The 56647-nt window shown below is 64.2% G+C and carries 51 protein-coding genes and 3 tRNA genes (2 of these 54 only partly in view); 26 read left to right on the forward strand and 28 right to left on the reverse strand.

Annotated elements, in window-relative coordinates:
• The 3 genes from leuD to leuC form a co-directional block, all read right to left on the reverse strand.
• Positions 1–174, reverse strand: partial view of a 3-isopropylmalate dehydratase small subunit gene (gene leuD, locus PQU96_RS05085; protein ID WP_272771166.1) — the 5' end (the start) only. The gene continues 465 nt to the left of window position 1, outside the view; 174 of the gene's 639 nt are visible here — the first part of the coding sequence; the start codon lies at positions 172–174; the stop codon falls past the left edge of the window.
• Positions 171–293 carry an entericidin A/B family lipoprotein gene (locus PQU96_RS05090; protein ID WP_272771167.1) on the reverse strand — a complete coding sequence of 41 codons (123 nt, stop codon included), beginning with the start codon at positions 291–293 and terminating at the stop codon, positions 171–173. Before PQU96_RS05090 ends, leuD begins: the two co-directional genes overlap by 4 nt.
• Positions 294–366: 73 nt before the next feature.
• Positions 367–1773, reverse strand: a complete 1407-nt coding sequence (gene leuC / locus PQU96_RS05095) for a 3-isopropylmalate dehydratase large subunit (protein WP_272771168.1) — start codon at positions 1771–1773, stop codon at positions 367–369.
• Between the two features lie 210 nt (positions 1774–1983).
• Here leuC and PQU96_RS05100 point away from each other — a divergent pair, with 210 nt between their 5' ends.
• Entirely contained in the window at positions 1984–2769 is a 786-nt protein-coding gene (locus PQU96_RS05100) for a helix-turn-helix transcriptional regulator (RefSeq protein WP_272771169.1), read from the forward strand.
• Positions 2770–2797: 28 nt separating this feature from the next.
• Here the strand turns inward: PQU96_RS05100 and PQU96_RS05105 are convergent, their stop codons facing one another.
• From PQU96_RS05105 to PQU96_RS05115, 3 genes are all read right to left on the reverse strand, one after another.
• The gene (locus PQU96_RS05105; RefSeq protein WP_272771170.1) at positions 2798–3949 is read right to left on the reverse strand and encodes an MFS transporter; all 1152 of its coding nucleotides are present in this window, start codon (positions 3947–3949) and stop codon (positions 2798–2800) included.
• 72 nt (positions 3950–4021) lie between these two features.
• Positions 4022–4435: an RNA-binding S4 domain-containing protein gene (locus PQU96_RS05110; RefSeq protein ID WP_272771171.1), complete on the reverse strand. Its 414-nt coding sequence runs from the start codon at positions 4433–4435 to the stop codon at positions 4022–4024.
• Positions 4432–5082, reverse strand: a complete 651-nt coding sequence (locus tag PQU96_RS05115; RefSeq protein WP_272771172.1) for a fumarylacetoacetate hydrolase family protein — start codon at positions 5080–5082, stop codon at positions 4432–4434. The genes PQU96_RS05110 and PQU96_RS05115 overlap by 4 nt, the downstream gene beginning before the upstream one ends.
• A 432-nt stretch (positions 5083–5514) precedes the next feature.
• Between PQU96_RS05115 and PQU96_RS05120 the strand changes: the two genes are divergently transcribed.
• The 3 genes from PQU96_RS05120 (at position 5515) to PQU96_RS05130 (ending at position 10504) form a co-directional block, all read left to right on the forward strand.
• Positions 5515–7281, forward strand: coding sequence for a PHA/PHB synthase family protein (locus PQU96_RS05120; protein WP_272771173.1), 1767 nt, complete (start codon positions 5515–5517; stop codon positions 7279–7281).
• 95 nt (positions 7282–7376) lie between these two features.
• Positions 7377–8558 carry an acetyl-CoA C-acetyltransferase gene (locus PQU96_RS05125; RefSeq protein WP_272771174.1) on the forward strand — a complete coding sequence of 394 codons (1182 nt, stop codon included), beginning with the start codon at positions 7377–7379 and terminating at the stop codon, positions 8556–8558.
• 155 nt (positions 8559–8713) lie between these two features.
• Positions 8714–10504 carry an aminopeptidase P family protein gene (locus tag PQU96_RS05130; protein WP_272771175.1) on the forward strand — a complete coding sequence of 597 codons (1791 nt, stop codon included), beginning with the start codon at positions 8714–8716 and terminating at the stop codon, positions 10502–10504.
• Positions 10505–10580: 76 nt separating this feature from the next.
• Here the strand turns inward: PQU96_RS05130 and PQU96_RS05135 are convergent, their stop codons facing one another.
• Positions 10581–11777 (reverse strand): amino acid aminotransferase, encoded by a 1197-nt coding sequence (locus tag PQU96_RS05135; RefSeq protein ID WP_444546105.1) that lies wholly within the window; start codon positions 11775–11777, stop codon positions 10581–10583.
• Positions 11778–12138: 361 nt separating this feature from the next.
• On the opposite strand from PQU96_RS05135, the gene PQU96_RS05140 reads away from it, so the two are divergent.
• Together PQU96_RS05140 and PQU96_RS05145 are read left to right on the forward strand one after the other, a co-directional pair.
• The gene (locus PQU96_RS05140) at positions 12139–12738 is read left to right on the forward strand and encodes a HutD/Ves family protein (protein ID WP_272771177.1); all 600 of its coding nucleotides are present in this window, start codon (positions 12139–12141) and stop codon (positions 12736–12738) included.
• Positions 12731–13069: a cysteine-rich CWC family protein gene (locus PQU96_RS05145; RefSeq protein WP_272771178.1), complete on the forward strand. Its 339-nt coding sequence runs from the start codon at positions 12731–12733 to the stop codon at positions 13067–13069. The genes PQU96_RS05140 and PQU96_RS05145 overlap by 8 nt, the downstream gene beginning before the upstream one ends.
• Positions 13070–13188: 119 nt before the next feature.
• On the opposite strand, the gene PQU96_RS05150 is transcribed toward PQU96_RS05145, so the two are convergent.
• On the reverse strand, positions 13189–13947 hold the full coding sequence (locus tag PQU96_RS05150; RefSeq protein WP_120811051.1) for a sulfite exporter TauE/SafE family protein: 759 nt from the start codon (positions 13945–13947) through the stop codon (positions 13189–13191).
• A 174-nt stretch (positions 13948–14121) separates the two neighbouring features.
• Between PQU96_RS05150 and PQU96_RS05155 the strand changes: the two genes are divergently transcribed.
• Positions 14122–14403, forward strand: a complete 282-nt coding sequence (locus PQU96_RS05155) for a SemiSWEET transporter (RefSeq protein WP_120811049.1) — start codon at positions 14122–14124, stop codon at positions 14401–14403.
• A gap of 29 nt (positions 14404–14432) precedes the next feature.
• Here PQU96_RS05155 and PQU96_RS05160 read toward each other — a convergent pair whose 3' ends face one another.
• Positions 14433–15107, reverse strand: coding sequence for a MarC family protein (locus tag PQU96_RS05160; protein WP_053068126.1), 675 nt, complete (start codon positions 15105–15107; stop codon positions 14433–14435).
• Between the two features lie 138 nt (positions 15108–15245).
• Between PQU96_RS05160 and PQU96_RS05165 the strand changes: the two genes are divergently transcribed.
• Positions 15246–16550 (forward strand): replication-associated recombination protein A, encoded by a 1305-nt coding sequence (locus tag PQU96_RS05165; RefSeq protein WP_272771179.1) that lies wholly within the window; start codon positions 15246–15248, stop codon positions 16548–16550.
• A gap of 111 nt (positions 16551–16661) precedes the next feature.
• Here PQU96_RS05165 and PQU96_RS05170 read toward each other — a convergent pair whose 3' ends face one another.
• From PQU96_RS05170 to PQU96_RS05185, 4 genes are read right to left on the reverse strand one after another with little or no spacing between them, the layout of a single operon-like run.
• Positions 16662–17741 carry a zinc ribbon domain-containing protein gene (locus PQU96_RS05170; RefSeq protein WP_272771180.1) on the reverse strand — a complete coding sequence of 360 codons (1080 nt, stop codon included), beginning with the start codon at positions 17739–17741 and terminating at the stop codon, positions 16662–16664.
• Positions 17741–18841, reverse strand: coding sequence for a zinc ribbon domain-containing protein (locus PQU96_RS05175; protein WP_272771181.1), 1101 nt, complete (start codon positions 18839–18841; stop codon positions 17741–17743). Before PQU96_RS05175 ends, PQU96_RS05170 begins: the two co-directional genes overlap by 1 nt.
• A gap of 39 nt (positions 18842–18880) precedes the next feature.
• Positions 18881–20212: a zinc ribbon domain-containing protein gene (locus PQU96_RS05180; protein ID WP_272771182.1), complete on the reverse strand. Its 1332-nt coding sequence runs from the start codon at positions 20210–20212 to the stop codon at positions 18881–18883.
• Positions 20213–20272: 60 nt separating this feature from the next.
• A complete protein-coding gene (locus tag PQU96_RS05185) occupies positions 20273–20806 on the reverse strand; it encodes an OmpA family protein (RefSeq protein ID WP_272771183.1) in 534 nt (177 codons plus the stop codon).
• A gap of 318 nt (positions 20807–21124) precedes the next feature.
• Here PQU96_RS05185 and serS point away from each other — a divergent pair, with 318 nt between their 5' ends.
• Positions 21125–22411: a serine--tRNA ligase gene (serS, locus tag PQU96_RS05190; RefSeq protein ID WP_272771184.1), complete on the forward strand. Its 1287-nt coding sequence runs from the start codon at positions 21125–21127 to the stop codon at positions 22409–22411.
• A 105-nt stretch (positions 22412–22516) separates the two neighbouring features.
• On the opposite strand, the gene PQU96_RS05195 is transcribed toward serS, so the two are convergent.
• The 5 genes from PQU96_RS05195 to phaR all read right to left on the reverse strand — a co-directional run bounded on the left by PQU96_RS05195 (position 22517) and on the right by phaR (position 29099).
• Positions 22517–25009 carry an EAL domain-containing protein gene (locus PQU96_RS05195; protein WP_272771185.1) on the reverse strand — a complete coding sequence of 831 codons (2493 nt, stop codon included), beginning with the start codon at positions 25007–25009 and terminating at the stop codon, positions 22517–22519.
• A gap of 161 nt (positions 25010–25170) precedes the next feature.
• Positions 25171–26034 (reverse strand): pirin family protein, encoded by an 864-nt coding sequence (locus PQU96_RS05200; RefSeq protein ID WP_272771186.1) that lies wholly within the window; start codon positions 26032–26034, stop codon positions 25171–25173.
• 68 nt (positions 26035–26102) lie between these two features.
• The gene (locus PQU96_RS05205; protein ID WP_272771187.1) at positions 26103–26951 is read right to left on the reverse strand and encodes a pirin family protein; all 849 of its coding nucleotides are present in this window, start codon (positions 26949–26951) and stop codon (positions 26103–26105) included.
• Positions 26952–27111: 160 nt separating this feature from the next.
• Positions 27112–28431, reverse strand: a complete 1320-nt coding sequence (gene rimO, locus PQU96_RS05210; protein ID WP_272771188.1) for a 30S ribosomal protein S12 methylthiotransferase RimO — start codon at positions 28429–28431, stop codon at positions 27112–27114.
• Positions 28432–28529: 98 nt separating this feature from the next.
• On the reverse strand, positions 28530–29099 hold the full coding sequence (gene phaR, locus PQU96_RS05215) for a polyhydroxyalkanoate synthesis repressor PhaR (RefSeq protein WP_189372465.1): 570 nt from the start codon (positions 29097–29099) through the stop codon (positions 28530–28532).
• Between the two features lie 220 nt (positions 29100–29319).
• Here phaR and PQU96_RS05220 point away from each other — a divergent pair, with 220 nt between their 5' ends.
• Positions 29320–29874: a phasin family protein gene (locus PQU96_RS05220; protein ID WP_272771189.1), complete on the forward strand. Its 555-nt coding sequence runs from the start codon at positions 29320–29322 to the stop codon at positions 29872–29874.
• Between the two features lie 143 nt (positions 29875–30017).
• Entirely contained in the window at positions 30018–31145 is a 1128-nt protein-coding gene (locus tag PQU96_RS05225; protein WP_272771190.1) for a M14 family metallopeptidase, read from the forward strand.
• Positions 31146–31210: 65 nt separating this feature from the next.
• Here the strand turns inward: PQU96_RS05225 and PQU96_RS05230 are convergent, their stop codons facing one another.
• From PQU96_RS05230 to ygfZ, 3 genes are all read right to left on the reverse strand, one after another.
• Entirely contained in the window at positions 31211–32887 is a 1677-nt protein-coding gene (locus tag PQU96_RS05230) for a cyclic-di-GMP receptor FimW-related protein (RefSeq protein ID WP_272771191.1), read from the reverse strand.
• A 142-nt stretch (positions 32888–33029) separates the two neighbouring features.
• Complete coding sequence (locus PQU96_RS05235; protein WP_272771192.1) at positions 33030–33347, reverse strand: H-NS histone family protein; 318 nt, start codon at positions 33345–33347, stop codon at positions 33030–33032.
• Positions 33348–33440: 93 nt separating this feature from the next.
• Entirely contained in the window at positions 33441–34448 is a 1008-nt protein-coding gene (gene ygfZ / locus PQU96_RS05240; RefSeq protein WP_272771193.1) for a CAF17-like 4Fe-4S cluster assembly/insertion protein YgfZ, read from the reverse strand.
• 94 nt (positions 34449–34542) lie between these two features.
• Here ygfZ and PQU96_RS05245 point away from each other — a divergent pair, with 94 nt between their 5' ends.
• A complete protein-coding gene (locus PQU96_RS05245) occupies positions 34543–35376 on the forward strand; it encodes a DMT family transporter (protein ID WP_272771194.1) in 834 nt (277 codons plus the stop codon).
• Positions 35377–35567: 191 nt separating this feature from the next.
• On the opposite strand, the gene PQU96_RS05250 is transcribed toward PQU96_RS05245, so the two are convergent.
• Together PQU96_RS05250 and PQU96_RS05255 are read right to left on the reverse strand one after the other, a co-directional pair.
• Positions 35568–36032 carry a hypothetical protein gene (locus PQU96_RS05250; RefSeq protein WP_272771195.1) on the reverse strand — a complete coding sequence of 155 codons (465 nt, stop codon included), beginning with the start codon at positions 36030–36032 and terminating at the stop codon, positions 35568–35570.
• A 28-nt stretch (positions 36033–36060) separates the two neighbouring features.
• Positions 36061–36957 (reverse strand): LysR family transcriptional regulator, encoded by an 897-nt coding sequence (locus tag PQU96_RS05255; protein WP_272771196.1) that lies wholly within the window; start codon positions 36955–36957, stop codon positions 36061–36063.
• 318 nt (positions 36958–37275) lie between these two features.
• On the opposite strand from PQU96_RS05255, the gene PQU96_RS05260 reads away from it, so the two are divergent.
• The 4 genes from PQU96_RS05260 (at position 37276) to mnmC (ending at position 43506) form a co-directional block, all read left to right on the forward strand.
• Entirely contained in the window at positions 37276–37584 is a 309-nt protein-coding gene (locus PQU96_RS05260) for a DUF485 domain-containing protein (RefSeq protein ID WP_272771197.1), read from the forward strand.
• On the forward strand, positions 37581–39260 hold the full coding sequence (locus PQU96_RS05265) for a cation acetate symporter (protein WP_272771198.1): 1680 nt from the start codon (positions 37581–37583) through the stop codon (positions 39258–39260). The genes PQU96_RS05260 and PQU96_RS05265 overlap by 4 nt, the downstream gene beginning before the upstream one ends.
• Positions 39261–39339: 79 nt before the next feature.
• Positions 39340–41310, forward strand: coding sequence for an acetate--CoA ligase (gene acs, locus PQU96_RS05270; RefSeq protein WP_272771199.1), 1971 nt, complete (start codon positions 39340–39342; stop codon positions 41308–41310).
• A gap of 207 nt (positions 41311–41517) precedes the next feature.
• On the forward strand, positions 41518–43506 hold the full coding sequence (gene mnmC / locus PQU96_RS05275; protein ID WP_272771200.1) for a bifunctional tRNA (5-methylaminomethyl-2-thiouridine)(34)-methyltransferase MnmC2/FAD-dependent 5-carboxymethylaminomethyl-2-thiouridine(34) oxidoreductase MnmC1: 1989 nt from the start codon (positions 41518–41520) through the stop codon (positions 43504–43506).
• Between the two features lies 1 nt (position 43507).
• Here mnmC and PQU96_RS05280 read toward each other — a convergent pair whose 3' ends face one another.
• Entirely contained in the window at positions 43508–44293 is a 786-nt protein-coding gene (locus tag PQU96_RS05280) for an alpha/beta fold hydrolase (RefSeq protein WP_272771201.1), read from the reverse strand.
• 129 nt (positions 44294–44422) lie between these two features.
• On the opposite strand from PQU96_RS05280, the gene dsbD reads away from it, so the two are divergent.
• Positions 44423–46180 carry a protein-disulfide reductase DsbD gene (dsbD, locus tag PQU96_RS05285; RefSeq protein WP_272771202.1) on the forward strand — a complete coding sequence of 586 codons (1758 nt, stop codon included), beginning with the start codon at positions 44423–44425 and terminating at the stop codon, positions 46178–46180.
• A gap of 121 nt (positions 46181–46301) precedes the next feature.
• Here the strand turns inward: dsbD and rlmD are convergent, their stop codons facing one another.
• Positions 46302–47840: a 23S rRNA (uracil(1939)-C(5))-methyltransferase RlmD gene (gene rlmD / locus PQU96_RS05290; protein WP_272771203.1), complete on the reverse strand. Its 1539-nt coding sequence runs from the start codon at positions 47838–47840 to the stop codon at positions 46302–46304.
• A gap of 150 nt (positions 47841–47990) precedes the next feature.
• Between rlmD and PQU96_RS05295 the strand changes: the two genes are divergently transcribed.
• The 4 genes from PQU96_RS05295 (at position 47991) to PQU96_RS05310 (ending at position 49183) form a co-directional block, all read left to right on the forward strand.
• Complete coding sequence (locus PQU96_RS05295; protein WP_272771204.1) at positions 47991–48875, forward strand: L,D-transpeptidase; 885 nt, start codon at positions 47991–47993, stop codon at positions 48873–48875.
• Positions 48876–48942: 67 nt separating this feature from the next.
• A tRNA-Ala gene (locus PQU96_RS05300) sits at positions 48943–49018 on the forward strand.
• 6 nt (positions 49019–49024) lie between these two features.
• Positions 49025–49100, forward strand: a tRNA-Glu gene (locus tag PQU96_RS05305).
• 7 nt (positions 49101–49107) lie between these two features.
• Positions 49108–49183, forward strand: a tRNA-Ala gene (locus PQU96_RS05310).
• Between the two features lie 67 nt (positions 49184–49250).
• On the opposite strand, the gene PQU96_RS05315 is transcribed toward PQU96_RS05310, so the two are convergent.
• The 3 genes from PQU96_RS05315 to PQU96_RS05325 all read right to left on the reverse strand — a co-directional run bounded on the left by PQU96_RS05315 (position 49251) and on the right by PQU96_RS05325 (position 51196).
• Positions 49251–49763: a hypothetical protein gene (locus PQU96_RS05315; protein WP_272771205.1), complete on the reverse strand. Its 513-nt coding sequence runs from the start codon at positions 49761–49763 to the stop codon at positions 49251–49253.
• A 64-nt stretch (positions 49764–49827) separates the two neighbouring features.
• Positions 49828–50412: a GTP cyclohydrolase II gene (gene ribA, locus PQU96_RS05320; protein WP_373316272.1), complete on the reverse strand. Its 585-nt coding sequence runs from the start codon at positions 50410–50412 to the stop codon at positions 49828–49830.
• 79 nt (positions 50413–50491) lie between these two features.
• Positions 50492–51196 (reverse strand): GAF domain-containing protein, encoded by a 705-nt coding sequence (locus PQU96_RS05325; protein WP_272771207.1) that lies wholly within the window; start codon positions 51194–51196, stop codon positions 50492–50494.
• A gap of 160 nt (positions 51197–51356) precedes the next feature.
• Between PQU96_RS05325 and arfB the strand changes: the two genes are divergently transcribed.
• The 5 genes from arfB to gmtZ all read left to right on the forward strand — a co-directional run.
• On the forward strand, positions 51357–51758 hold the full coding sequence (gene arfB, locus PQU96_RS05330) for an alternative ribosome rescue aminoacyl-tRNA hydrolase ArfB (RefSeq protein WP_272771208.1): 402 nt from the start codon (positions 51357–51359) through the stop codon (positions 51756–51758).
• 130 nt (positions 51759–51888) lie between these two features.
• A complete protein-coding gene (locus PQU96_RS05335; RefSeq protein ID WP_272771209.1) occupies positions 51889–52545 on the forward strand; it encodes an HD domain-containing protein in 657 nt (218 codons plus the stop codon).
• Between the two features lie 123 nt (positions 52546–52668).
• Positions 52669–53583, forward strand: coding sequence for a glutaminase (locus PQU96_RS05340; RefSeq protein WP_272771210.1), 915 nt, complete (start codon positions 52669–52671; stop codon positions 53581–53583).
• Positions 53584–53825: 242 nt separating this feature from the next.
• A complete protein-coding gene (gmtY, locus tag PQU96_RS05345; RefSeq protein ID WP_272771211.1) occupies positions 53826–55226 on the forward strand; it encodes a gamma-mobile-trio recombinase GmtY in 1401 nt (466 codons plus the stop codon).
• A gap of 9 nt (positions 55227–55235) precedes the next feature.
• Positions 55236–56647 carry the 5' portion of a gamma-mobile-trio integrase GmtZ gene (gene gmtZ, locus PQU96_RS05350; protein WP_272771212.1) on the forward strand. It continues 1186 nt past the right edge of the window, so 1412 of the gene's 2598 nt are visible here — the first part of the coding sequence; the start codon lies at positions 55236–55238; its stop codon lies off the right edge, out of view.

Genomic DNA, 56647 nt, shown 5'->3' on the forward strand with positions numbered 1-56647 from the left:
GTTGTCCATGCCCGGCTCGCCGTGATCGAGGTAACGCCACTCGTCGAACAGGTTGGGGCCGAAACCGGAACGCTTGATCGACTTCAGGAATTGCTTGGGAATGATCGCGTCGGTATCGACGTTGGCGCGATCCAGCGGGCACACCAGCCCGTTCAGTGTAGTAAATGCCTTCATTGTGCAGCCCTTTCAATGGCGGAACCCGCGCTCCTGATGTCCTTGCCGATGCCGGATACGGTATTGCAGGCGGTCATGGCGAACACGATGGTCAGGGCGGTCAGAATTCGGGTAGTCATGGCTTGAGTCCTTGCAGGCGGTCACACAAAGGAGGCAGTTTGACACTGCGGCCAGCGTGTGACCAGCCGTCGATCACAGGGTTCGGATGTCCACAAAGTGGCCGGCCACCGCGGCAGCCGCGGCCATCGCCGGGCTCACCAGGTGGGTACGGCCGCCTTGACCCTGACGACCTTCAAAGTTGCGGTTGGAGGTGGACGCGCAGCGCTCGCCCGGCTGCAGGCGGTCGGCGTTCATCGCCAGGCACATGGAGCAGCCCGGTTCGCGCCATTCAAAGCCGGCTGCCACGAACACCTTGTCCAGGCCTTCCTGTTCGGCCTGTGCCTTCACCAGGCCGGAGCCCGGCACCACCAGCACCTGCTTGACGTTGGCCGCCTTGCTGCGGCCCTTGGCCACCGCGGCGGCTTCGCGCAGGTCTTCGATGCGGCTGTTGGTACAGGAGCCGATGAACACGATATCCACCGGGATCTCGTTGATCGGGGTATTGGCTTGCAGACCCATATAGGCCAGCGCGCGCTCGATGGAGCCCTTCTTCACCGGGTCGGCTTCCTGCGCCGGGTCTGGCACGCGGCCGTTGATGTCGGTCACCATTTCCGGCGAGGTGCCCCAGGTTACCTGCGGCTGGATCTCGGCAGCATCCAGTACCACCACGGCGTCGAAGTGCGCGCCTTCGTCGGTGTGCAGCGTGTTCCAGTAGGCCACGGCGGCATCCCACTGCTCGGCCTTCGGCGCGAACGGACGCCCTTTCACGTAGTCGATGGTCTTCTGGTCCACCGCCACCAGGCCGGAACGGGCACCCGCTTCGATGGCCATATTGCACAGGCTCATGCGGCCTTCCATCGACAGCTCGCGGATCGCTTCGCCGCCGAATTCGATGGCGTAGCCGGTACCGCCGGCGGTGCCGATCTTGCCGATGATCGCCAGCGCCACGTCCTTGCCGGTGATGCCAACCGGCAGCTTGCCGTCCACGCGCACCAGCATGTTCTTGGATTTCTTCGCCACCAGCGTCTGGGTGGCCATCACATGCTCGACCTCGGAAGTACCAATGCCGTGCGCCAGCGCGCCGAAGGCGCCGTGGGTGGAGGTGTGGCTGTCACCACAGACCACGGTCATGCCCGGCAGGGTAGCGCCCTGCTCCGGCCCCATCACGTGCACGATGCCCTGGCCCTTGTCCTTGAACGGGAAGTAGGCGAGCGCGCCGAAGGCCTTGATGTTGGCGTCCAGCGTCTCTACCTGCTGGCGCGAGATCGGGTCCTTGATGCCCTCGTCCCAGTGGTCGGTCGGCGTGTTGTGGTCGGCGGTCGACACCACCGAGTCCACGCGCCACAGCGGACGATTGGCCAGCTTCAGGCCTTCGAAGGCTTGCGGGCTGGTCACTTCGTGGACCAGGTGACGGTCAATATAGAGCAATACGGTGCCGTCTGCTTCTTCGTGCACCACGTGGCTGCTCCACAGCTTGTCGTAGAGGGTCTGTGCGGTCATGGTTCTGTTTTCCCGATGAGTTTGCCGACAACATCCGGCAGTGGATCCGGTCATTCTGTCACGTCCGCCGGGGGCGGAACAGGCCGTTGCGGCCAACCTTGGGCAGGCCGCCGGCCGTGAATAGTGGCCCTATCATTGACCAAGCCGGTTCCTAGTACAAGATAAGCATTTATACTAGTACTCACACTACCAAGATAAGCCGATCGCACCATGAACGACGAGCGCAGCACCAGCCCGCTGGGCGACTTTATCCGCAGCCACCGCGAGCGCGTGTCACCGCAGCAGGCCGGCCTGCCCGCCGGCAGCCGCCGCCGCGCCAAGGGCCTGCGCCGCGAGGAGGTCGCCGCGCTGTGCGGTATCAGCCCGACCTGGCTGACCTGGATCGAGCAAGGCCGCACGCAGTCGGTATCGGCCGCGACGCTGGCGCGGCTGGCCGACGCGCTCTTGCTGAGCCGCGCCGAACGCGACTACCTGTTCAACCTCGCCGGGCAGAAGAACCCGGACGACGCCCACCTCGCCAGCGATCCGGAGGCGCAGCAGGCGCTGGCGCTGGCGGTCGGCAAGATCGACGGTCCGGCCTATGTACTGGACGGGCTATGGTTCGTGCCGGCGTGGAACGCGCAGGCCGCCATCCTGTTCCGTGGCTGGCTGGACCAGCCGGAGCCGCGCCACAACCTGCTGCACTTCATGTTCCTGCATCCGCTGGCGCCGCAGCTGGTCGACGACTGGCCGACGCGGGCACGGCGCCTGGTGGCGGAATTCCGCGCCGAGACCAGCGCCCGTCGCGATGACGCAGAAGTCGCGGCCCTGCTCGACGGCCTACGCCGGCAGAGCGGTGACTTCGACAGCCTGTGGCGGCAGCAGGACGTGCAGGGGCGCGAGGGCGGCGAGCGCGCGTTCAACCACGCGCAGCTGGGGCGGGTGAGTTACCAGCAGCTGACGCTACGGCTGGCCAACGCGCCGGGTCTGAAGCTGGTGATGCTGCTGTCGAGCTGAGTGCGGCGGTTGCGGCCAACCTTTGGCCTCAGCCGTGCGCCGGAGGGCGCAGCCAGCGCCAGCACACCAGCACGCCGATGAAGGTCACCAGCGCGGACACGGCAAAGGTCAGCGTCACCCCGCCATGCGGCCACAGCACGCCGCCGAGCAGGCCGCCGGCGCTGCCGCCGACACCGAAGGAGGCGATCACGTACAGACCTTGGCCGCGCGCCTGGTGTTGCTCGGCAAAGTAGCGGTGGATCAGACCCACCGCCGCCGCGTGGTGCACGCCGAAGGTGAAGGCGTGCAGCGTCTGCGCGAACACCGCCACCGCCGGCTGCGCCAGCAGCAGCGCAATCAGCACGAAGCGCAGCGCGGTGACCAGCAAGGACGCCAGCATCAGCTGTTCCAGCGCGAAGCGCGCCATCAGCCGCGGCATTAGCAGGAAGATGCCGATCTCGCAGATCACCCCCACCGACCACAGCCAGCCGATGGCGCTCTTGCCGTAACCGGCCTGCTGCAGGCCGATCGAATAGAAGGTGTAGTAAGGCCCCATGCCGAAGGCGAGCAGGAAGCAGCAGGCGAACAGCGCCAGCACCTGCGGCCGGCGCAGGGTGCCGGCAATCGACTGCCGCACGGCACTGCGCGGCGCGGCCGCCACCTCCGGCACGAACCAGGCGGCCAGCGCGATCAGCAGCAGCAGCGCCAGCACCGCCCACGGCAGGTTGCGAAGCCCGATCAGCTCCAGCAAGGCGCCGCCGACCAGCGACAGCGTGACAAAACCGATCGAACCCCACACCCGCACCCGGCTGTAGCGCCCCGGCGTCGCGCGCGTCAGGTGCGCGGTGCTGGCCTCGACCAGCGGCAGCGCCGCCGCCCAGAAGAAGTGCGATACCGCCAGGCTGACGAACACCCACCAGAAGCCGTTGTCCAGCCCGACGAAGGCAAACGCCAGCGCCGACAGCAGCGAGGTCGACAGGATGATGCTGCGCCGCCGGCCGCGCCTGTCGGCCAGCCAGCCCCACAGCCCCGGCGCCACGATGCGTGCCAGCGTCGACAGCGCCATCAGCACCGAAATCTGCACCGTGCTGAACGCCAGCGACTCCAGATACAGCCCCCAGAACGGGCCGAACAGTCCCTGGAAGGCAAAATAGCTGAAGTAGAACGCGGCGAACGCACGCAGGTCGGCAACGGCAGGCATGGCGGATTTTCTTTCAGGCAAGGGCGAACGCGGGGCGGCATGATAGCGCCATTGCCGGCCCCCGCCTATCGCTCACCAGCTGTCCTTGAAACGGGAGATGTCGCGGCGCGCCTTTTTCGTCGGCCGCCCGTCGCCGTGCGGGTAGCTGGCGTGTTCGGCCTTTTGCAGCGCGATCTGGTGTTCACGCGCGGTTACCGACGCCTCGCTCTCGCTGTACAGCAGCTGCGCCTCCCTGGCCGGGCGCCGCTGCGTCGCCAGTGCCACGATGGTGACCTTGTACTCCAGCCGCTCGATGCGGATCAGCAGCTCGTCGCCCTCCTTCGCCCCCCGCGAGCCCTTGACCCGCTCGCCGCCGACCAGCACCCGCCCCAGCTCCAGCGCCTCGTGCGCCAGCTGCCGCGTCTTGTAAAAGCGCGCCGCCCACAGCCACTTGTCCAGCCGCACCTTGTCGTCATCCGCGCCTGCGGCCAACCTTGCCTTGCTCATGGTGCCACCCGCCACTCGGCCTGCAGCAACCCCGGCAGTTCCAGCTGCAAATGGTCGCCTCCCTGTAGCCGCCCCACCCCTTCCGGCGTGCCGGTAAAGACCAGGTCGCCGGCGCGCAGGCCGTAGATGCGCGACAGGTAGCTGACGATGGTCGCCACCGGGAACTGCATCAGCGCGGTGTCGCCGTGCTGGCGCGGTTCGCCGTTGATGTGCAGATTGAACTGCAGCCGCGCCGGATCGGCGACAAGGTTGGCCGCAACGAAATCCGACACGCAGGCGGCGCCGCGAAAACCCTTCGCCTTGGTCCACGGCAGCCCCTTGGCCTTCACCACCGACTGCACGTCGCGCGCGGTCAGATCCAGGCCGAGGCCGTAGCCGGCGATGCAGGACAGCGCGTCAGCCTCGTCGACGTGATCGGCGTCCCTGCCGATCAGCAGCACCAGCTCGCACTCGTAGTGCACATCCTGCGAGTAGTCCGGCAGCACGATGGCACTGCCCTCGCGCAGCAGCGCGGCGTTCGGCTTCAGGAACACCACCGGCTCGCTTTCCACCGCGTTGCCAAGCTCGGCGGCATGGGCGGCGTAGTTGCGCCCGATACAGAACACCGTATTCACCCGCTGCGCGGTCCCCGACAACTGCACGTGCATCGCTTTTTCCTTTTCTGAAATGGGTATGGCTGACCTGTCGTCGCCAGCGTCACGCCGACACTGGCGGCAGACAGCCCGCCGTCACAATCGCAGTATGATTTTGCCGCCGCCGCAGGGCAACCTTGCCGCCACCGTGAACGCGGTCCGCCGACATCCCAACCAAAAATTGTTGCATTGCACCATACCAAAAGCATGAATTCGGTTATACTGCCGCCCTTACCGGTCCACCAGCCCATACCACCGTCGACAACCCTGCTGGCATGGCGTTTGCGAGCCCGCAACGATATTCCTGCGCCGCAACAATAAGGCGCTGTGTTTTGTCATAAAGCGGTGGTACAGTCGTAAGCAACTACCGACAGCGCCAGCAAGAAAACAGCCTGTACGCAGGGCGGGATGGTGCTTGATCGTCTTTCCACTTTCGAAGGAGAACCCATGAGTCAGGAAACCCCCAACCCGCTGGACAGCTTTTTTGCCAACCTGTCCGAGGCCAATCAAAAGTGGATGCAGCAGTTCGTCAACTCCATGAGCAGCGGCCTGACACCGCAAGATGCCGCCAACCCGATGGCCGGCGCCTGGAACCAGATGGTCAACAACGCCACCCAGTTCATCGCGATGCAGAACAGCCTGTACCAGCAGCAGATGAACCTGTGGATGCAGTTCCTGGGCCAGAATGGTGCCGCCGCGGCCCCGGCGGCGAGCACTGACCGTCGTTTCTCGGCACCGGAATGGAACGACCATCCGTTCTACAGCTTCATCAAGCAAAGCTACCTGCTGACTTCGAAGTGGATGACCGATCTTGCCGACCAGACCCATCTGGAAGGTGAGGACAAGGAGCGCCTGGCCTTCATCACCCGCCAGTACATCGACGCCATGGCGCCGACCAACTTCATGCTGACCAACCCGGAAGTGATCAAGCAGGCCATCGAGACCAAGGGCGAGAGCCTGGTCGAAGGCATGAAGAACATGATGGAAGACATCCAGAAGGGTCACATCTCGATGTCGGACGAAACCAAGTTCGAGATCGGCAAGAACATTGCCTGCACCCCGGGCGAAGTGGTGTTCCGCAACGAGCTGATGGAACTGATCCAGTACACGCCGACCACCGGCGAAGTCTACGAGAAGCCGCTGCTGATCGTGCCGCCCTGCGTCAACAAGTACTATCTGATGGACCTGCAGCCGGACAACTCCATGGTGCGCCACTTCGTGGGCCAGGGTTACCGCGTGTTCCTGGTCAGCTGGAAATCCGCGACGCCGGAGATGCGGCAGTACCAGTGGGACAACTACATTGAGGAAGGCGTGATCGCCGCCGCCGAAGCGGTGCGCAAGATCACCAAGCAGCCGAGCATGAACGCGCTGGGCTTCTGCATTGGCGGCGTGATCCTTACCACCGCGCTGTGCGTGATGGAAGCGCGCGGCCTGAACTACATCGACTCCGCCACCTTCATGACCTCGCTGATCGACCACACCGATCCGGGCGAGATCAAGGTCTTCCTCGACGACAACTTCTTCAAGGGCCGTGCCGCCAAGCTGGCTGCCGGCAACGGCGGCATCGTCAGTGGCAAGGAGCTGGGCCGCACCTTCGCCAGCCTGCGTGCCAACGACCTGGTGTGGAACTACGTGGTCAACAACTACCTGCTGGGCAAGACCCCGCCACCGTTCGACCTCCTGTACTGGAACAACGACGCGGTAGACCTGCCGATGCCGATGCACACCTTCTTCCTGCGCGAGTTCTACGACCGCAACGCGCTGACAAAGCCGGACAGCATCACGCTGTGCGGCGTGAAGATCGACGTGCGCAAGATCAAGGTGCCGGTGTACATCTTCGCCGCGCGTGAAGACCACATCGTGCCGTGGAAATCGGCCTTCGATGGCGTCAAGTTCCTGGAAGGCGCCGCCTCGCGCCGCTTCGTGCTCGGCGCCTCCGGCCACATCGCCGGCTCCATCAATCCGGTGACCAAGGACAAGCGCAACTACTGGGTCAACGAAACGTTGGCCGCAGATGCCGACACCTGGCTGGAAACCGCGCAGAGCATGCCGGGCAGCTGGTGGAAAGACTGGGACGGCTGGCTCGCGCCGCAGTCCGGCAAGAAAGTGGCCGCGCCGAAGGCGATGGGCAGCAAGGAATTGCCGCCGCTGTGCCCGGCACCGGGTCTGTACGTGCAGGCCAAGGCCATGCCGCAACTGGCGGCCATGCAGTAATCAACCCGTTTCATGATTGTGCTACAGTGGCTCTTGTGCGTCGCACAACAGCACTGTAGCCAATAACAAGCAAACACACTCGTGGAGAAACTCTCATGCAAGATATCGTGATCGTTGCCGCCCTGCGTACCGCTGTCGGCAGCTTTGGTGGTTCGCTGTCCAAAATCCCGGCGCCGGAGCTGGGTGCAACCGTTATCAAGGGTTTGCTGGAGAAGACCGGCGTGCAGCCGGAAGCAGTGAGCGAAGTGATCCTCGGTCAGGTGCTGACCGCAGGCGCCGGCCAGAACCCGGCGCGCCAGGCGCTGATCAAGGCCGGCCTGCCAGTGTCGACCCCGGCCTCCACCCTCAACGTGGTGTGCGGCTCCGGCCTGCGCGCCGTGCACCTGGGTGCCCAGGCGATCGCCAACGGCGACGCCGAAATCGTGATCGCCGGTGGCCAGGAAAGCATGTCGCTGTCGCCGCACATCCTGCCGGGCTCGCGTGACGGCTTCCGCATGGGCAACGCCCAGCTGGTGGACACCATGGTGGCCGACGGCCTGACCGACGTCTACAACCAGTACCACATGGGTATCACCGCCGAAAACGTGGCCGCCAAGTACGAGATCAGCCGCGACGAGCAGGACGCGCTGGCTCTGGCCTCGCAGAACCGCGCCGAAGCAGCACAGAAAGCCGGCAAGTTCGCCGATGAGATCGTGCCGGTGCTGGTACCGCAGCGCAAGGGCGACCCGGTTGCCTTCGCCAGCGACGAATACATCAAGGTCGGCACCACCGCCGAAACCCTGGCCAAGCTGCGTCCGGCCTTCAAGAAAGACGGCTCCGTGACCGCCGGTAACGCTTCCGGCATCAACGACGGCGCCGCCGCCGTGATGCTGATGACCGCCGCCAAGGCCGACGAGCTGGGCCTGAAACCGCTGGCCACCATCAAGTCCTACGCCCTGACCGGCTGCGCGCCGGAAATCATGGGCATCGGCCCGGTAGCCGCCACCCGCAAGGCGCTGGACAAGGCCGGCTGGAAGGTGGAAGACCTCGACCTGGTGGAAGCCAACGAAGCCTTCGCCGCCCAGGCACTGGGCGTGGCGAAAGAGCTGGGCTGGAGCGCCGACAAGGTCAACGTCAACGGCGGTGCCATCGCGCTGGGCCACCCGATCGGCGCCTCCGGCTGCCGCGTGCTGGTGACCCTGCTGCACGAAATGCAGCGTCGCGACGCCAAGAAAGGCCTGGCGACACTGTGCATCGGTGGCGGCATGGGCGTGGCGCTGGCGGTTGAACGCAAGTAAGCCTGACGCAAGCCGAACCAAGCCGGAGCCTGCTCCGGCTTTTTTCATGCTCTATTCATTTACAAAAAGACAGACTATTGCGCCGATTGGCAAAACAACTTGCACAAAACACCCCGCCATCGCAAAATGCATACAATCTCCCACCGAGAAGCACGATGACGCACACCATCCCTACCCGTCTGGCCGCCCTGCGCCGCCACATGCAGCAGCAAGGCATCGCCGCCTGCCTGATTCCGTCCTCCGATCCGCACCTGTCCGAGTACCTGCCGCCCCACTGGCAGGGCCGGCGCTGGCTGTCCGGCTTTCACGGCTCGGTCGGCACCCTGATCGTCACCGCCGGTTTTGCCGGCCTGTGGGCCGACAGCCGCTACTGGGTGCAGGCAGAACAGGAGCTGGCCGGCAGCGGCATCGCGCTGATGAAGATCCAGACCGTGGCACAGCCGCTGCATCTGGACTGGCTTGCGGCCAACCTTGGCGCCGGCGACGTGCTGGCGGTGGATGGCGACGTGCTCGGCCTGGCCAGCGCCCGCGTGCTGCAGGACAAACTCCTCGCCGCCGGCATCGTGCTGCGCAGCGACCTCGACCTGCTGCAGGCGGTGTGGCCGGATCGCCCGCCCCTGCCGAGCCAGCCGGTGTACGAACACCTGCCGCCCTACGCCGCCACTCCCCGCGCCGACAAGCTGGCCGCGGTACGCGACGCGATGCGGCAGCACGGCGCCAGCCATCATTTCATTTCCACGCTGGATGACATCGCCTGGCTGCTGAACCTGCGCGGCGGCGACGTCAGCTACAACCCGGTGTTCGTCAGCCACCTGCTGCTGAACGACAGCGGCGGCACCCTGTTCGTCGGCGAGGGCAAGATCGACGCTGCGCTAGCGCAAAGGTTGGCCGCAGACGGCATCGCCGTCGCCGATTACGGTCAGGCCAAGGCCGCGCTGGCGGCCTTGCCGGCGGACAGTCGCCTACTGCTGGACCCGCGCCGCGTCACCCTCGGCCTGCGCGCCGCGGTCGCGGCCAACCTTGCCGTGATCGAGGCCATCAACCCCTCCACCCTGCTCAAGTCGCGCAAGAACGAGGCCGAGGCGCAGCACGTGCGCGACACCATGGTGCAGGACGGCGTGGCACTGGCTGAGTTCTTTGCCTGGTTCGAGGGCGCGGTCAACCGCGATACCATCACCGAGCTGACCATCGACGAGCAGATTACCGCCGCGCGCGCGCGCCGCCCCGGCTTCGTGTCGCCCAGTTTCGCCACCATCGCCGGCTTCAACGCCAACGGCGCGCTGCCGCACTACCGCGCCACCGCGGCGCACCACGCCGCGATCGAGGGCGACGGCCTGCTGCTGATCGACTCCGGCGGCCAGTACCTGGGCGGCACCACCGATATCACCCGCGTAGTGGCGGTAGGCCAGCCCAGCGCCGAACAGAAGCGCGACTTCACGCTGGTGCTGAAGGGCATGATCGCTCTGTCACGCGCCCAGTTCCCACAGGGCACGCTGTCGCCGATGTTGGACGCGCTGGCGCGCGCGCCGATCTGGCAGCACGGTATCGATTTCGGCCACGGCGTCGGCCATGGCGTCGGCTATTTCCTCAACGTGCACGAAGGCCCGCAGAGCATCTCGCGCTCGCAGCCGGAAGCGACCATGGCGATGCTGCCCGGCATGATCACCTCCAACGAGCCGGGCATCTACCGCCCCGGACAGTGGGGGGTGCGCATCGAGAACCTGCTGCTGAACGTGGCCGCCGCCAGCAACGAGTTCGGCGACTTCCTCGCGTTCGAGACGCTGACGCTGTGCCCGATCGACCTGCGCTGCATCGAGCGCACGTTGCTGAACCGGGAAGAAACTGACTGGCTCAACGACTACCACCGCCACGTGCGCGAACGGTTGGCTTCGCATCTGGACGGTGCGGCGCTGGCCTGGCTGCAGCAGCACACCCGCGCGCTGTAAGCCCGCCTGCAAAACGGCCACAAAAAACCCCGCTGTCGGACAGCGGGGTTTTTCGTGGTGAAGCCGGCCGGATGAATCAGGCCTTGACCACCTTGGCAATCGCTTCGGCCACGTAGCCGATGTTCTTGCTGTTCAGTGCCGCCAGGCAGATACGGCCGGTGGACACGGCGTAGATGCCGAACTCTTCCTTCAGGCGCTCGACCTGGGCCACGGTCAGGCCGGTGTAGGAGAACATGCCGCGCTGCTTGATCACGAAGCTGAAGTCCTGCTCCACGCCCTGGGCCTGGATCGCTTCCACCAGGGCCACGCGCATGGCGCGGATGCGCTCGCGCATGCCGGCCAGTTCGTCTTCCCACTGCTGGCGCAGTTCCGGGCTGGACAGTACCGCAGCCACCACCGCACCGCCGTGGATAGGCGGGTTGGAGTAGTTGGTGCGGATCACGCGCTTGAGCTGCGACAGCACGCGGGCGGACTCTTCCTTGCTCTCGGTCACGATGGACAGCGCGCCGACACGCTCGCCGTACAGCGAGAAGCTCTTGGAGAAGGAGCTGGACACGAAGAACTGCAGGCCGGAGGCGGAGAACAGACGAACGGCCACTGCATCAGGCTCGATGCCGTCGGCAAAGCCCTGGTAGGCCATGTCGAGGAACGGCACCAGACCGCGGCTGCGGCAGGCTTCCACCACTTCCGCCCACTGGGCGTCGGACATATCGGCACCGGTCGGGTTGTGGCAGCAGGCGTGCAGCACGATCACGGAACCGGCGTCCAGGCCCAGCAGGAAGGCTTTCATCGCCTCGAAGTTCACGCCACGGGTCGCTTCGTCGTAGTACGGGTAGTTTTCCACGGTGAAGCCGGCGGACTCGAACAGCGCGCGGTGGTTTTCCCACGACGGGTTGCTGATGTAGACCTTGGCATCGGCATTCAGGCGCTTCAGGAAGTCGGCACCGATCTTCAGGGCGCCGGTACCACCCAGCGCTTCGGCGGTCACCACGCGACCGGCGGCGGTCAGCGCACTGTCAGCGCCGAACAGCAGGTTCTGTACCGCGGAGGTGTAGGTGGCCGGGCCTTCGATCGGCTGGTAGCCGCGTGGCGGCATCGCTTCCAGACGCACCTTTTCGGCGGCCTTCACGGCGGCCAGCAGCGGGATCTTGCCGTTGTCGTCGTAATAAACGCCGACACCCAGGTTGACTTTAGTCGGACGGGTATCGGCGTTGAAGGCTTCGTTCAGGCCAAGAATCGGGTCGCGCGGCGCCATTTCCACGGCGGCGAAGATCGAAGAGGACATGCGGGGCTCCAAAGTGTTGAATGACTTGCTGCCGGCGGCATACGGGTCGCTACCGGCCGGCAGACAGGGTGACAAAATCCGGACACGGAAGTCTATCACGAGGTATCGCGCCGCGCTGCGGCAAGCAGCTTGACGTTTGTGCCGCCGAGGCGCGCCATGGCGGCACATCCTGCCATGATGGCGGCCATGCCGGCCGGCCGCGCGCCGCTGGTAGCCACAGCGAGGCAGCTTTGTGTCAATTCCGCCCGCCAAGTGTTGCGGCCAGGCTTGCGCACCGGTCCCCTGCCCGCTGTAGCCGCTACCGGCCGCGTGCTACCATCGCGCTTTTCCCTGTCCGGCCCCGACCCTCATGCACATCGTACGCTTTGCCGACTGCCCGCCCAGCCCGTGGAAGAACGGCGGCGGCATCACCCGCCAGCTGCTGATCCGCCCCGCTGCGGCCAACCTTGACGACTTTGCGCTGCGCGTCAGCGTCGCCGATGTCGACAGCGACGGCCCGTTCTCGCGCTTCGACGGCATCGACCGCACCCTGACCCTGCTGGAAGGCGGCGGCCTGCAACTGCAGCGCGATGGGGTGCCACTGGCCACGCTGCAGGCGGACAGCCCGCTGCTGCACTTTGCCGGCGAGTGGCCGATCAGCAGCCAGCGCCTGGTCGGCAAGGTACGCGATTTCAACATCATGACCCGTCGTAGCCGCTGCCATCACCGCGCCGAACGGCTGTCGCTCGACGGCAGCCTGACACTGGCGCACGACGGCCCGCTGCTGCTGTTCCTGGCTCAGGGCGACGCGGTGACGGTGAAGAATGACGACGCCGGCGACACGCTGCGGCAGTTCGACCTGCTGTGGCTGGAGCACGCCGGCACGCTGCAGCTGCACAGCGACAGCGCCTGCCAGCTGCTGCTGGCACATGTGGTGTTTGGGGATACGGGGATCGATGACGATGCCTGACAACATCGTCTCGCCCTGCATCAGGCAATGCCAGCTCGATGCCAGCGGCCGCTACTGCACCGGCTGCCTGCGCACACTGGCGGAGATCAGCGGCTGGGCTTCGGCCAGCCGCGCACAGAAACAGGCGGCGTTGCAACGCATCGCCAGCCTGCGCCAGCCCTTGCCGCTGCGAGATCTGAACTGCGGCCGTTGCGGCCAACCTTTCCACTGCGGCACAGGCGGCGACAAGGGTGGCTGCTGGTGCATGGCACTGCCGCCGCTGGCCAGCGCCGGCAGCGGCGGTGACTGCCTGTGCCCGGCCTGCCTGCAACAGTTGGCCGCCACACGCTAACCGCTTAGCGCCACTGACAAAACCTCTGATCCTGCGTTGCGCCGCCTTGCCGTACGACTTGTACTGTCTGCGTCGGCGCACCTTGGCTCAGGTGCTCTGCGAGGTTTTGTTAGCGGCACTTACTTCAGCATGTCATAGGCCAGCTTCAGGATCAGCACGCTGACCAGCAGCAGGAAAAGGATGCGCACGAAGCCGGCGCCCTTGCGCATCGCGATGTGCGAGCCGACCATGGCGCCGGCGACATTGCACACCGCCATCGGCAGCGCATAACCGAACAGCACGTTGCCGGTCGGGATGAAGAAGCTCAGCGCCGCGATATTGGTCGACAGGTTGACCACCTTGGCCGAGGCCGACGCGTGCAGGAAATCGAAGGCGAAAAAGCGCACGAACAGGAACATCAGGAAGCTGCCGGTACCCGGCCCGAACAGGCCGTCGTAAAAGCCGATGGCGGCGCCGATCAGCACACCGACCACCAGCTCGCGACGACCGATCGCCACCGGCGCATGCACCGCGCCCAGGGTCTTCTTGCGGAAGGTGTACACCGCCATCACGATCAGCAACACCAGCACCAGCGGCCGCATCACCGAAGCCGGGATCAGGCTCACCGCCGCCGCGCCGGCGAAGGACATCACGAACGCCGCCGCCGCCGCCGGCAGCACCAGCCGCCACGGAATGGTGACCTGGCGCAGGTAGGAACGGGCCGCCGACAGCGTACCCATCGCCGAAGCCATCTTGTTGGTCCCGAACAGCGCCGGCACCGAGACATTCGGCAGTGCATTGAACAGCGCCGGGATCTGGATCAGACCGCCACCGCCGACGGCGGCGTCGATCAGGCCGGCAAGAAACGCAAACGCGCACAAAAACGACAAAGTCAACATCAATAGCATTCCGGACGAGGCAAGCCGCGCATTGTACGCCTTGCTGCCGGCGCCGCAACAGAACAGCCTGTTCCGCGGCGGCGGCTGCGATGTAGTGCTTCGCTTACAAGCACCGCTATCGCAGAATGGACGGCGAACCTTTCACTCACCTCCCGACCCCTCCGGTAGCACGCCATGGACACCACGCAACTGGGCTATCTCGCCGCCCTGCTCACCACCGGCAGTTTCTTGCCGCAAGTGCTGCATACCCTGCGCACCCGCGACACGCGCAGCATTTCACTGTCGATGTACCTGATGTTCGTGTGCGGCACCGGCACCTGGCTGCTGTACGGTCTCTCCATCGCGGCGCTGCCGGTGGTGCTGGCCAACGCGCTGACCCTGTTGCTGTCGTCGGTGATCCTGGTCATGAAATTGCGCGAGGTTGTCCGTACACGGACAGCAAAAAGCGCGCCGTAGCGCGCCTTGTCATCCGCTTGCGGCCAACCTTAGCGCCGCACCGCCAGCAGCGGCTCCAGCAGGCCGCTGAGCCCCATCCAGATGATCTGCACCCCCAGGCACAGCAGGATGAAGGCGGTCAGGCGCAGGAACACCACCGAGCCGGTCTGCCCCAGATAGCGGAACAGCTTGTCGGCATTGCGCAGGCACACCCAGATCGCCAGGCAAATGGTGGCCACCGCCGCCAGGCTGGCCACCGGCGCGATGGTGTAGCGCGCCAGCGCGGAGCCGGTGCCGGTCAGCGAGGCACCGATGGTGATCGCCACCGAGATCGAGCCCGGGCCCACCGTCAGCGGGAAGGTCAGCGGATAGAACGCGCGCTGCTTCAGCGCCTCGCGGTGCTCGCCCTGCGCCAGCTGCGGCGAGGCCTCCGCCGGTGCGTCATTGAGCATGCGCCAGGCAGCGATGGTGATCAGCAGGCCGCCGGACACCTGCACCACCGGCAGCGACACGCCGAAGAACTCCAGCACCACGCCGCCGATATACATGCTGCCCAAGAGCAGCAGGAAACAGTAGATCGCGATCCGTCGCGCCAGAAAAGCGCGCTGCGCATTGCTGTTGTGCGAGGTCAGCGAGATGAAGAACGGCACCAGCCCGGGCGGGTTGATGATTGGCAGCAGCGCCGCCAGCACGAACAGGTACTTGCTCACAAACAGGGACAACATCGGGGTCATGGCCGGAAAACTCGCAGGGTGGGATACGGTCGCCGGATTCTAGCACTGCTTGCCGGCCGCCATGCCAGCTGCGTGCATCGCCACGCGATCGGCGCGGCAGAAATACCGGTTTGCACGTAAAATCAGCGCATGAACGACCTGTTTGCCAAAGAACCCCACAAGCCGCTGGCCGAAGCGCTGCGCCCGAGCTCACTCGACGACGTCATCGGCCAGCAACACCTGATCGGCCCCGGCAAGCCGCTGCGCATGGCGATCGAGGCGCAAGTGCCGCACTCCATGATCCTGTGGGGGCCGCCCGGCGTCGGCAAGACCACGCTGGCGCGCATCCTCGCCGGCGCCTTCGACGCCGACTTCATCCCGCTGTCGGCGGTGCTGTCCGGTGTCAAGGACATCCGCGAGGCGGTGGAACGCGCGCACGCCACGCTGCAGCGCAGCGGCCGCCGCACCATCCTGTTCGTCGACGAGGTGCACCGCTTCAACAAGAGCCAGCAGGACGCCTTCCTGCCCTTCGTCGAATCCGGGCTGCTGACCTTCATCGGCGCCACCACCGAAAACCCGTCCTTCGAGGTCAACGCCGCGCTGCTGTCGCGGGCGCAGGTGTACGTGCTGCAATCCTTGAGCCGCGACGAGCTGCTGGCACTGTTCAAGCGTGCGGCGGCGGGCGGCACGCTGGACGGGCTGACCTTTGACGACGACGCCCGCGACGCGCTGGCTGGCTACGCCGACGGCGACGCGCGCCGTTTCCTGAACCTGCTGGAGCAGACCCGCACCGCAGCACTGGCACGCAAGGTTGGCCGCATCGACAGCGCCTTCCTGGCCGACGTGCTCAGCATCAACGCGCGGCGCTTCGACAAGGGCGGCGACGCGTTCTACGACCAGATCTCCGCGCTGCACAAATCGGTACGCGGCTCCAACCCCGACGCCGCGCTGTACTGGCTATCCCGCATGCTGGACGGCGGCGCCGACCCGCGTTATCTGGCGCGGCGCATCGTGCGCATGGCGTGGGAAGACATCGGCCTTGCCGATCCGCGCGCGATGCAGATCGCCAACGACGCCGCCCTCACCTACGAGCGGCTGGGCAGCCCGGAAGGAGAGCTGGCGCTGGGACAGGCGGTGATCTACCTCGCCATCGCCGCCAAGAGCAACGCCGGCTACAAGGCCTACAACGCGGCGCGTGCCTTCGTGGCGCAGGACCAGTCGCGGCCAGTGCCGGTGCACCTGCGCAATGCGCCGACCAAGCTGATGAAGGAGCTGGGCTACGGCCACGACTACCGCTACGCCCACGACGAACCACACGGCTACGCCGCCGGCGAAACCTATCTGCCGGAAGGCCTGGAAGACGTGCGCTGGTACGAGCCGGTGCCGCGCGGGCTGGAAAGCAAGATCGCCGACAAGCTGGCCTTCCTGCGCCAGCTCGATGAGGACGCCAAGTAGCCGCGGCACGAGGTCACGCCAGATCCGCCACCATGCACAAGGCGCCGTGTTTCAACACTGAAACACGGCGCCTTGCCGTTTGAGTCCGCCTCTGGCGGTCCCGCTGACGGTTTACGGCAGGCGCAGCTGCCAGACCCCGTCACCGTTCTTCGACAGCAGCACCCGCTCGCTGCCGCCATCAATGCGGATGCGACAGCTGAAGGTGTCCGGCTGCGATTCCAGCACGGCGCAGTCCTGCTTGGCGTAGCCCTGCTGCTGGCTGGCCAGCAAGGGCGAGAATGCCAGCAAGGCCTGCCAGATGTCGTCGGCCGACGGCTCCGCCGGGCCGAACAGGCGGCCAAACCACGCCTTCAGACCAGTACTGGCCTGCTCGCCGGCACGCTCGATGCCCTCCTTGGCCAGTGCCTGCATGAAGACCGCCGCCTCCAGCGCCTGGCGCTCGCCATCATCGGCCACCTGCCAGCGGCCGTCCTTGCGCAGCAACATGATGCGCGCCTCGCCCTTACCCGCCTCGCCAAACAGCTCGCGGCGGATGGCCGGCGTCAGCCACGCCACCGGCTGCCGCGGCTGGAAGTCGTAGCGCACCTGCGACACCAGCAGCTCGCCCATAGGCTGCGGCGGCGACCACTGCGTTATAGCCACCGCCTCGACGCCCGTACCGACGCACAGGCGGCCGTCCACCACCGCCGAGCGCGCCAGATCGGTCTGCTGGTACTCCAGCTGCTCGCCGAAAAAGCCGTTGCTGATTTTTTGCGGCGCCGCATACAGGCCGGCCCTGACCAGTTCGACGAGCCAGGCGTTGCTCGCCTGATCGAACGGACTGACCACCAGCGACTGCCGGCCATAAGGCAGGTTGCGCAGGCACACCCTGCGCCGGTAGTCGGCATCGTGCTGGGCCAGATGCTGGTTGATCGCCGTCATGAACACCTCCTTGGACGGCTCTTGCGGCTGCAGCCAGTACCAGGCCGCCGCCCCCAGCAGCAGCAATAGCGCCGCGCCGCCACCCAGCCATGGCCACGGCAAGCGGCGGGACGACAACGCAGGGATTGGCGGCGTGTCGAGTGCTATCGCCGCGCTGGCGGGCGCCGCCTCCGGAGCTGGTGCTCTCGGCTTCAGCGGCTTGCCGCAGGCGTCGCAAAAGCGGGCATCGGCCTCATTGACCGTGCCGCACTGGGTGCAGAAGCGGCTCATCAGTCGTCCTTCACCGGCTTGCCGCACTCGCCGCAGAAGCGGTCGTTGGCGTCTTCCAGCAGCGCCTTGCAGTGCGGGCAATGCGGCAGCGCCATGGCGGCATTACCGGCGGTGGCGGCAGCCGCAACCGGTGTCGCCAGCTGCTGCTTCTGCTCCTCGATCTTCTGCTTGATCTGCTGCGTCTTCTGCTCCAGCTGTTGCTGGCGACGCGCCAGTTCCTGCTCGGTGGCGCTGACGTCCAACCCGTCGATTGAGGACAGGTAGATCTGGCAGCAGCCCTGCAGTGCGATCAGCCCCGGGACGATCATCGCCGCGGCCAACAGCAGCGACGAGCCCAGCCCGCCGGCGATGACATAGCCACCGCCCTCCCCCATGCCGCCCATCGCCATCATCGCCATCGACTGCATGCCGAGATCACCGATGCCGCCCAGAATGCCGGCCGACATGCTCATCACCATACCCAGCCCGGAAAAAACGATGCCGCCGATGATGCCGGCCGACACCAGCACCACCAGCGCCAGCACCAGCTCCTTCACCACCACCGACACCAGACGCTGGCGCGCGATCGCCAGCAGGTTGACCAGCGTTTCGCGCACCGAGGCACCGCTCCACACCGCCGACGCCGCCAACGGATAGAACACGTAGGCCAGCGCGAAACAGGCAAAGCCAAGCAGCAAGGCGCTCAGCGGCAACGCGAAGGTGAACAGCAGCGGCCCCAGCAGCGGAATCTTGCACAGCAGCAGCACGATGGCGACCAGCAAGAGCAGCAACAGCATGCCGCCCAGCGCCACTAGCCCGACCAGCAGCAGACGGTGGCTGCTGAACAGCGACACCATCACCGCGGCCGCCATCTTGCGCGACTGCCCATTGCGGCTGGCATCCATCAGCATGATGCCGACCGCATTGACGCCGTAAAAGGCCACCAGCCACGACAGCAGCGCGCCCAGGAACAGGCCGAAGCCGCTGCGGGTCAGGGCCAGCACGCCAAACACCAGCGCCGCGCCCAGCAGGCTGGCGGCAAACAGCGCCAGCGCCCGCCAGTTGCCCAGTGCCTCGGTAGCATCCAGCAGCGAGCCGGTATTTTTAAGTTGCTGCGACATTTTCATCAGGATCATTCTCCAGTTATGGCTGCGGGTGGCTTATTGCAGGCCCAGCTGCCGTTTCAGTTCTTCTTTCTTGCGCCGGATTTCATCGTGCTGGCTGCCGACTTTCGCCTCGCTCTTCGGCGCGGCCTTGGCGACCGGTGCCACCGCGGCAGGTTTGGTCGCCGGCTTGATCTCAGGCATCGGCTGGGCAACCGCCGGTTCATCGTTCGCCGGAGCCGGCGCAGGGGTCGGTTCCGACGCCGGGCTCTGTACCGGCGGGGCCGCGACGACCGGCGCCACCACTGGCGCCACCGCTACAGCGGCACTGCTGCCGGCCGGCACCGCAGCCTGCTCCTGCAACGCCCCGGTACCCGGTTGCAGGGAGATGGCGGCCGGCGCCGATGCGGCCGGTGTTGCCGCCACCGGCTGGGCGCCGCGGCTGAACACGCCGCCCAGCATCATCGCGGCCACCGCCATCCCCAGCAGCAGGACGCCCGCCGCCCAGTGCCACCACGGCCGTGCCGTCCGCGCCTCGGCGGCCGCAACGTTGGCCGCAACGGCCCTGCCAGCGACCGCCGCGGCCGGTGCCGGTGCCACACGAGGCTCTGCTTCGGGCACCACCGCTGGCGCAGGCTCCGGCTTCGCTGGCGGAGCCGGATCTGACGTGTCGGCTGCTGTCGCCGCCACTGCGGCCAAGTGGGTTACGGCAGCATCGATGGCTGCAGACACTTGCGACATGCCCGCCGCCGTTGCGGCTGGTGGCACGGCCGCGACTTCTGGCATTGCCTCCACGGCAAGCACCGGCTCCGGCGCACGCTCAGTGACGCCGCCGGCAACGATCACCACCGTTTCCGGCGAAGACGCCTCGTTGCCGACAGCCGGCACGGCGGTCTCCTCCCGCTCCGGCTCTACGGCAAAGAGCGGCACCTGTAGCTCGTTGCCGGCGATGGTCGCAACGACAGCCCGTTTCGTCTCCTGCACGACCGCCACCGTGGCAAGCGGCACCGGCTCGGCACTGGCCAGCACCAGCGGAGAGACATCCCCTGCTGGCAACGACCCGGCCACCACACCGACAAGGGCGGCCGCCGGCTCAGGCGACACGGTGGGCACAGCTTCTCCATCCGGGTCACGGACTGGTGCAGCGGCAACGGGCTCGGCGGGCACCGCCTCCGGTGCGCCACCTATTGCGGCCAACATGGCGCCGCCGCAGTGCTTGCAGAACTTGCGGCCGGCACGGTTTTCCTCGCCGCAGCTCGGGCAGGCGCAGCTGTCGCTGGCCGTCGCCGCTGGCGGCGTGGCCGGTGCAGACTGCAGCGCGTGACCGCAATTCAGACAAAAACGCGCACTGTCGCGATTGGCGGCGTGGCAAGTGGGGCAATCAGCCATGAACATTCCTTGCATTGCAAAATGAAAACGGTACTCACCGGCGGGTGCCGTCACGTTGAATTACTTGAACAGGCCCTTGCCGAAGCTGACCACGCTGTCGACCATGCCCTTGAACGGATCCTGCCCCAGGTTTTCCTGCTTTTCGCCAAGGAGAATGATGTCGGTGCGGCGGTTCGCCTGGCGACCGGCCTGGGTGGCGTTGTCGACCAGCGGCCGGCTCATGCCGTAGCCCACAGCCTTGATGCGCGTCTTGGGCACGCCGCGATCGACCAGCGCCTTCATCACCGACAAAGCGCGCAGCTCGGACAGGTCCTGGTTGAAGTCGCGACCACCGACACTGTCGGTATGGCCCTCGATCAGCACATTGCTCTTGGTGCGCGTGATCAGCAGGCTGGCCATCTGGTCGAGAAACGGCCGTGCCGAGGCCTTCACCTCGTACTGGCCGGAATCGAACAGGATGGAATCGGAAGAACGGATCTGCACACCGCGCGAGGTCTGGCTGACCGCCACCCCCTGATTCGCCTGCGGCACCGCACAAGCGCTCACGGCCACCGCGGCCGCAAGGCACAAGGCCATGACATGATTTCTGGACATGCTTTTCCCCTGACATTCAAAATCAATCATCAATATCCATTACAAGTATTACATAACGTTTGCATATCAATTTAATCTTTCTGACATAAACAGCACCCAAGTGCCGCGCAATGCATGCAATTGGCGTCTCCATCGCCATTTTCCGCTCGGGCTGAACACCGCGCACCGCACGGCAAAACGGGACAACTGCCCCCTGCTGCCGGTAAACTTGCGGGGAAACTTTGTGCCGGCGGGCGCAACCACGGCCGCGAGCGAGGCCTGCCCGTGCCGTGTTGCCGGCCACACCCTATCCGAGACAGAAATACAGGACTGAAAACAATGCTGGATATTCAACTGCTGCGCAGCAATATCGATGAAGTGGCGGCCCGCCTGGCCGCCCGTGGTTACACACTGGAAGTAGGCGCTTTCAACAGCCTGGAAGCCGAGCGCAAGTCCCTGCAAACCCGCATGCAGGAGCTGCAGTCGCAGCGCAACAGCACCTCCAAGCAGATCGGCATCGCCAAGAAGAACGGCGAAGACGTATCCGCCATCATGGCGCAGGTCGCGTCGCTGGGTGACGAGCTGAAAGCCGCCGAGGACGCCTTCACCACCGTGCAGAGCCGCCTCGACAACTGGCTGCTGACCATCCCCAACCTGCCGCACGAATCGGTGCCGGCCGGTGCCGACGAGTCCGGCAACGTGGAAGCCCGTCGCTGGGGTACGCCGCGCGCGTTCGACTTCGAAGTGAAGGATCACGTCGATGTCGGTAGCCCGCTGGGCCTCGACTTCGAGACCGGCGCCAAGCTGTCCGGCGCCCGCTTTACCGTGCTGCGCGGCCAGATCGCGCAGCTGCACCGCGCGCTGGCGCAGTTCATGCTGAACACCCACACCGACAAGCACGGCTACAGCGAGACCTACACCCCGTACATCGTCAACAGCGACGTGCTGTACGGCACCGGCCAGCTGCCGAAATTCGCCGAGGACATGTTCCGCGTCGAGCGCGGTGGCGAGGCCGCCGCCCAGGCGCAGTACCTGATTTCCACCTCGGAAATCACCATGACCAATATGGTGCGCGAGTCGGTGCTGAAGCACGACGAACTGCCGCTCAAGTTCACCGCCCACTCGCCCTGCTTCCGCTCCGAAGCCGGCGCCTACGGCCGCGACACCCGCGGCCTGATCCGCCAGCACCAGTTCGACAAGGTGGAGATGGTGCAGATCGCACATCCGGACCACTCCTTCGCCGCGCTGGAAGAAATGGTCGGCCACGCCGAGGTGATCCTGCAGGCACTGGAGCTGCCGTACCGCGTGGTGACGCTGTGCACGGGCGACATGGGCTTCGGCTCGCACAAGACCTACGACCTGGAAGTGTGGCTGCCGGCGCAGAACACCTACCGCGAGATCAGCTCCTGCTCGAACATGGGCGACTTCCAGGCTCGCCGCATGATGGCGCGCTTCAAGGACGCCGACGGCAAGAACCGCTACGTGCACACACTGAACGGCTCCGGCCTGGCGGTGGGCCGCACGCTGGTGGCGGTACTGGAGAACTACCAGAACGCCGACGGCTCGGTCACCATCCCGGCGGTACTGCGTCCGTACATGGGCGGCCGCGACAAGATCGGCGGCTAAGCCGGACTCGAGCTTGGCCGCACGCGTTGCGGCCAACCTTGCAGCAAAAAGCCGACGCGTCGCGTCGGCTTTTTTGCGTCCGTCTCCGGCAGTGGCCGGAGACCGCTAGCACAGCAGGTGGCGGAAATCGGCGGCGGTCTGCGGCTTGCCGAACAGGTAGCCCTGCGCCTGATGGCAACCCTGCTCGATCAGGAAGGCGCGGTGCGCCGGCGTTTCCACGCCCTCGGCCACGATGGACAGGCCCAGGCTGCGCCCCAGCGAGATCACCGCCGAGGCGATGGCAGCGTCGTCCTTGTCACGATCCAGATCCTTGATGAAGGAGCGGTCGATCTTCAGCACCTGCACCGGCAGGCGCTTGAGGTAGGCCAGCGAGGAGTAGCCGGTACCGAAGTCGTCGATCGCCAGCGTGATGCCTATCGCGCGCAGCCCTTCCAGTGCCTTCATCACCTCGCCGTCGCTGTCCATCGCCGTGCTTTCGGTGATTTCCAGCTCCAGCTGCGACGGTGGCAGGCCGGTCTGCTGCAGCACCTGCGCCACCGTTTCCACGATGTTGCCGAACTTGATCTGGCGCCCGGACAGGTTGACCGCCACCCGGCCGCCAAAGCCGCAACGGTCGGCCCACTGCTTGGTCTGGCGGCAGGCTTCCTGCAGCACCCAGGCGCCGATCGGCACGATCAGCGCGCACTCCTCGGCCACCGGGATGAACTCTACCGGCGGCACGAAGCCCATCTCCGGATGCTGCCAGCGGATCAGCGCCTCCATGCCCACCAGCGTGCCGCTGGCGAGATCGACCTTGGGCTGGTACCAGACTTGGAATTCGTCCTTGATCAGCGCGCGGTGCAGGCTGTACTCCAGCTTCAGCCGCGCCATGGCGCTGGCATTCATGTCGGCGGTGTAGAACTGGAAGGTGTTCTTGCCACGGTTCTTGGCGCGGTACATCGCGGCATCGGCATTGACCAGCAGGCTGTCGGCGGTGCGCCCGTCGTCCGGGAACACCGCGATGCCGAGGCTGGCGGAGACAAACACCTTGCTGTTGCCGCCCAGCACCAGCTCGCCGGTAATGCTGTCCAGGATGTCCTGCGCCATGCTGGCCAGCGTGGTCAGACTGCCGGTATTGGGCAGCAGGATGGTGAACTCGTCACCGGCCAGGCGCGCCACGGTGCCGCCGCCCGGCGCCTCTTCCTGCAGGCGCTGCGAGATTTTCACCAGCAGCTCGTCGCCGGCCTGGTGCCCCAGCGTGTCGTTGATCAGCTTGAAGCGGTCCAGGTCGATGAACATCAGCGCGAAGCGCTGCTGCTGCTCGCGCGCCAGCTCCACCGCCGCCTGCAGTTTTTCGGCAAACAGGGTGCGATTGGGCAGCCCGGTCAGCGCATCGTGGTTGGCGAGGAAGTGCAAACGCTCCTCCGCCTGCTTGCGCTGGGTGATGTCGGCGAACACCGCGACGTAGTGCTGGGTCACACCCTGATCGTCGCCGATGGCGGTGATGGTCAGGTGTTCGGTATAGAGCAGGCCGTTCTTGCGACGGTTGACCACCTCGCCCTGCCAGAAACCGTCGCTCTTCAGCTGTCGCCACATGTGTTCGTAGAAATCTGCCGACTGGCGCCCGGACTTGAGCAAGGCCGGGGTCTGGCCGATCGCCTCGTCGCGCGAGTAGCCGGTGATGCGGGAAAACGCCGGGTTGACCGACTGGATCAGCCCCTTGCTGTCGGTGATGACGATGCCCTCCATCGTCGATTCGAACACCTTGTCCGCCATCAGCAGACTCTGCCGCGAACGCAGCAGCGCCTCGTCGCGCTCGCGCAGTGCGTGGTGCAGCTCGGCGAGGAATTCCTGTTCGATGGTGGCGAGGATGTCGGACATGCCGATGATGGTCAGCAGCTGGCCGCTGCCGTCGGTGACGCCGAGATGGCGCAGCTGGTGCTCCAGCAGCACCTTGCGCGCGGCCAGCAGGGTCATGTGCGCCGGCACCGTGCGCAGCGGATGGCTGGCGAGGTCGGCCACCGTCAGGCCGCCGCGCGGCTGCGCCAAGTGCTGCAGCATGTCGCGCTGGGTGAGGATGCCCCAGCTGCCGTCGGCGTAGCTCACGGCCAGCGCCTCGGCCTTGTGCTCGCGCATCAGCCGGGTGGCGGCGCCGATATCGGCGCTGGCGGCGATGGTGGCCAGCGGCACATGCACCATCGCGTCCAGCCGTTTCAGGCGCAGGAAGAACTCGGCTTCCTGATTGATGACGATGTCGGTGGTCGATACCACGCCCATCACGCGGTCGCCGCCCGGCTCGGTCACCACCAGATGACGCATGCGCTGCTTGTGCAGCAGCGCGGTGACCTCCTGGATGGTGGCATTAGCGGCGATGGTGCGCACCGGCGACGACATCACTACCGATACCGGCGTCGCGGCCACGTCCGGCTGCAGCAGGTCCAGCCGCACCGCGTCGCTCTCGGTCCACACTCCGACCGGCTGCCCGCCCTCGTCCATCACGATGATGGCACCGCAGCGCTCGCGGCACATGGCAAAAGCCGCCTCGCTCACCGTGGCGGTGGGCAGGCAGCTCAGTACCTGGCGTGACAGGATGGACTCGACGGATCGGGAAAACGACACGCAATCAGCTCCGGATATTCGTTAGAAAATACAACAACTATTTATACTGAACACCGTCATTTGATAGTGAACAACAGGAAATAATCTTATCACAAACAGGGTTATTCCTTCACACAAAAAGCCGCCAATTCATGACAGAAGACTGAAGTGCCAATTGCCGCTCACACCGGCAGCGGGATGAACTCGCTCTCGCCCGGCACCATGGCAAAGCGGCCGGCCTGCCAGTCGTCCCGCGCCGCCGCCAGCAACGCCTTGTCGCTGGCCACGAAGTTCCAGTCCAGGTAGCGCGGGCCATCCAAAGGCGCGCCGCCGAAGATCACGCCCTGCACGCAGGCGCTGGCGCGCAACTCGCGCGCACTGCCGGACAGGATCACCAATTCGCCGGCACGGACCAGCTCGCCGTCGACCTGCACCTCGCCCTCGATCAGGTACAGCGCGCGCTCGGCCACCTCCTGCGGCAGCGGCAGCACGCCGCCGCCCTGCAACTGCCAGGCGGCGTACAGCGTCGGGGCAAAGGTTTTCACCGGCGACACCATGCCGAAGGCGGCGCCGATCAGCAACTGCACGCTGCCGCGCTCGAACTCGCGTTGCGGCAACACGTCCGCCGGGTAGTGGTAGAACGCCGGCGCGCAGCGCTCCTGCGCCTGCGGCAGCGCCAGCCACATCTGCAAGCCCTCCACCGCCACGCCGGCGGCACGGATGTCGACCGGAATGCGCTCGGAATGGACGATGCCGCGCCCGGCTACCATCAGGTTGATGGCGCCCGGCTCGATGCGCTGCACCGTACCCAAACTGTCGCGATGCATCATCGCGCCCTGGCTGAGGTAGGTGACCGTGGCCAGGCCGATGTGCGGGTGCGGACGCACGTCGCCACTGGTGCCGGCGGCGACGAAGTACGCCGGCCCCATGTGGTCGAGAAACACGAACGGTCCGACGCTGCGCATACCGCGCACCGGCAACAGGCGCCGCACGACAAAACCGATGTCCTGCTGGCGCGGTTCAATACGCTGGCTGATGGCACTCATGGGAAAATCTCCGCTGCAATCCAATGGAAAAGGTTGGCCGCAACGCCTGCGGCCAACCTTGTGTTACATCAAGCCAGACGGCCCTGCTGGTAGTCGGCGAACGCCTGCTCCAGCTCGGCGCGCGTGTTCATCACGAACGGGCCGTATTGGGCGATCGGCTCGCGCAGCGGCTGTCCGGACAACACCAGCACGCTGGCACCGCCGTCGCTGTGCAGGCGCACGCCGTCGCCGCTGTTGCCAAGGATCGCCATACGCTGCTGCGGCACGCTGACACCCTCAATGCTGACGCTGCCGTGGTAGACGTAGACAAAGGCGTTGTGGCCGGCGGCGATGTCGATGTCGCGCGAGCCACCTGCAGGCAACTGCAGGTCGAGGTACAGCGGCTCGGTATCCGGCTGCCGGATCGCTCCCGCCTGCTCACGATACTGGCCGGCGATCACCTTCACCGCGACGCCGTCCGCCTCCTGCAGCAGCGGAATTTCTGCCGCCGGGATGTCGCGGTAGGCGGCCGGGATCATCTTGCGCGCCGCCGGCAGGTTGATCCACAGCTGGAAGCCGTGCATCAGCCCGTCTTCCTGCTCCGGCATCTCGGAATGGATCACGCCGCGGCCGGCAGTCATCCACTGCACGCCGCCCGGCCCGAGCAGGCCCTCGTTATTGCCGCTGTCGCGGTGGCGCATGCGCCCGGCCAGCATGTAGGTCACCGTCTCGAAGCCGCGGTGCGGATGCGAGGGAAAACCGGCGATGTAGTCACCCGGATTGTCGGAGCGGAACTCGTCCAGCATCAGGAACGGGTCCAGCCGCCGCTGCAGGTTCTGCGTCAGTACCCGCGTCAGCTTGACGCCGGCACCGTCCGATGTCGGCATGCCGCTGACTTGCTGTTCCACGGTTCGTGATTGCCATTGCGCTTCGGTCATGGGGTGCCTCCTGGCTTGGGGTTGATGGAAACACTATACAAACCGGCCATTCGATAAAAAAGCACAAAAATCTGCAGCCCATGTTCAAAAAAACTGAGCAGGAATGAAAAACGGCGCAAGGTCTGCACCTTGCGCCGCATTGGCTTCCATCGGGTGGCGTTTACACGCGCTCGCCCCACAGGTCGTGCTCGCTGGCATCGACGATCTCAACCTCGACAAAATCACCAACCGAGAGGCCGGCAGCGTCCTCGACGAACACCAGGCCGTCAATCTCCGGCGCATCGGCGTAGCTGCGGCACACTGCGGTGCCTTCCTCGTCGATTTCGTCGACCAGCACCTGCAGGCGCTGGCCGATGCGTGCGGCCAACCTTGCGGCGCTAATCTCGGCCTGCACCGCCATGAAGCGCTCCTTGCGCTCCTCTTTCACCTCGTCCGGCACCGGGTCCGGCAGCTCGTTGGCGGCCGCGCCCTCCACCGGCGAGTAGGTGAAACAGCCGACGCGATCCAGCTGCGCCTCGCGGATGAAGTTCAGCAGCTCTTCGAAGTCTTCTTCGGTCTCGCCCGGGAAGCCGACGATGAAGGTGGAGCGGATCACCAGCTGCGGGCAGATCTCGCGCCACTTCTTGATGCGGCCGAGCACGTTGTCGCTGTTGGCCGGGCGCTTCATCAGCTTCAGGATTTTCTGGCTGGCGTGCTGGAACGGGATGTCCAGGTAGGGCAGGATCTTGCCGTCACGCATCAGCGGAATCACTTCGTCGACGTGCGGGTACGGGTAGACATAGTGCAGACGCACCCAGATGCCGTGCTTGCCCAGCTCCTCGCACAACTCGGTCATGCGCGTCTTCACCGGACGTCCGTTGTGGAAACCCAGCTTGTACTTGACGTCCACGCCGTAGGCGGAGGTGTCCTGCGAGATGATCAGCAGTTCCTTGACCCCGGCCTTCGCCAGGTTCTCGGCCTCGGCCAGCACGTTCTGGATCGGACGGCTGTCGAGGTCGCCGCGCATCGACGGGATGATGCAGAAGGTGCAGCGATGGTTGCAGCCTTCGGAAATTTTCAGGTAAGCGTAGTGCTTCGGCGTCAGGCGCACGCCGATGTCCGGCACCAGGTCGACGAACGGGTCATGCGGCTTCGGCAGGTGGTTGTGCACGTGCCCCATCACCTCGTCGGTAGCGTGCGGGCCGGTGACGGCCAGTACCGACGGATGGTTGTCGCGGATCACGTCGCCCTTGGCGCCGAGACAGCCGGTGACGATCACCTTGCCGTTTTCGGTCAGCGCCTCGCCGATCGCGTCCAGCGACTCCTGCACCGCAGCATCGATAAAGCCACAGGTGTTGACCACCACCAGGTCGGCACCGTCATAGGTACCGGAGATCTCGTAACCTTCGGCGCGCAGGCGGGTGAGGATCTGCTCGGAATCGCTGGCTGCCTTCGGACAGCCCAGACTGATAAACCCTACTTTTGGTGCAACGTGCGACATGGGACACAACCTTGAAGAAATTCAATACAGAAAGCCGGACGTTGCAAAACGTCCGGCTGTGAGCTGCACATTATAGAAAAAACCGCGCGGGAAAAAAACTACTTCGGCGGGTTCTTGTCGTCGTCGCGGCTGGGCGGGTAGGCCGGAAAGCCGAAACCGCTGAACATGGTGCGCGCCTGTTCCTGCATGCGGTTCTGCATGTCGAGGAACATATTGGTGCTCTGGTCCAGGTAGCTGGTCATCATGTTCTGCATCGCTGGGCCCTGGAAATTCAGAAAATCCCCCCACATCTTGGCGTTCACCATCGGGTTGTCGCCGTAGATGGTCTTGGCCTGCTCCTGCATGCGCGACTGCAGCTGCGTGAACAGCTGCAGGTTTTTCTCCAGGAACGGCCCCATCATGCCCTGCATCGCCTGGCCATAGAAACGGATGAACTGGGTCAGCACTTCATAGCTGAACATCGGCGAGCCGCCACTCTCCTCTTCGAGGATGATCTGCAACAGCACGCCACGCGTGATGTCGTCGTGGCTCTTGGCATCGACAACCTGGATGTCCACATTGTCCAACACCAGCTGCTTCACATCGCCCAGGGTGATGTAGGAACTGGTGGCGGTATCGTACAAACGGCGGTTGGGGTACTTCTTGATGACCCGCTTTTCAACACTCATGTAACACTCCCAGCTTATTTATTCTGTTGTGTGGCGCCACATTATCATAAATGCAACACGGTAGAGCAAAACTTCTAGGCGCCGGTTTCACAGTTACGCTACCATCGAGTTGTCATTGTGCATCGCAGCAGACCGGTATGATTGCGACACAAAAAAATAAAACAGTGACATCACACCGGACCAGACCGAGTTACATCAACAGCGAGTGAGGGTATCCCAAATGATCAATCCAACCGAACAACTGAGCAAACTGTCCCTGAATGGTTTTGAAGCGCTGTTCCGCGCTGCACAAATCTCCCTGGACAGCACCGAACGCCTGGTCAAGCTGAATTTCGAGCTGTCCAAGCAGTCGCTGGAAGAAAACGTCAAGCTGACCCGCGAACTGGGTAGCCTGAAAACCCCGCAGGACGCACTGACCCGCCTGAACAAGCTGGCCACCCAGAGCCTGGAACAGGCCGTGGCCAATTCGCGCAGCGTGTACGACATCGTGTCCGAAACCCAGGCCGAACTGGGCAAGATCGCGGAAAGCAACTTCAACGAGCTGAACAAGTCCGTAATCAGCAACATCGACCTGCTGAGCAAGAACGCACCGGCCGGCTCCGAAACCGCCGTCAACGCGCTGAAATCCGGCATCGCCGCCGGCGCCGCCGCCATCAACTCGATGACCAAGGCCGCCCAGCAAGTTGCCGAGTTTGCCGACTCCAGCGTCAAGGCCGCCAACAGCGCCACCGTCGACGCCGTGAAAACCGCCGCCAAGCGCTCGTCCGCAGCCTGATATACGCCATTGCACCGCAATGGCCAGCACAACCTGCCACCGTTTACCGGTGGCAGGTTTTTTTATGGTGCCGGCAAGCGTGCCGCCGGCAGCACAACACGCTACAATAAGCGGCTACCAGTAACAGACGGACATACCGCAGCATGAAAATCAGCAGCAATTTCGACGCCGGCAGTATCGAGGTTATCGCGCTCAATAACTTTGAAGACATTCAGCTTCGCATCCGCAAAGATAATGCCTCCGATTTTGCCCAATGGTTTTACTTCCGCTTGCAGGGTGCCGCTTACGAGTCGTGCAAGCTGCGCTTCCTCAACATCAAGGACACCGCCTACCCCAAAGGCTGGGAAGACTACCAGGCGGTGGCGTCCTACGATCGCGTGAACTGGTTCCGCGTGCCGACCTACCTGGACGGCGACGACCTGGTGATCGAGCATGTTCCGCTGGCCGGCAGCATCTACTACGCCTACTTCGAGCCCTACTCGCACGAGCAGCACCTGAACCTGATCGGCATGGCGCAAAGCTCCGGCCTGTGCCAGGTGTCCGACCTCGGCTCGACGGTACAGCAACGCGACATCAACCTGCTGACCATCGGCCACGAGGTCGAGTCCGACCTCAAGATCTGGGTCATCGCCCGCCAGCATCCCGGCGAAACGATGGCGGAGTGGTTTGTCGAAGGCCTGCTCACCCGCCTGCTCGACACCCAGGACCCAACCTCGCGTGCGCTGCTGGATCGCGCCACCTTCTACGTGGTGCCGAACATGAACCCGGACGGCGCCATCCTCGGCAACCTGCGTACCAACGCCGCCGGTGCCAACCTGAACCGCGAGTGGCTGAACCCGAGCCCGGAAACCAGCCCGGAAGTGTTTCATGTCCGCAACAAGATGCTGGAAACCGGCGTCGACCTGTTCCTCGACATCCACGGCGACGAGGCGATTCCGTACGTGTTTGTCGCCGGCACCGAGGGCGTGCCCACTTACAACGAGCGCATCGAGGCGCTGGAAACGGCGTTCAAGCAGCAGCTGCGCGTGGCATCGCCCGACTTCCAGGATGAGCACGGCTACGACAAGGACGCCCCCGGTGCGGCCAACCTTGCGATGGCAACCGCCTGGGTCGGCAACCAGTTCAACTGCCTGGCCTACACCCTGGAAATGCCGTTCAAGGACAACGACAACCTGCCGGACGACGACTTCGGCTGGAACGGCCAGCGCAGCCTGCGCTTGGGCGAAGCCAGCCTGAGTGCCATCTACGGCGTACTGAAAGACCTGCGCTAAGCCGGCATGATCCGGAATGGAAAAAGCCACGATCCGCATCGTGGCTTTTTATTTGGTGACGACGACTACAGCTGCCGGATCAGCTCGATCTCCACCTGGCACCAGTCGGCGCCCTTTTCCAGCACCCGCCCCAGCGACACCAGAAAGCCCTTGTTCTTGGCGAACATCTGCAGCTTCTTGCCGTGCGCGTAACTGAACAACGGGATCAGCAGCGTGTTGCACTTCACCCCGTCCTTCATCGCCGAGGCAAACAGCGCGATCTCGCCCTGGTTCCACACCATGCCGACCGGCAGGGTCGGATCGGCATTGCGGCCGTTCTCCGCCTTGGTGTACGCCGCCACCGGCCGCGAGCTCAGCAACTGCAAACCAAGGTAAACGCGCGCCTTGTCATCACGCTTGATGCGACGCACGATGCTCAGGCTCCACGCCTGCTGCCCGGCCTCCCGCGTTGCCAGCAAGGTTCCCAACGACAGCCACTCCGCCCCCGCCGCCGGCAAGGACACCCCCAGACCGCTGTCACTCTGGTTCTCGATATCCCACAACTGCAGCTCCGCACTGGTGGCGATCTTGACCACCTCGTCCTGCACCGTGTTTTTTTCGCGACGACGACCGGTCAGGAAGCCATAAATACGGATTTCGGCCACCTCGTCGACACTGGCCGACGGACTTTGAGGACGATCCCCTTGCGCCAGGAATTCCTCGTACTCGCGCACCAGCCGGTGCACACCACTAAAGGTGCGGCCAACTTCCAGCTGCTTGCTGCTCACCGGCACCCGCTCCGCACGCTCGAAGCGGAACGGCTTCACCGCCCACTCCCGCACCAGAAAGCGCAGCAAGCCCGGATCGATGCCCCGGCTGAAGCGTTCACGCAGCGCCTGCGGCGTGCTACCACCGTCATACACCGCCAGCCAGGCATTCAGCTGGTCTACCAGCTCCGCGGTCGACCAGACGCGTATACCCTGCAATTGCGGTACGTTGTGCGCCCGGCTCGGCGGCGCGGCATGCTGGATGTTGACGATGAAGCTGCTTTCCACGGACAGGTCGCGGGACAGCGTCATGCGGTTCGACAACATCAGCGCCAGCTGATAGGCAAAGTGAATCTGGCGTGCCGTCAGGTTGCCGCTGTTCAGCAAGGACACCATCAGGAAGGCCAGATACAGATCATGAATGGTCGTGGTCGCCTCACCGGGAAACAACTGCAGCGGCACCGCATCAATCGCCTGTTCTTCGGCATAGCGGAACAGCTGGTTGACGTTGCTCCACACCACCTCATCTAGGGAGGCATGGCGGTAGTAATGCCACAGCGCGTTCTCGGTGAGGTAAAACAGCATCTTGCCGATCACCAACGGCAGCAGCAGCCGGATTTGCGGGGCTTCTTCCCCTTCGGGATCAAAGCCCATGAAACGCTGATAGGCCGCCACCAGCTGGCGACCATAGGACAGGATTTGCGCCCGCTGCTGCAACTCGACGGCGGGCAGCAATTTGGAGCTCAGATACTGGGCGCACAACTGCTGATGCGGAATGTGTCCCAGCCGGTCCAGCTCGATGATGGCTTCCAGCGTGGCAACGGACGGGCCGTCGAGCTCCTGATTGAACTGCGACAGCAGCTTGGTAATCTGGTCATGACTACCCGCAGCAGACTCCCGCTGGGTTGCGGCATACCACTCGGTTACCGACTTGACGTCATCCAGGGGATGGGACTTGCGTTTATCGCCGAACGAAAAAAAATCCAGTTTTGCCATGACCTAAACCGAAGTTAAGCACACACAAGCAGGCAGGCGCCTCATTACTCCAGCATTCTATAATGAATCGTGAATGCCTCGCTGCAAAAGAAAACGCCGTGTTTGCACACGGCGTTTTGCCTTTCACAATCCAACTGCTCATTTACACGCGCAGGCTGTCCAGTTCGATGCCCGAATCCAGCAACGCCACGACCCACAACGGCTTGCGACCGCGACCAGTCCAGGTCAGCGATTCATCGTTCGGGTGGCGGTATTTGACTTCTACCGGCTTGCGACCACTGGCCGTTGGTACCGTTTTACCACCGAGCACATCTTCGACACTGAAGCCATAGGCTTTGGCAATTTCAAGAATCTGTTTCTTGGCTTTGGCTTTTTCTTCCACTTCGCGGCGGCGAACTTCAACATCAACATCATTTTTCAGCTGCAGCAATTCCGCAAAATCAAGTGTACTCAGATCCATTTAAAACCCCTTTCAACAAACAAAGCCAGCAAGAATATTCCGAAAATTAGATTAATAACTGCCTTGCGTCAAGCGTTATATTTAAAAACGGAATTAACCCTCTTGCAAGTCGGGGATTGAATATGGCGCATCCAGACGCGACAATTGCGAATGCGGTACGGCGGCAAGAAAAGGCGTTCCCTCCCATGCCGATATTTGCATCACGACCAGTGCCAGATATTTTTTTACGGTCAACGGCACACACAGCATCACTTTACCGATGGCCTGCTCACCCGTAGCGGCAACCTGAATATCCATTCCGGCTGCACAATCATCGGCATGAACTTCCACCACAAACATGCGGCGCTTCACTTTGCCGAGATATTGGGTACGCGCCACAATTTCCTGGCCCGGATAGCAGCCCTTGCGGAAACTGATACCGCCTATCAGATCCAGGTTCGCCATTTGCGGCACGAATGCTTCATAGGTCACCTTCGACACCCAGGGAATACCGGCGCGAATGAAAAAGGCGTCAAACAGGCGACTGGCCAGCAGTTTGCCGGCAAAGCTCGGCAGCGTGACGATACCGTCCACACCCAGGCAGGTAATACGAATCTGGCTACCCATCGACACGATCATGCACGGGGCAGTTCCCGTCACGGTCGCCTCAAATACAGGACGCACCGTTTCGGCGGCAGCCAGATATTCACCGACAATCACGCTGTCAGTGGCTTCGATTTTTACCTTGGCACGCAATACGAACATGGAAAGACGGCGGTGGAAAGCCTCGGCAATATCCTTGCGCACCAGCAGGAAAAACGTCTGCTCAAGACGCCACAACAGGAAACTGGCCTGCATCCGTCCCTTGGCATTGGAATAACTGCTCCATTGCGCCACGGCACCATTCAGCTCCTTGACATCGGAAGAAAACTGCCCCTGCAGGAACGCTTCCGCATCATCGCCATATACCTTCAACAAAACAAACTGGGTAAGTAGCGCATGGCTATCCTGCCCGAATGACAGGGCTTCCTGGCTCTCGTCACCGGACAAAACCACATCACCGTCGACATTGAGCACGGCACCATGCTGATTCAAATAAGCCAATACTTGCGGCTGGTTCATTCACTATTCCTTTCAGTATTACGGGTCTCGTTACACCCGTAAAAGCCCCGGCGGCAGGCTATTCATTCCACGCCCGGCACGTTATGATTTACGGATGAAAAAATTCACTTTACTGCCGGCATTGCTGGCCATTTTACTGTGGTCATCGCTGGCCGCGTTAGGCGCATTTACCCAGCGCCTGCCACCCTTTCTGGTCACCGCTATCGCACTTTTCATTGGCAGCCTGCTCGCCATTCATCGCCTGAAGGAGTGGCGCGTGGCTCCGCGCACCCTGCTGATTGGCGTCGCCGGCATCTTCGGCTACCACTGCCTGCTGTTTACCGCCTTTCGCACCGCACCGGCGCTGGAGGCCAACCTGCTGAATTATCTGTGGCCATTGCTGATTGTCGTGCTCAGCCCGCTATTCGGGCTGGGCAAGCTAACCGGTCGTCACATCGTGGCAGCCATGGTCGGTTTTTGCGGCGCGGTACTGATTGTCAGCAAGGGCAAACTCGATTTTGCCGCCAGTCTGCCGCTAGGCTACCTGTTCGCGATCGCCGCAGCCTTCACCTGGGCCAGCTACAGCCTGGCAACACGCAAGCTCCCCCCCTTTCCCAATGCAGCAGTCGGCGGCTTCTGCCTGCTCTCCAGCCTGCTTGCCGCACTGTGCCACTGGCTGTTCGAACCGGCAATCGTTCCCAACAATCAGGAATGGCTGGCGCTGCTGCTGATGGGGATCGGTCCACTGGGCGCATCGTTCTTCCTGTGGGACAAGGCCATGAAGGAAGGCGACCCGAAACAGATCGGCGCCCTCTCCTACCTTACGCCCCTGCTGTCCACCCTGATTCTGGCCATCAGCGGACTCGGGGAACTGAACACCATCAGCTGGATAGCCGGCGCCCTGATTCTGGTCGGTGCCACCATCGGCACCCTCGGCCGCGGACGCTGAGCCGGCCGTCAGCCCCAAGCCATGGCCGGCCGCGCCTTGCCGACTGAACGGCAACGGCAACACATTGGCACCCGGCGGACTCTCGGCGGGTCAGCGGCAAAAAACGGCAGGCAAGCGGGGACAGGGCGCGACAGAGGCCACCCGCTAGCCGTACCACAGCAGAGGCAGGACGCTTGCGCAATCCCGCCATTCTAGCCGGACAGGCGCGGATGAAACACCGAAGCGGCAACAGGGTTATTGCGGCATTTGCGATAGGCAAGGTGGGCGCCACGCACGGCGGACAAGGTGGCATAGGAAAAGCGGGTGGAAGCAAAATGCTGGATCTGGCGGGTGGCACGCGATGCGATCAGATAGCCGGAGAAACCGATGTCCAGCGGCAGGGTACAGGGTGCCGCAGGTTGTCGCAGCCAGGTCTTCTGCTGGTCGCCAAACCAGCGTTCCAGCACCAGCAGCAGGTCATGCTGTGCGTCGGCAGACGCCTGCAACAACGAAGCACCCGACATCATCGGCGCATCCAGCTGCCCGATCAGGCCAGGATCGCCGGCGCTCGGCAACGACAGCCGGCACCAGCTGTGCCAGCAATCGGCCTGTGCGGCCAACATGCGCTGCTGGTTGGCCTGTACCGCGTCGAGATATTGCTGAAAAACCGTTGCCATCACATGCCTCCGGATAACGACTAGCTACTCACGCAGCAACATTGCTGCTCAGGCCCCATACCGGCTGCAAACCGGCAATCAGTGTTTTCAGGGTCGGATCCTCGGCGCGATCGGCCGGGTAGACAAACTGCAGCTCCGCCATCTTCACAATCTCCGGCACCAGATCCACCACCCCGCGCGCGGCCGCATCAAGCGCCTCTTCCTCGCGCAGCAAGGCCAGTCCGACGCCTGCCTGCACCAGTTCGGAGGCGGTAAACAGGTTATCGCACTCCGACACCTTCTTTGGGGCGATGTTCAGCTCCCGCCACAGCTCGGACACGATCTTGGACAGGCTGGAAAACTGGGAAATGCCGACCCAAGGCAAACGCCCCAGCTCTTTGGGGTTGGCCGCATTGATGCGCGCCAGCCAGCCCTTGGGCATCACGATGCGCAAGCGCAGCTGCGCAAGCAGCAGGGTATGCACGTTGACGTAGGGGTTCTTGCCCAGATAGAAGCCGGCGTCCAGCTCTTTCTTGCGCACAGCGTTGAGCACATCACCGGTCACCCCCTGGTGCAGGCACACCTCCAGCAAGGGAAAGCGCTCGGCCAGGCCGGCGACCCAGGGGCCGACCCGCAACACGTCCGGCGTCAGCGCGATGCCGATCTGCACCTTGCCGGTCAGCGGCCCCTTCAGGCTACGAGCATGATCCAGCAGCTGCCGTGCCGACATCAGGATGTCCTGCGCACGCGGCAGCAGCTCCTGCCCTGCAAGAGTCAATACCACCCCACCCGCCGTACGTTCAAACAAGGACATGCCTACTTCTTCTTCAATGGCCTTGATCTGCGCCGTCACCGCGGGCTGCGACAAGTGAAGAAGCTCAGCGGCCTGAGTCAGATGGCCCTGCTGAGCCACCGTAACAAAGGTGCGCAATTGGTAGATTTCCATGCTGGACGACTCTCCTGATCGGCTGGGCGCGCGCTATTTTTGCACCACAATGGTGTGTTTTTTGCCATTTTGTACAACTTCTCCGTCAACCCACAAGGCATGCACACAAAAAGCTGGATAACGATTGCTGATCCCTTTCATCAATAAAGCAAATACTCGAATGCAAACCACTAATAAACAAGGAAAATTTCCAGAAAAAACGGTGAAGTTAATTCCTGCTATCAGAAAAAACGATTAGCCACATCGTCGAGTCGACTTTTAGATTGCAAGAACACGCAAACCGCACTTGCGGGCAGCGAGAAACGGGAGGAGACAACGATGAATGAAGATATCCTTACACGGGTACAAAACAACCCCAAGTTCAAAGAGCTTGTTCACAAGCGAACCCGCCTTGGCTGGCAGCTGAGTATCCTGATGCTGGCTATCTACTATGGCTTTATCCTGGTGCTGGCCTTCGCACCCAACGTGCTTGGCGCCTCGCTGTCGGGCGGTACCACCACGGTCGGCATTCCGGTTGGCATTTTCATCATCGTCTCGGCATTCGTCCTGACCGGCGTCTATGTCCGCAAGGCCAATACCGAGTTTGACCAACTGAACCAACAAATCGTCGAGGATGCCAAACAATGAAAAGCTGGACGAAAACCCTCTGCGCCACCGCGCTGACCGGCCTGCCGGCACTCGCGCTGGCCGCCGGCGCCTTTGAAGGCGAAGTCACCAAGCAGGCGACCAACTGGCACGCCATCATCATGTTCTTCCTGTTTGTCGCGTTCACCATGGGCATCACCTACTGGGCCTCGCGACGCACCCGTTCCGCCAGTGACTTCTACACTGCCGGCGGCGGCATTACCGGCTTCCAGAACGGTCTCGCGATTGCCGGCGACTACATGTCCGCCGCCTCCTTCCTCGGTATCTCGGCAATGGTGTTCGACAAGGGCTACGATGGCCTGATCTACTCCATCGGCTTCCTGGTCGGCTGGCCGGTGATCCTGTTCCTGGTGGCAGAGCGCCTGCGTAACCTGGGCAAGTTCACCTTTGCCGACGTTGCCTCCTACCGCCTGCAACAGACTCCGGTACGCACCTTTGCCGCAACCGGCACCCTGGTGGTGGTGGCGCTGTACCTGATCGCACAGATGGTTGGTGCCGGCAAGCTGATCCAGCTGCTGTTCGGCATGAGCTACTCCTCCGCGGTGGTTCTGGTCGGCATCCTGATGGTGATGTACGTGACCTTCGGCGGCATGCTGGCCACTACCTGGGTACAGATCATCAAGGCGGTCATCCTGCTTGGCGGTGCCAGCTTCATGGCCTTCATGGTTCTGTCCACCGTTGGCTTCAGCCCTGAGATGATGTTCCAGAAAGCGGTCGCCATCCACGCCAAGGGCGCCGAAATCATGGCACCGGGCAAGGCTGACCCGATCGACTCCATCTCGCTGGGCCTGGCACTGATGTTCGGTACTGCCGGTCTGCCGCACATCCTGATGCGCTTCTTCACCGTGTCCGACGCCAAGGAAGCCCGCAAATCGGTATTCTACGCCACCGGCTTCATCGGCTACTTCTACATCCTGACCTTCATCATCGGCTTCGGCGCGATCATGCTGCTGCTTGACCAGCCATCGATGATGGAAACCGTGGTCAAGAACGGCAAGGAAGTGACCCAACTGATCGGCGGCAGCAACATGGCGGCGATTCATCTGGCCAACGCGGTTGGTGGTGACCTGTTCCTCGGCTTCATCTCGGCCGTTGCCTTCGCCACCATCCTGGCAGTGGTTGCCGGTCTGGCCCTGTCCGGTGCCTCGGCGGTATCGCATGACCTGTACGCTTCCGTAATCAAGAAGGGCAAGGCCAACGAAGCCGACGAAATCCGCGTCTCGAAAATCACCACCGTGGTACTGGGTGTGATCGCCATCCTGCTGGGCCTGCTGTTCGAAAAGCAGAACATCGCCTTCATGGTCGGTCTGGCTTTCTCGATCGCCGCTTCCGCCAACTTCCCGGTGCTGTTCCTGTCCATGTTCTGGAAGGGTCTGACCACCCGCGGCGCGGTTGTCGGCGGCTTCATCGGCCTGATCTCCGCGGTTGGCCTGATCGTGATGGGTCCGGCGGTATGGGTAGACGTGCTGAAGCATGAAACCGCACTGTTCCCGTACAAGAACCCGGCGATTTTCTCGATCACCCTGGCCTTCGTCTTCACCTGGCTGGTTTCGGTGCTGGACAAGTCCAAGTCCGCGATTGAAGAAAAAGCCAAGTTCGATGCACAGTTTGTACGCTCGATGACCGGTATTGGTGCCGCAGGTGCCTCCAAACACTAAGCGAGTCGTGTAAAAATGGCCGCACCCGAACGGGTGCGGCCAGTTGCTGTCCGCGAATCATGTTTGCAAGGAACGCTTTATGTCCACTCTTGACTCCATCCTGCGCGAAACCCGCAGCTTTGACCCGGCAGAAGACTTCCGCCGCAAGGCCACGGTTTCCGGGCCGGACGCCTACTACGCGCTGTGCGAAGAGGCCGACGATCACTACCTGTCCTTCTGGGGGGATCTGGCACGAGAGCTGATCAGCTGGAAAAAGCCGTTCTCGCGCGTGCTGGACGACAGCAATGCCCCCTTCTTCAAATGGTTCGACGATGGCGTACTCAACGTTTCCTACAACTGTCTGGATCGCCACCTGGCCGTCAACGCCAACAAGATTGCCCTCATTTTCGAAGCGGATGACGGCGACGTCACCCGCGTTACCTATTCCGAACTGCACCGTCGCGTCTGCCAGTTCGCCAACGGCCTGAAGTCGCTGGGTATCGCCAAGGGTGACCGCGTGGTCATCTACATGCCGATGGGAATCGAAGCCATCGTCGCGATGCAGGCCTGCGCCCGCATCGGCGCCATCCACTCGGTGGTCTTCGGCGGTTTCTCCGCCGGCGCAGTACACGACCGCATCCAGGATGCCGGCGCCAAGGTGGTCATCACCGCCAACGAAGGCCTGCGCGGCGGCAAGATCGTACCGCTGAAGGCGATGGTCGACGAAGCGCTGGCGATGCCGGGCTGCGAGACGGTGATCGCCACCGTGGTCTACCAGCGCACCAACAACGGCGCCAGCACCTGGCACGACGGGCGCGACATCTGGTGGCACAAGCTGATCGACGGCCAGAGCGAATCCTGCGAGCCGGAGTGGATGCAGGCCGACGACCCGCTGTTCATCCTGTACACCTCCGGTTCCACCGGCCGCCCGAAAGGCATCCAGCACAGCAGCGCCGGCTACCTGCTCGGCGCCCTCAACAGCTTCCGCTGGGTGTTCGACTACAAGCCCAGCGACGTATTCTGGTGCACCGCCGACGTCGGCTGGATCACCGGCCACTCCTACGTCTGCTACGGCCCGCTGGGCATGGGTGCTACCCAGCTCATTTTCGAAGGCGTGCCGACCTACCCGGACGCCGGCCGATTCTGGCGCATGATCGAGCAGCACAAGGTCACCACCTTCTACACCGCGCCGACCGCGATCCGCACCCTGATCAAGCTCGGTGCCGAACTGCCCAAGCAGTACGACCTGTCCAGCCTGCGCCTGCTCGGCACCGTCGGCGAGCCGATCAATCCCGAGGCGTGGATGTGGTACTACGAGATGGTCGGCGGCGAGCGCTGCCCTATCGTCGACACCTGGTGGCAGACCGAGACCGGCTCCGCGATGATCGCGCCGCTGCCCGGCGCCATCGCCACCAAGCCCGGCTCCTGCACCCTGCCGCTGCCCGGCATCATGGCCGACATCGTCGACGAGTCCGGCGCCCCGGTCGAGCCGGGCAAAGGCGGCTTCCTGGTGATCAAGCGGCCGTTCCCCTCGCTGGTGCGCACCATCTGGAACGACCCGGAGCGCTTCAAGAGCACTTACTTCCCGGAAGAATTCAACGGCCAGTACTACCTCGCCGGCGACTCCGCCAACCGTGACGAAAGCGGCTACTTCTGGATCATGGGCCGCATCGACGACGTGTTAAACGTGTCCGGCCATCGCCTGGGCACCATGGAGATCGAATCGGCGCTGGTGGCCAACCCGCTGGTGGCAGAAGCCGCCGTGGTCGGCAAGCCACACGAAGTCAAGGGCGAGGCGGTGGTCGCCTTCGTGGTGCTGAAAGGCCCGCGCCCGACCGGCGAGGAAGCCCGCCGCCTGACTGCCGAGCTGAAAAACTGGGTGGCGCACGAGATCGGCAAGCTAGCGCAGCCGGACGACATCCGCTTCGGCGACAACCTGCCGAAGACCCGCTCCGGCAAGATCATGCGCCGCCTGTTGCGCTCCATCGCCCGTGGCGAGGAAATCGCCCAGGACGTATCGACGCTCGAAAACCCGCAGATCCTCAGCCAATTGCAGGAGAGTGCCGGCTGAACGGCCCTCCCCCAAGCTGTCCTTGTAAACCGCACGTGTGCTGCATCACCGTGCGGTTCTTTTTTTGTTTGCGGCAACACAAGGTTGGCCGCAATCCGTCTGCGGCCAACCTTGCGGCGTCCGCCCGGCTGCCGGACAATAGCGCCCAGCCATTTACAGACCCCAGCCCGGTTGCACACCGGCCACTCGCGAAGTCAGCACCCCATCATGAGCCAAGCTTTTCCGCCCGCCCGTCTTGACTGGAGCACCGGTCAACCCGTTTCCGCCGATTACGGCGACGTCTATTTTTCCCGGGAAAGCGGCCTTGATGAAACGCGTCACGTGTTTATCGAGCACAACCAGCTGCCGCAGCGCTTCGCGGCGCTGGAGGCAGAGCAGCTGTTCAGCATCGGCGAGACCGGTTTCGGCACCGGCCTGAACTTCCTGGTCGCCTGGCAGTGCTTCCTGCAGCACGCACCGACCGGCGCGCGCCTGTCTTTTGTCAGCACCGAGAAGCACCCGCTCACCGCCACCGACCTCGTGCAGGCGCAGGCGATGTGGCCGGAGCTGGCCGCCCAGGCCGCGGCGCTGCAGCAGCAATACGACGCCATGGCGCCTGGCTGGCACCGCTTCGTGCTGGAAAACGGCCGCGTGATCCTGACCCTGCTGATCGGCGACGTGCTGGAAACCCTGCCGCAGCTGGAAGCGCGCATCGACGCCTGGTTCCTCGACGGCTTTGCCCCGGCCAAGAATCCCGAAATGTGGCAACCGGCGCTGTTCCAGCAGCTGGCCCGGCTGTCGCACCGCGGCACCACGCTGGCCACCTTCACCAGCGCCGGCATCGTGCGCCGCGGCCTGGAAGACGCCGGCTTCGGCATCGAGAAGGTGCCCGGCCACGGCAGAAAGCGGGACATGACGCGCGGCCAGCTGCTACACCCGCCGCACGCCGAGTGGCGCGCGCCGTGGTACGCGCTCCCGCAGCAAGCCGTCAGCGAACGCAGCGCGGTGGTGATCGGCGCCGGCATCGCCGGGGCCAGCGTCGCGCGCAGCCTGGCCAACCGCGGCTGGCAGGTCACCGTGCTCGACCGCCACCCGTTGCCAGCGCAGGAGGCCTCCGGCAATCCGCAGGGCGTGCTGTACACCAAGCTGTCGCCCCACTTCACGCCGCTGACCCAGCTGGTACTGTCCGGCTACGGCTACACCCTGCGCACGTTGAGCCGGCTGCTGCCGGAAGACGGCGTGCAGTGGCGGCGCTGCGGCGTGCTGCAACTGGCCGGCGACGCCGCCGAAGAGAAGCGCCAGCAAGGCCTGGCCGCCGCCGGACTACCAGCGCGCATCCTGCGCCGTGTCGATGCCGCCGAAGCCTCCGCCATCGCCGGCGTCGAGCTTGCGCAGGGCGGTCTCTATTTCGAGCAGGGCGGCTGGCTGAACCCGCCGAGCCTGGTCAACAGGCTGCTGGATCATCCCAACATCACCCTGCGCCTGGGAGATGCCGTCACCGAGCTCGCGCAAAACCCGGCAGACGGCGGCTGGGTGGCGGTGGGCAGCGACGGCCCGCTGGCCATCGGCAGCATTGCCGTGGTTGCCACCGCCAACGACACCATGCAGTTCGACCCGACCTACTACCTGCCGGTGAAGCGCATCCGCGGCCAGGTCACCGAGCTGGCCGCCACTGCCGACAGCCAGCGGCTGCAGACCGTGCTGTGCGGCGAAGGCTATATCGCCCCGGCACGCCAAGGGCGGCACTGCCTCGGCGCCACCTTCAAGTTCGAGTACGAGGATCTGGCGGCCAACGACGCCGAGCACGCCGAGAATCTGACGATGCTGGCCGGCATGGCGCCACGGCTGTACCAGGCGTTAGGTGGCAACGACATCGGCCCGGCGCAGTGCCTGGGCCGCGCCGCGTTGCGCTGTACCAGCCCGGACTACCTGCCCATGGTCGGCGCCGTCGTCGACCGCGACGCCTTCCTCGACTGCTACCAGGCGCTGGCGCGCGACGCTTCGCTGAAGCTGACTGCCGAGGCGCCGCTGATCAGGGGGCTGTACGTCAGCACCGCCCACGGTTCGCGCGGCATGGTCACCGCACCGCTGGCCGGCGAGATCATCGCCAGCCAGCTGAACGGCGAACCGGCGCCGCTGCCAGGCAGCATCATGGATGCCGTCAACCCCAGCCGCTTCCTGGTTCGCGACCTGATCCGCCAGAAACACCGCGATTGAATCAGCCAGCCAATTGCGCCATGATCAGCGCCGCCGTGGCCTGCGGCTGCTCCAGCGGAAACAGGTGCGAACCTTTTTGCACCACGATGTTCACAGCGAAGTGCTTGCGCATATAGGCCAGGTCCGCCGGCGTCAGCACGTCACTGCTCTCGCCGGCGACAAACACCGTCGGCACCCGCAGCCGTCCCTTGTAGCGGGGCAGCGAATGCGGCAGCGTGTTGTAGATCGCGTTTTCGATCACTGGCCGGAACTTCAGACGGCGGCCGCCATCGGCTGTCGCCACCGTGCCGAGCTCGGCGTAGTCGTGCAGGCAGTCGGGATCGAAACGGGCGAACATCGGCTTGCGCGCGAAATAGTCATACACCGATTCGACGCTGGCCCAGTTGTCGCGCCGCTTCAGGGTATTGCCACCCGGCGTCACGCGGCTGATGAAGCCCAGTTTTTTCGCCAGCCAGATGCCGCGCGAACGCAGCGGCCCCATCAGCGGCGAATCGAGAATGATCAGCTTGCTGAACAGCTCCGGGTGGCGGATGGCGGCAAAGAACAGGATGAAACCGCCCAGCGAATGCCCGACGCCGACCACTGGCCGGTCGTAATGCTGGCGCAGGTGGGCAACGGTTTCCTCGACCAGATGCGGCCAACAGTCGGTCACCGGATAACGCGGATCGTGGCCGATGCAGTCGAGGTAGCCGACTTCGCAGCCCTGCTCGCGCAGTGACTGGTGCAACTTGCGGTACACCGACGCCGGAAAGCTGTTGGCGTGGGCAAAATGAATGATGGGGATCATGGCGGGTGCTCCTCGTGGCCCCATATTATATCAAGCGTTTGCTTGGCAAAATAAGGACCGTGCGTTTGGCTGCAGACGCACGACCGCAACAACTTATCAAGGCACCGCCGTTTTGGCGCTCACAAGCTCATGAACAAGCGCATTTTCTCTTTCCTCACCCGCTGCCTGCTGTGGCTGAGCCTGCTGCTGGCCCCTTTTGCCCACGCGCTGGACCAGGACGACCTGCTGCCGCCGGAACAGGCCTTTGCCGTCACCGCCGAACGCCAGGGCACGCAGCTGCGGCTGACGGTGACCGTCGCCGACGGCTACTACCTGTACCGCGACCGCAGCCGCTTCGAGACGATACCGGCAGCGCTGATCACGCAGCAGACCTTGCCCGCCGGCAAGCCCAAGGATGACCCCTACTTCGGCAAGCAGGCCACCTATCCGCCGGGGCCGACCGTGATGCTGCTGACGCTGCGCCCGGACGCGCCGCAGCAGTTCACGCTCAAGGCCACGGTGCAAGGCTGTGCCGATGCCGGCCTGTGCTACCCGCCCTACACCCACACCCTCGCCATCGGCGGCGACAGCAAGGCACTGTCGCCGTGGCTGCAACCGGCCGGCGCACAGGGAGACAGCAGCCCGCCACCGCGCGAAGGTCTGGCCACCACGCTGGCAGCCTTCTTCGTCGCCGGTCTGGGCATGGCGTTCACCGCCTGCATGTACCCGCTGCTGCCCATCGTGTCCTCGCTGATTGCCGGCCAGGGCCAGCACCTCACCCGCCGTCGCGGTTTCCTGCTGGCGCTGACCTATGTGCAGGGCTTGGCGGTCAGCTACACCGCCATCGGCATCGCGGCCGGCCTGACCGGCAGCCTGCTCAGCGTGTGGCTGCAGCAGCCGGCGGTGATCCTCGGCGCCAGCCTGCTGATGGTGGTGCTGGCGCTGGGCATGTTCGATATCGTGTCCATCCAGTTGCCGTCCAGCTGGCAGACCCGCCTCGCCGCCTCCAGCAACCGCCTGTCCGGCGGCCACATCGTCACCGTGTTCGGCATGGGCGTGCTGTCGGCGCTGCTGATCGGCCCCTGCGTCGGCCCGCCACTGGCGCTGGCGCTGGGCTACATCGGCCAGACCGGCGACGCCTGGCTCGGCGGTGTCGCCCTCTACGCGATGGCCATGGGGCTGGGCCTGCCACTGGTCATCGTCGGCACCTTTGGCGGTCACGTGCTGCCCAAGGCCGGCATGTGGATGAAAACGGTCAAGGCCGTGTTCGGCGTGGTGATGCTGGCAGTAGCCATCTGGCTCGCGACGCCGTTCCTGCCCGCCATCGTGGTGATGCTGCTGTGGGCGGCACTGGCGCTGGCCAGCGCGGTATTCCTGAAAGCGTTCGATCCGCTGCCGCCGAACGCGTCATCCGTGCTCAAGCTGGGCAAGGCACTGGGCCTGCTGCTGGCGCTGGTCGCCACCCTGCAGCTGATCGGCGTGTTCAGCGGCGCCAAATCGGCCCGCTACCCGCTGGCGGCACTCGGCGCCACCGCCGCCGACAGCAGCAAGCCGCAGTTCCGCACCATCGGCAGCGTGGCCGAGCTGGACGCCGCCCTCGCCGCCGCCCGCGGCCAGCCGGTGTTGCTGGACTTCTATGCCGACTGGTGCGTGTCCTGCATCGAGATGGAAGAAACCACCTTCCGCGACCCGGCGGTGCGCCAGGCCATGAGCAAGGCGGTGCTGCTGAAGGCCGACGTCACCGCCAACCTGCCAGCGCACCAGGCGCTGCTGCAACGCTTCGGCCTGTACGGCCCGCCGGGCATGATCTTCTTCGACCGCCACGGCAAGGAGCAGCAGCGTCTCATCGGCTACAGCCCGGCCGACGAATTCCTGCCGTTGCTGCAACGCCAGCAAAGCGGCGGCTGAAACCGTTGCGGCCAACGTTGGCCGCAACGGCGAGCACGCCACACGTCATCACACGCAAAAAAACAGGCCGCCGGTGCGAACCGGCGGCCTGTTTTGTCACTGCGGCACGCAGTGCCGTGTGTTATTGCCCCTGCTTGCCGGCGACGCTGGCCAGATAGGCGGCACGACGCGCCTCCTTGGCGGCAACCTTCTCGGCCACTTCCAGCGCCTTCTCGGCCGCGGCCAATGCCTCGCGCTCCTGGCGGGCAGCCATCGACGCAGCACGGGCTGCCTCACGCACCGCTTCTTCTTCCGCCTCCATCGCCTCGACTTCGGCGCGGGTCTTGCACGGCCCGGTCTTCTCGAACCAGGCCACCGACTCGACGTGGCCGGTGTGCGGGAACATGTTGATGATGCCCGCCGTTTTCAGCGTGTAGCCCTTGGTATTGACCAGCAGACCGGCATCGCGCGCCAGCGTCGCCGGATTGCACGACACGTAGACGATGCGCTGCGGCGCGGTGTCCTCGGTAATCGCCTTCAGCAGCTGCATCGCGCCGTCGCGCGGCGGATCGACCAGCATCTTGTCGAACTTGCCCAAGGCTGCGAACGACTCCTCGGTCACCTCGAACAGGTTGGCCATCTCGTAGCTGACCTTGTGCTGCAGGCCGTTGTGGGTGGCGTTTTCGACCGCCCGCTTCACCAGCGCCTCGCTGCCTTCCATGCCGTGCACGGTGGCCCCGCTACGCGCGATCGGCAGCGTGAAGTTGCCGATGCCGCAGAACATGTCGGCAATGCGCTCGCCGGCCTGCGGATCCAGCAGGCGCAGTGCACGGCTGACCATCACGTTGTTGATTTCCGGGTTGACCTGGGTGAATTCGGTCGGATAGTACGGCATCTCGACGTCGAAATCGCGCAGGCGGTAGGTCAGCTTCGGCGCATCCAGCGGGTAGATCGGGTAGCAGGTGTCCGGCCCCTTGGGCTGCAGCCAGATCTGCACGATGCGCTGCGGCGTGGAGTGCGTATCGGAGAACGCGCGCAGCAAGGCGAAGTCGGCATCGGTGATGTCGTCCATGTTACGGAACACCAGCACGTCCAGTTCGGCACCGACCGCGATTTCCACCTGCGGCATGCGGTTGTAGATCGACAGCTGGGCGATCAGCTCGCGCAGCGGCACGATCAGCGCCGAGATGTGCGGCGGCAGGATGTGACACTCGCTCATGTCGGCGATGAAACTGGAACGCTTCTCGTGGAAGCCGACCAGCACGCCGTCCTTTTTCGCGACATAGCGCGCCGACAGGCGGGCACGGTGCCGGTAGCCCCAGGCGGCACCGGCGATCGGCGGCATCACCACCTCGGCCTTGACCCTGCCGATATGGCGCAGGTCGTCTTCCAGCACGCGCTGCTTGATGGCGACCTGCGCCGAGAACTCGACGTGCTGCATCGAGCAGCCGCCACACACGCCAAAGTGCGGACAGGACGGATCGGTGCGCAGGAAGCTTTCCTGCAGCACGTCCACCACGTCGGCATTCTCGTAACTCTTCTTGACGCGATAACTTTGATAAGTCACTGTTTCGTATGGCAGGGCACCATCGATGAAGATGGCTTTGCCATCGACACGGGCAATGCCGCGACCTTCGTGGTCCAGCGACTCGATATGGGCAACTACAGACGCTTGAGTCATTGTTTCAGCAAGTAAAAAGGCAAAAGACAAAGTCTGGAATTGTCGCAGAAAGCGCCATAAAAAGCACGGCACACCGCCACATTTGGCGGATGTTGCCGTCCGGCGTATCTGCTAACATCGGAGTATCCGCTTACCCTGAATCACCCGAGAATGAAATTTTCGTCCCTGCTTGTTGCGGCCGGCATGCTGGCCGCCACCGTCTCCAGCCACGCCATGACACCGGAGCCGGATGTGCTGGTCAGCAGCACTGGCCAGCACCTGGTCGTCAATCTGCCGCAAACCCGCGTCTTCCTGTACCAGGACGGCACGCTGGTGAACAGTTACCCGGTGGCTGTCGGCAAGATGATCACCAACACCCCGACCGGCAACTACGCCATCACCGGCATCTACCGCAATCCGGTCTGGCACGTCCCGAAATCGATCCAGGAAGAGATGGCGCGCGCCGGCAAACCGGTGCAGACCACCGTTGCGGCCGGGCCGGACAATCCGCTGGGGCCGGTATTCATCCGCTTCGGTGAAGCCAAGCTCGGTCTCGGCTTTCACGGCACCAACCAGCCCGCCAGCGTGCCCGGCTTCCGCAGCCACGGTTGCGTCCGCCTGCGCAGCGAAAATGCGCTGGAGCTGGCCGACTGGGTGGATATCGGCGCCGCAGTCACCATCAGCTACCAGACCACCCTGCTGAGTGAAGACAGCGCCGGTGAGCTGTGGCTGCACGCCTATCCCGACAGCTACAGGAAGGACGACCTCGTGCCGCAGCTGCTGGCAGAAACCCTGCTCAACTGGCAGCACGAGAACCAGCGCCCGATTCACGGCAAGCGTGTCGACCAGGCCTTCCGCGAGCGCAACGGCAAGCCGGTATGCCTCAGCTGCAAAAGCACGCAAAACAACCGCATCACCGGCACACTCAACGTCGTGCGCTGGTTGAGCCCGCCGCAGGAAATCATCGAAGAGCAGCTGCCTGACGAACTGCAGCCCCTGGACGAGAACAGCGCCCGCGCGCCCCGCGGCGCACAATCCAAACAGAAAAGCGCTTGACACCATAAAATGTCCGGGCTATAGTGCGCACCTCGCTGACGAATCAAACGATTCTTCAGCGTCCCGTGGGGGTATAGCTCAGCTGGGAGAGCGCTTGCATGGCATGCAAGAGGTCAGCGGTTCGATCCCGCTTATCTCCACCACAATTTGTCCCTATCGTCTAGAGGCCTAGGACGTCGCCCTTTCACGGCGATAACCGGGGTTCGAATCCCCGTGGGGACGCCAGCATTCTGGGGGTATAGCTCAGCTGGGAGAGCGCTTGCATGGCATGCAAGAGGTCAGCGGTTCGATCCCGCTTATCTCCACCAAACAAACAAAAAACCGGCTCACGAGCCGGTTTTTTGTTTTTCCGCATTCTTTTCCTGCCTGTCACCCCTAGCGCAATGCCTGCTCGCTTTGCTGCAAGGACTGCTGCAGTGCCAGCACCTCGCTGCGTTCGCCGGCCCGAGTTACCGCCCGCGACACGAAGTGGCAGATATTGAAGACCCCTGCCAATCGCGGCGCCACCGCTTCGCGCCACGCCGGCCGTGCACAGCGCGGCCACAGCGGCACCAGCCGCTGCAACACCTGGCTGACCTGCTGCAGCTCCTGCAGCAGACCGTAGGAAGGATGGCCGCCGCTGAGCAGGGCTCGCTCGCGCATGCCGTACAGCCGCTCTTCCAGCAACTGCAGCAGGTGCGCCAGCTCTGCCTCCAACTGCGGCAGATCCAGCGCCGCTGCCGGATGCTCGTCCGGGTCCAGCTGCTGCGCATGTTGCGCCAGCAGGCTGAGCCGGAAGGCATCCTGCGGCACCGCCGGCCCGCCGCCCGCCGCATGGCGCAGCTCCGGAGTGCGCGGCAATTGCTCACCTACCGGCAATGCCGGCCCAACTGCCGTTACCTTGACCATGGCACACGTCCTTTCCTGTCACCCCCGACACTGACCTTATCGGCCAGCTTGCCGGATCATGAAGTCAAAGACCGAACAAATGACCCAGCTTGGCCTTCTTGGTGTCGAGATAGTGGTCGTTGTAGACATTGCGGCCAACCTGCAGCGCCACGCGCTCGGCCACCTCGATGCCGGCCTGCTGCAGGGTGTCGATCTTGCGCGGATTGTTGGTCATGATGCGCACCGCCGTCACCCCCAGGTGTGCCAGCATCTCGCGCGCGATGCGGAAGTCGCGCATGTCGGCAGGGAAGCCCAGCTTCTCGTTGGCCTCGACGGTGTCGGCGCCCTCGTCCTGCAGCTTGTAGGCACGGATCTTGTTGATCAGGCCGATGCCGCGCCCTTCCTGGCGCAGATACACCAGCACGCCGCGACCTTCGGCGGCGATCGCTTCCAGCGCGGCCTCCAGCTGGAAGCCGCAATCGCAACGCAGCGAGAACAGCGCGTCGCCGGTCAGGCACTCGGAGTGGATCCGTGTCAGCGGCGTGCCGGCGCTCACCTCGCCCAGCGTCAGCACCACGTGCTCGCGCCCTCCGACCTCTTCAAAGCCGTGCATGTCGAAAACACCCCACTGCGTGGGTAACTGGCAGGTTGCGACATAATCGACGCGCACCGGAGAATCAGGCTGAGTCACGTTGGCTTCCACTTGTTGTGCATTGATCTGAAGAATAGTGGGGGCGGACGCCTGCAGTTTAAAGAGCCGGCGCCGCCGATTTGGCCAGCGCCCGCAGGTCGACGAAGTGCGCCGACAGCGCGCAGGCCAGCGCCGCCAGCGTGGCCTGGTGTCCGGCATGGAAGAACCCCGGCTGCGCCGACTCGGCATCAAGGATGCCGATCACCGCGCCCGCTTCGTCAAACACCGGCAGACACACCTCGCTGCGCACCTTGGGGTCGCACTCGTAGTAGGCACCGCCCTCGCTCTGCCATTGCCGCACATCATCGATCACCACGCCGCGACCGCTGCGGCCAACCTTGCTGTTGTTGCTCGCGGCGGCAAACGCCTCGCTCAGCGGGAATTCGGCACGGCTGGGCAGGCCACGGTAGGCGAGCTTCAGCAGCACGTCGGCCTCCGGGCGCGGCAGCCGGCAGTACACGCCCAGCCAGTCGGCCGGCATCTGCACTAGCACCGCGTCCAGCAAGGCCTGCAGCGCCTGCAGTCGTTGCGCCAGCCGCGGCGATTCGCCACCGAACTGCGGCGCGATGTCCCACGGCTCGGCCTCCAGCTCGTCGACCAGCGAGCAGCTGCCACCCTCGCCCAGCTTGGGCACCGGATAACGGTACAAGTCCGGATAGTCCTTGGCCGGCATTGCCGCCAGCGCAACCGACAGCGCCTGCTGCGCGGCGGCCAGCTGGGCTTCGGACAAGGCCAGCCCGGCCTGTTGCAGATAATCAGTCATCACTCCCCCTTCGTACGCACCCCTCGCAAAGGCGCTAGAATCCGGTTATCCCGCACCCTGCGGCATCGCCGCATTATGCCCAATCCCCGCGCAAAGCCGAAATCATGACTGCTGCTATCGATATCACCCCCGCGCCGGCCGCTGGCCAAAGGTTGGCCGCATGAGCAAGTATCCGGTTTCGCCGCAGGAGGTCGACATCAGCGCCGTGCGCGCGCAGGGTGCCGGCGGCCAGAACGTCAACAAGGTGTCCTCCGCCATCCACCTGCGCTTCGTGATCCGCGATTCGACGCTGCCGGAGCACATCAAGGAGCGCCTGCTCGCGCTGCAGGACCAGCGCCTGAGCAAGGACGGCGTGCTGATCATCAAGGCGCAGCAATACCGCACCCAGGAGCAGAACCGGCAGGACGCGCTGCAACGGCTGCAGCAGCTGGTCGACAGCGTCAGCCACGAGCAGAAAGCCCGCCGTGCCAGCAAGCCGAGCTACGGCGCGCGGCAGCGGCGCATGGACAGCAAGAGCCTGCGCGGCAAGATCAAGTCGCTGCGCGGCCCGGTGCGCGACTGAGCCGCCGCAGCCCGCCACCGTTGCGGCCAACCATTGGCCTGCCGCGACAAGCATCCCCGCATGCTGCAACGCGCATTGACAAGCCCGCCCGCCGCGCCCTCTAATACCGCCCCGCTGCAAGGAATCGACGATGCAAGACCTGCACCACTGGCAAGCCTTCTGCCTCACGCTGGCACGCGAACAGGCCGGCGACGACGGCGCCCACGACCTGAATCACCTCGGCCGCGTCTGGCATGCGGCGCGGCAGCTGCTGGCCAGCTACCCGCAGGCCGACGCGCTGGTGGTGATGGTGGCCTGCTACCTGCACGACCTGGTCAACCTGCCCAAGAACCACCCCGAGCGCCACCTCGCCTCGCGCCAGGCGGCGGCGCTGGCCAGCACAAGGTTGGCCGCAGCCGGCTTCGATGCGACACGGCTGCCGGCGGTAACTCACGCCATCGAGGCGCACAGCTTTTCCGCCAATATCGCACCGCACACACTGGAAGCGCAGATCGTGCAGGATGCCGACCGCCTCGATGCGCTCGGCGCCGTCGGCCTGGCGCGGCTGTTCTACACCGCCGGGCGCATGAACAGCGCGCTGGCCGCCAGCGACGATGTGCTCGCCGTGCAGCGACCACTGGACGACCGCGCCTACGCGCTGGACCACATCGCGGTGAAGCTGGCCACCCTGCCCGCCACCATGCAGACCGCCGCCGGCCGCGAACTGGCCGAGACGCGGCTGCAATGGCTGTACCAGTTCCGTGACGTGTTTGTCGCGGAGTGGGCGCCCGAGACCCTGCCGTCCTGAACGGCCCCCGATTCGGCTGGCAGCCAGCGGCTGCCGGCGGAAATGACCGGCCAGTACGAGGTGGCACAGACCACCCGGCTGGCCGGGGTCGTACCCACAACAACACCTGACCGATAGCAAACCATGAACATCCAACAACTGATCGACGACATCGCCGCCGATGTCCGTCCCTACCTCGCGCAGGCCGCGCCCGCCGACTACATCCCGGCACTGGCCGGCGAGGACCCGCAACAATTCGCGATGGCGGTGGCGACGCTGGACGGCCAGCTGTACGCCACCGGCCACAGCGACAAGCGTTTCTCCATCCAGAGCATCTCCAAGGCCTTCATGCTGGCGCGGGTGCTGGCCGTGTACGGCGACGCGCTGTGGCAGCGCGTCGGCAAGGAGCCGTCCGGCAACCCGTTCAACTCGCTGGTGCAGCTGGAGTACGAACAGGGCGTACCGCGCAACCCGTTCATCAACGCCGGCGCGCTGGTGGTCACCGACATCGCGCTGAGCCAGATCGGCGACTCCAGCAGCGCGCTGCGCGACTTCCTGCGCGAGGAAAGCGCGCAGCCGGCGCTGGATTTCGACTACGTGATCGCGGCGTCGGAATCGGAGCACGGCCACCGCAACGCGGCGCTGGCGCACTTCATGAAGAGCTGCGGTAACCTGCACAACAATGTCGATCAGGTGCTGGCGCACTACTTCCGCGCCTGCAGCCTGCGGATGAGCGTGACCGAGCTGGCGCGCGCCGGCCTGTTCCTCGCCAACCACGGCGCCTCGCCGGTCAGCGGCGTGCAGCGCCTGACGCGCAGCCAGGCCAAGCAGATCAACGCCATCATGCTGACCTGCGGCACCTACGACGCCGCCGGCGAATTCGCCTACCGCGTCGGCCTGCCGTGCAAGAGCGGCGTCGGCGGCGGCATCCTGGCGGTGCTGCCGGGCAAGATGAGCATCGCGGTGTGGAGCCCGGGGCTGGACTCACGCGGCAACTCGCTGGCCTCCCTGGAGGCGCTGGACCGCTTCACCACCCGCAGCGGCGAATCGGTGTTCTGAGCCGCAAGGTTGGCCGCAAGCCGTGCGGCCAACCTTGCCGGCGGCAGACATAAAAAAAGACCTGCCACGCGTTATTACCCCCAACTGGGAATACATAGTAAGCGGTTGGCTGTTGTGATTTCTCTACAACACCCCTTTCGCAGGGGTGTTTTTTTGTCTTCACAGAGATGTAGCTATACCATAAAAAACATTTTATGTAGAATCAATGTAGTGCCACATAGGTGCAGGGTTGAGGTGATGTAATGTTCGTAACTGTCAAAGCACGCGTCTACTCCGATGCCACGGGCGTCTACACAGAGATTCCCGCCTTGCTGACGCCGGCCGGCGTGCTGGAGCCACTGCTCGACTATTGCCTCCACCGCAGCCACGACCGCAGCCTTACCTGGATGACAAAAGTTATTCGTTCAGTACGAATATTCCTTGAGTACCTTCAGGCCAACCCCGAAGAGTGTGAAGGCTTCCGCCTGTTCCAGAACTTCGCCCAACGGCTATACACCGGAACCTTCAGCCGCGAGACGGGACTTGACCCGAGTAACCTTTGCTGGGCACCTCGTTCGCCACACGACGCTTCACACATCGTCACCCACCTCTCCGACTTCTTCGACTGGCTCGGCGAAATGCGTCCCGAGGCTGCAAAGCTTAATCCCCGCTACGCCGGGGGTGCCTTTGACCGGCAAGCTGACGAGGCGGCCTATCAGTACCGACGCAACCGCGCTTTTCTTGGACACACCTGGGCAGCCAACGCATCCCCCGCAGCAACTGGGCACCGGGTACGCAGCCAACGTCTGCCCAAGGTCGAAAAAGGAGAGCCTCCCGCCTTCCCAGAAGAGCGCTTCGAGGAGTTGCTGGTCAAGGGATTCCGTGCGGCCGGGCGACAGGACTACCGTGGCATGCTCATTACCCTGCTCTTGCACGGCGCAGGGTTCCGTGAGTCTGAGCCCTTCCATCTCTACATACAGGATGTGGTGCCAAACCCTGCCAACCCCCGCGAGGTGGTGGTCCGCATTCACCACCCCAGTCACGGTGCAGCCCCGGCGGATTGGCGCGACGAACAGGGTCGGCCACGCAAGGGGAATCGGGCTGAATACCTCTCCAGTGCCTTTGGCCTCGCACCACGTAACGAACTCCTGGCAAGCCAGCATGCAGGCTGGAAGGGAGGCATGCACGACGGCCCTTATTACAAGCAGGCGTATTGGTTCCTGCCGGAGTATGGCGAGTGGTTCCTGCAACTTTGGCACCGCTATCTGGAGCAAGTCGCTCGTTTCGACCGCGACCACCCCTTCGCATTCATCAACCTGACCCGCGAGCCGGCCGGCGGGATGTACTGCCTTAGCCAGTACAACAAGGCCCATGCCGCCGCCTGCGAGCGTATCGGCCTTTCGGTCAGCAAAGCGCTGGGTACGACGCCCCACGGTCACCGCCACGCCTATGGCCGGCGCCTCATGAATGCGGGTATCGATAAGGCGCTCATCCGCCGCTTCATGCACCACGCCTCGCCAGTAAGTCAGGAAGTCTACACCCAGCCGAACACCCGCGAGGCGCTGGCGGCGCTGGCGGCTGCGGCTCAACGGCTTCGGACCACACACACCCTTACGCCGGCTACCTCCGGCCTGTTGCTCCCAGGGATGGGACCTAACGACTGAGGATTCGCCATGATCGAAAAGAAGAAAACGTCCGAATCGGAAGCCGCTACCCTCCCAGCACTCAAGAAAAAAGGGATTAAGCGCGAGACGGACGCCTCCCTCGGGTGGGTTGCGCGGGAGTATCCGCAGCTCGAACCGTGGCGCGTTCTGGCGGTCGCGTGGCTGCAAGGCGAAACGCGCGGGGTTAGCGACCGGCTCGCGGCGCTGGTGGCTTTCTTAGAGCGCTACCTCGTCCAGCAATCCTTACCGCTCGACCCAGCAGTGTTCCTGGCGCGCACCACCGTTCTGCCCGACTTCTACCGGACGGCATGCCCTGATTCGGCGGGAGGCATCAAATACAACAACTATACCCATGCCTTCCTGCATTTCGTGCTGCTGCGCGACTTCAGCGAAGCCACCGACCATGGCCAGCCGGTGGTCTCGCCGGCTTTCCACAATCCGGTGCCCCGGATGTCCACCGGCAGCCTGCCTCGGCGCGACGAGAGCGTGCATTCCCCGCTCCCTTACGGCTACATCGACGAGCTACGCCAGATGCTGGCGGCGGGGCCGCACTTCCGTGACTGGCAGTGGGCGCAGGCTGCGTTAGGTCGCGAAATAGGCTCACGCGGGACTACCGCGCCCGACTGGTTCGAGGTGACCGAGGAACAGATTGACCTAAACGACCCGGACTGCGTGTGGCGCGAGCGCCCGATGAGGAACGGAACGCGCCTGGAAATGTGGAGCCCGGTGCGCTGGGTGGCACTCCTGACCAAGCTCATCCTGCCGCTACGCACCTTTCAGGTACGGATGCTCGACTCGGGCGAAGCGGATACCTGGCGTTACGCAGACGGCGACTGGGCATTGAACTCAAGCCGGCTCGCACAAGGAAGCGAACGGCGTCCCCTGCAACAGGGGGTGTTTCGCCGCAGCGCGCCGCTCGCCGATGGCGAGGCGGTCCCGACCGTGCTCTACATCAACACCAACAAGACCGCGGACATCGCCAAGTCGGGTCCCGAGAAGGGCTACGTGTTGCCGTGGTCCTTCGGCGGGCCGGTGCATCAGGATGTCTTTTACTGGCTGGAGAAGTTGCGCAACTGGCAGGAGAAGTACAACCCAGTCTCTCGGCGAACGTCGTGGTCGGAACTGGATGGTCGCCACCTCAATGCGAAGAGTGATGTACAGCTAGCGAGCTACCCCGACGCCTGTTTCCTCTTCCGCCTGCCAGAAGCACGCGACGGCGAACATAATTTCCCCCTGTCGGATAAGCTGATGTTCTCAGGCTGGTTCCGCCTGCTTGAAGCACTGGAATTGCGACTGGCTGACCGGAGAGAGACCCATAGCAACGGCACACCGATTTGCTTCCTGCCGCCGCGGGAAGAGCAGAACAATGGCCAGACGACCCTGTTTCCTTTGCACAGCCTACGCGTCTCCCTCATCACCGC

The sequence above is a fragment of the Vogesella margarita genome (assembly GCF_028548475.1).
Lineage (GTDB): Bacteria > Pseudomonadota > Gammaproteobacteria > Burkholderiales > Chromobacteriaceae > Vogesella > Vogesella margarita.

Excerpts from the sequence above, each read along its gene's own strand:
- PQU96_RS05090 (WP_272771167.1), bottom strand. The coding sequence starts at position 293 with ATGACTACCCGAATTCTGACCGCCCTGACCATCGTGTTCGCCATGACC.
- leuC (WP_272771168.1), bottom strand. The coding sequence starts at position 1,773 with ATGACCGCACAGACCCTCTACGACAAGCTGTGGAGCAGCCACGTGGTG.
- PQU96_RS05100 (WP_272771169.1), top strand. The coding sequence starts at position 1,984 with ATGAACGACGAGCGCAGCACCAGCCCGCTGGGCGACTTTATCCGCAGC.
- PQU96_RS05105 (WP_272771170.1), bottom strand. The coding sequence starts at position 3,949 with ATGCCTGCCGTTGCCGACCTGCGTGCGTTCGCCGCGTTCTACTTCAGC.
- PQU96_RS05110 (WP_272771171.1), bottom strand. The coding sequence starts at position 4,435 with ATGAGCAAGGCAAGGTTGGCCGCAGGCGCGGATGACGACAAGGTGCGG.
- PQU96_RS05115 (WP_272771172.1), bottom strand. The coding sequence starts at position 5,082 with ATGCACGTGCAGTTGTCGGGGACCGCGCAGCGGGTGAATACGGTGTTC.
- PQU96_RS05120 (WP_272771173.1), top strand. The coding sequence starts at position 5,515 with ATGAGTCAGGAAACCCCCAACCCGCTGGACAGCTTTTTTGCCAACCTG.
- PQU96_RS05125 (WP_272771174.1), top strand. The coding sequence starts at position 7,377 with ATGCAAGATATCGTGATCGTTGCCGCCCTGCGTACCGCTGTCGGCAGC.
- PQU96_RS05130 (WP_272771175.1), top strand. The coding sequence starts at position 8,714 with ATGACGCACACCATCCCTACCCGTCTGGCCGCCCTGCGCCGCCACATG.
- PQU96_RS05140 (WP_272771177.1), top strand. The coding sequence starts at position 12,139 with ATGCACATCGTACGCTTTGCCGACTGCCCGCCCAGCCCGTGGAAGAAC.
- PQU96_RS05145 (WP_272771178.1), top strand. The coding sequence starts at position 12,731 with ATGCCTGACAACATCGTCTCGCCCTGCATCAGGCAATGCCAGCTCGAT.
- PQU96_RS05150 (WP_120811051.1), bottom strand. The coding sequence starts at position 13,947 with ATGTTGACTTTGTCGTTTTTGTGCGCGTTTGCGTTTCTTGCCGGCCTG.
- PQU96_RS05155 (WP_120811049.1), top strand. The coding sequence starts at position 14,122 with ATGGACACCACGCAACTGGGCTATCTCGCCGCCCTGCTCACCACCGGC.
- PQU96_RS05160 (WP_053068126.1), bottom strand. The coding sequence starts at position 15,107 with ATGTTGTCCCTGTTTGTGAGCAAGTACCTGTTCGTGCTGGCGGCGCTG.
- PQU96_RS05165 (WP_272771179.1), top strand. The coding sequence starts at position 15,246 with ATGAACGACCTGTTTGCCAAAGAACCCCACAAGCCGCTGGCCGAAGCG.
- PQU96_RS05170 (WP_272771180.1), bottom strand. The coding sequence starts at position 17,741 with ATGAGCCGCTTCTGCACCCAGTGCGGCACGGTCAATGAGGCCGATGCC.
- PQU96_RS05175 (WP_272771181.1), bottom strand. The coding sequence starts at position 18,841 with ATGTCGCAGCAACTTAAAAATACCGGCTCGCTGCTGGATGCTACCGAG.
- PQU96_RS05180 (WP_272771182.1), bottom strand. The coding sequence starts at position 20,212 with ATGGCTGATTGCCCCACTTGCCACGCCGCCAATCGCGACAGTGCGCGT.
- PQU96_RS05185 (WP_272771183.1), bottom strand. The coding sequence starts at position 20,806 with ATGTCCAGAAATCATGTCATGGCCTTGTGCCTTGCGGCCGCGGTGGCC.
- serS (WP_272771184.1), top strand. The coding sequence starts at position 21,125 with ATGCTGGATATTCAACTGCTGCGCAGCAATATCGATGAAGTGGCGGCC.
- PQU96_RS05200 (WP_272771186.1), bottom strand. The coding sequence starts at position 26,034 with ATGAGTGCCATCAGCCAGCGTATTGAACCGCGCCAGCAGGACATCGGT.
- PQU96_RS05205 (WP_272771187.1), bottom strand. The coding sequence starts at position 26,951 with ATGACCGAAGCGCAATGGCAATCACGAACCGTGGAACAGCAAGTCAGC.
- rimO (WP_272771188.1), bottom strand. The coding sequence starts at position 28,431 with ATGTCGCACGTTGCACCAAAAGTAGGGTTTATCAGTCTGGGCTGTCCG.
- phaR (WP_189372465.1), bottom strand. The coding sequence starts at position 29,099 with ATGAGTGTTGAAAAGCGGGTCATCAAGAAGTACCCCAACCGCCGTTTG.
- PQU96_RS05220 (WP_272771189.1), top strand. The coding sequence starts at position 29,320 with ATGATCAATCCAACCGAACAACTGAGCAAACTGTCCCTGAATGGTTTT.
- PQU96_RS05225 (WP_272771190.1), top strand. The coding sequence starts at position 30,018 with ATGAAAATCAGCAGCAATTTCGACGCCGGCAGTATCGAGGTTATCGCG.
- PQU96_RS05230 (WP_272771191.1), bottom strand. The coding sequence starts at position 32,887 with ATGGCAAAACTGGATTTTTTTTCGTTCGGCGATAAACGCAAGTCCCAT.
- PQU96_RS05235 (WP_272771192.1), bottom strand. The coding sequence starts at position 33,347 with ATGGATCTGAGTACACTTGATTTTGCGGAATTGCTGCAGCTGAAAAAT.
- ygfZ (WP_272771193.1), bottom strand. The coding sequence starts at position 34,448 with ATGAACCAGCCGCAAGTATTGGCTTATTTGAATCAGCATGGTGCCGTG.
- PQU96_RS05245 (WP_272771194.1), top strand. The coding sequence starts at position 34,543 with ATGAAAAAATTCACTTTACTGCCGGCATTGCTGGCCATTTTACTGTGG.
- PQU96_RS05250 (WP_272771195.1), bottom strand. The coding sequence starts at position 36,032 with ATGGCAACGGTTTTTCAGCAATATCTCGACGCGGTACAGGCCAACCAG.
- PQU96_RS05255 (WP_272771196.1), bottom strand. The coding sequence starts at position 36,957 with ATGGAAATCTACCAATTGCGCACCTTTGTTACGGTGGCTCAGCAGGGC.
- PQU96_RS05260 (WP_272771197.1), top strand. The coding sequence starts at position 37,276 with ATGAATGAAGATATCCTTACACGGGTACAAAACAACCCCAAGTTCAAA.
- PQU96_RS05265 (WP_272771198.1), top strand. The coding sequence starts at position 37,581 with ATGAAAAGCTGGACGAAAACCCTCTGCGCCACCGCGCTGACCGGCCTG.
- acs (WP_272771199.1), top strand. The coding sequence starts at position 39,340 with ATGTCCACTCTTGACTCCATCCTGCGCGAAACCCGCAGCTTTGACCCG.
- mnmC (WP_272771200.1), top strand. The coding sequence starts at position 41,518 with ATGAGCCAAGCTTTTCCGCCCGCCCGTCTTGACTGGAGCACCGGTCAA.
- PQU96_RS05280 (WP_272771201.1), bottom strand. The coding sequence starts at position 44,293 with ATGATCCCCATCATTCATTTTGCCCACGCCAACAGCTTTCCGGCGTCG.
- dsbD (WP_272771202.1), top strand. The coding sequence starts at position 44,423 with ATGAACAAGCGCATTTTCTCTTTCCTCACCCGCTGCCTGCTGTGGCTG.
- rlmD (WP_272771203.1), bottom strand. The coding sequence starts at position 47,840 with ATGACTCAAGCGTCTGTAGTTGCCCATATCGAGTCGCTGGACCACGAA.
- PQU96_RS05295 (WP_272771204.1), top strand. The coding sequence starts at position 47,991 with ATGAAATTTTCGTCCCTGCTTGTTGCGGCCGGCATGCTGGCCGCCACC.
- PQU96_RS05315 (WP_272771205.1), bottom strand. The coding sequence starts at position 49,763 with ATGGTCAAGGTAACGGCAGTTGGGCCGGCATTGCCGGTAGGTGAGCAA.
- PQU96_RS05325 (WP_272771207.1), bottom strand. The coding sequence starts at position 51,196 with ATGACTGATTATCTGCAACAGGCCGGGCTGGCCTTGTCCGAAGCCCAG.
- arfB (WP_272771208.1), top strand. The coding sequence starts at position 51,357 with ATGAGCAAGTATCCGGTTTCGCCGCAGGAGGTCGACATCAGCGCCGTG.
- PQU96_RS05335 (WP_272771209.1), top strand. The coding sequence starts at position 51,889 with ATGCAAGACCTGCACCACTGGCAAGCCTTCTGCCTCACGCTGGCACGC.
- PQU96_RS05340 (WP_272771210.1), top strand. The coding sequence starts at position 52,669 with ATGAACATCCAACAACTGATCGACGACATCGCCGCCGATGTCCGTCCC.
- gmtY (WP_272771211.1), top strand. The coding sequence starts at position 53,826 with ATGTTCGTAACTGTCAAAGCACGCGTCTACTCCGATGCCACGGGCGTC.